At 71.4% G+C, this 57671-nt stretch carries 48 protein-coding genes (2 of these 48 only partly in view); 26 read left to right on the plus strand and 22 right to left on the minus strand.

Annotated features, from left to right (window positions below):
• A protein-coding gene (locus HAV40_RS23315; RefSeq protein ID WP_166384709.1) for a hypothetical protein crosses the window boundary here: on the minus strand, positions 1 to 38 show its beginning. Its footprint begins 373 nt before the window's first position; 38 of the gene's 411 nt are visible here — the first part of the coding sequence; it begins with the start codon at positions 36 to 38; its stop codon lies off the left edge, out of view.
• Between the two features lie 83 nt (positions 39 to 121).
• Here HAV40_RS23315 and HAV40_RS23320 point away from each other — a divergent pair, with 83 nt between their 5' ends.
• Positions 122 to 577, plus strand: a complete 456-nt coding sequence (locus HAV40_RS23320; RefSeq protein WP_166384711.1) for a DMT family protein — start codon at positions 122 to 124, stop codon at positions 575 to 577.
• A gap of 98 nt (positions 578 to 675) precedes the next feature.
• The gene (locus tag HAV40_RS23325; RefSeq protein WP_166384713.1) at positions 676 to 1959 is read left to right on the plus strand and encodes an ATP-grasp domain-containing protein; all 1284 of its coding nucleotides are present in this window, start codon (positions 676 to 678) and stop codon (positions 1957 to 1959) included.
• A 111-nt stretch (positions 1960 to 2070) separates the two neighbouring features.
• On the opposite strand, the gene HAV40_RS23330 is transcribed toward HAV40_RS23325, so the two are convergent.
• Both HAV40_RS23330 and HAV40_RS23335 read right to left on the minus strand, forming a co-directional pair.
• A complete protein-coding gene (locus HAV40_RS23330) occupies positions 2071 to 3441 on the minus strand; it encodes a hypothetical protein (protein WP_166384715.1) in 1371 nt (456 codons plus the stop codon).
• Positions 3442 to 3504: 63 nt separating this feature from the next.
• Positions 3505 to 4065 (minus strand): HD domain-containing protein, encoded by a 561-nt coding sequence (locus HAV40_RS23335; protein WP_166384717.1) that lies wholly within the window; start codon positions 4063 to 4065, stop codon positions 3505 to 3507.
• 336 nt (positions 4066 to 4401) lie between these two features.
• On the opposite strand from HAV40_RS23335, the gene HAV40_RS23340 reads away from it, so the two are divergent.
• Positions 4402 to 4803, plus strand: a complete 402-nt coding sequence (locus HAV40_RS23340) for a hypothetical protein (RefSeq protein WP_166384719.1) — start codon at positions 4402 to 4404, stop codon at positions 4801 to 4803.
• Between the two features lie 151 nt (positions 4804 to 4954).
• Positions 4955 to 5932, plus strand: a complete 978-nt coding sequence (locus HAV40_RS23345) for an NAD(P)H-dependent glycerol-3-phosphate dehydrogenase (RefSeq protein ID WP_166384959.1) — start codon at positions 4955 to 4957, stop codon at positions 5930 to 5932.
• A 3-nt stretch (positions 5933 to 5935) separates the two neighbouring features.
• Here HAV40_RS23345 and HAV40_RS23350 read toward each other — a convergent pair whose 3' ends face one another.
• Entirely contained in the window at positions 5936 to 6715 is a 780-nt protein-coding gene (locus tag HAV40_RS23350; RefSeq protein ID WP_239087059.1) for a GntR family transcriptional regulator, read from the minus strand.
• A 141-nt stretch (positions 6716 to 6856) separates the two neighbouring features.
• Here HAV40_RS23350 and HAV40_RS23355 point away from each other — a divergent pair, with 141 nt between their 5' ends.
• Complete coding sequence (locus HAV40_RS23355; protein WP_203672223.1) at positions 6857 to 7981, plus strand: M20 family metallopeptidase; 1125 nt, start codon at positions 6857 to 6859, stop codon at positions 7979 to 7981.
• A 94-nt stretch (positions 7982 to 8075) separates the two neighbouring features.
• Positions 8076 to 9650, plus strand: a complete 1575-nt coding sequence (locus HAV40_RS23360) for a hypothetical protein (protein ID WP_166384723.1) — start codon at positions 8076 to 8078, stop codon at positions 9648 to 9650.
• 43 nt (positions 9651 to 9693) lie between these two features.
• Here the strand turns inward: HAV40_RS23360 and HAV40_RS23365 are convergent, their stop codons facing one another.
• Together HAV40_RS23365 and HAV40_RS23370 are read right to left on the minus strand one after the other, a co-directional pair.
• The gene (locus HAV40_RS23365) at positions 9694 to 10086 is read right to left on the minus strand and encodes a VOC family protein (RefSeq protein WP_166384725.1); all 393 of its coding nucleotides are present in this window, start codon (positions 10084 to 10086) and stop codon (positions 9694 to 9696) included.
• 159 nt (positions 10087 to 10245) lie between these two features.
• Positions 10246 to 14637 carry a LamG-like jellyroll fold domain-containing protein gene (locus HAV40_RS23370; protein ID WP_166384728.1) on the minus strand — a complete coding sequence of 1464 codons (4392 nt, stop codon included), beginning with the start codon at positions 14635 to 14637 and terminating at the stop codon, positions 10246 to 10248.
• Between the two features lie 641 nt (positions 14638 to 15278).
• Between HAV40_RS23370 and HAV40_RS23375 the strand changes: the two genes are divergently transcribed.
• A complete protein-coding gene (locus HAV40_RS23375) occupies positions 15279 to 22154 on the plus strand; it encodes a polymorphic toxin-type HINT domain-containing protein (protein WP_166384730.1) in 6876 nt (2291 codons plus the stop codon).
• 9 nt (positions 22155 to 22163) lie between these two features.
• On the plus strand, positions 22164 to 22712 hold the full coding sequence (locus HAV40_RS23380) for an imm11 family protein (protein ID WP_166384732.1): 549 nt from the start codon (positions 22164 to 22166) through the stop codon (positions 22710 to 22712).
• Between the two features lie 80 nt (positions 22713 to 22792).
• On the opposite strand, the gene HAV40_RS23385 is transcribed toward HAV40_RS23380, so the two are convergent.
• Positions 22793 to 23623, minus strand: coding sequence for an aldo/keto reductase (locus tag HAV40_RS23385; RefSeq protein ID WP_166384734.1), 831 nt, complete (start codon positions 23621 to 23623; stop codon positions 22793 to 22795).
• An 81-nt stretch (positions 23624 to 23704) separates the two neighbouring features.
• Positions 23705 to 24265: a nuclear transport factor 2 family protein gene (locus HAV40_RS23390; protein WP_166384736.1), complete on the minus strand. Its 561-nt coding sequence runs from the start codon at positions 24263 to 24265 to the stop codon at positions 23705 to 23707.
• 370 nt (positions 24266 to 24635) lie between these two features.
• Here HAV40_RS23390 and HAV40_RS23395 point away from each other — a divergent pair, with 370 nt between their 5' ends.
• From HAV40_RS23395 to HAV40_RS23405, 3 genes are read left to right on the plus strand one after another with little or no spacing between them, the layout of a single operon-like run.
• The gene (locus tag HAV40_RS23395) at positions 24636 to 25316 is read left to right on the plus strand and encodes a GNAT family N-acetyltransferase (protein WP_166384738.1); all 681 of its coding nucleotides are present in this window, start codon (positions 24636 to 24638) and stop codon (positions 25314 to 25316) included.
• 46 nt (positions 25317 to 25362) lie between these two features.
• A complete protein-coding gene (locus HAV40_RS23400) occupies positions 25363 to 25710 on the plus strand; it encodes a PadR family transcriptional regulator (RefSeq protein ID WP_166384740.1) in 348 nt (115 codons plus the stop codon).
• Entirely contained in the window at positions 25707 to 26810 is a 1104-nt protein-coding gene (locus tag HAV40_RS23405; protein ID WP_166384742.1) for a hypothetical protein, read from the plus strand. The genes HAV40_RS23400 and HAV40_RS23405 overlap by 4 nt, the downstream gene beginning before the upstream one ends.
• Positions 26811 to 26916: 106 nt before the next feature.
• Here HAV40_RS23405 and HAV40_RS23410 read toward each other — a convergent pair whose 3' ends face one another.
• Positions 26917 to 28041 (minus strand): lytic polysaccharide monooxygenase auxiliary activity family 9 protein, encoded by a 1125-nt coding sequence (locus HAV40_RS23410; protein ID WP_166384744.1) that lies wholly within the window; start codon positions 28039 to 28041, stop codon positions 26917 to 26919.
• Between the two features lie 314 nt (positions 28042 to 28355).
• Between HAV40_RS23410 and HAV40_RS23415 the strand changes: the two genes are divergently transcribed.
• The gene (locus HAV40_RS23415) at positions 28356 to 30020 is read left to right on the plus strand and encodes a DHA2 family efflux MFS transporter permease subunit (protein WP_166384746.1); all 1665 of its coding nucleotides are present in this window, start codon (positions 28356 to 28358) and stop codon (positions 30018 to 30020) included.
• 13 nt (positions 30021 to 30033) lie between these two features.
• Here HAV40_RS23415 and HAV40_RS23420 read toward each other — a convergent pair whose 3' ends face one another.
• The gene (locus tag HAV40_RS23420) at positions 30034 to 30258 is read right to left on the minus strand and encodes a hypothetical protein (protein ID WP_144120668.1); all 225 of its coding nucleotides are present in this window, start codon (positions 30256 to 30258) and stop codon (positions 30034 to 30036) included.
• A gap of 119 nt (positions 30259 to 30377) precedes the next feature.
• Positions 30378 to 31043 (minus strand): NADPH-dependent F420 reductase, encoded by a 666-nt coding sequence (locus HAV40_RS23425; protein ID WP_166384748.1) that lies wholly within the window; start codon positions 31041 to 31043, stop codon positions 30378 to 30380.
• A 148-nt stretch (positions 31044 to 31191) separates the two neighbouring features.
• Between HAV40_RS23425 and HAV40_RS23430 the strand changes: the two genes are divergently transcribed.
• Positions 31192 to 32115 (plus strand): GNAT family N-acetyltransferase, encoded by a 924-nt coding sequence (locus tag HAV40_RS23430; RefSeq protein ID WP_166384750.1) that lies wholly within the window; start codon positions 31192 to 31194, stop codon positions 32113 to 32115.
• A 96-nt stretch (positions 32116 to 32211) separates the two neighbouring features.
• On the plus strand, positions 32212 to 33264 hold the full coding sequence (locus HAV40_RS23435; RefSeq protein ID WP_166384752.1) for a hypothetical protein: 1053 nt from the start codon (positions 32212 to 32214) through the stop codon (positions 33262 to 33264).
• A 63-nt stretch (positions 33265 to 33327) separates the two neighbouring features.
• Here HAV40_RS23435 and HAV40_RS23440 read toward each other — a convergent pair whose 3' ends face one another.
• The 4 genes from HAV40_RS23440 to HAV40_RS23455 all read right to left on the minus strand — a co-directional run bounded on the left by HAV40_RS23440 (position 33328) and on the right by HAV40_RS23455 (position 35775).
• Positions 33328 to 33831 (minus strand): DUF1990 family protein, encoded by a 504-nt coding sequence (locus HAV40_RS23440; protein WP_166384754.1) that lies wholly within the window; start codon positions 33829 to 33831, stop codon positions 33328 to 33330.
• A gap of 78 nt (positions 33832 to 33909) precedes the next feature.
• A complete protein-coding gene (locus tag HAV40_RS23445; RefSeq protein WP_166384756.1) occupies positions 33910 to 34464 on the minus strand; it encodes a Rieske (2Fe-2S) protein in 555 nt (184 codons plus the stop codon).
• Entirely contained in the window at positions 34464 to 35009 is a 546-nt protein-coding gene (locus tag HAV40_RS23450; RefSeq protein ID WP_166384758.1) for a DUF6529 family protein, read from the minus strand. Before HAV40_RS23450 ends, HAV40_RS23445 begins: the two co-directional genes overlap by 1 nt.
• Positions 35010 to 35076: 67 nt before the next feature.
• A complete protein-coding gene (locus HAV40_RS23455; protein WP_166384760.1) occupies positions 35077 to 35775 on the minus strand; it encodes a hypothetical protein in 699 nt (232 codons plus the stop codon).
• A gap of 209 nt (positions 35776 to 35984) precedes the next feature.
• Between HAV40_RS23455 and HAV40_RS23460 the strand changes: the two genes are divergently transcribed.
• From HAV40_RS23460 to HAV40_RS23480, 5 genes are all read left to right on the plus strand, one after another.
• A complete protein-coding gene (locus HAV40_RS23460; RefSeq protein WP_166384961.1) occupies positions 35985 to 37619 on the plus strand; it encodes an adenylate/guanylate cyclase domain-containing protein in 1635 nt (544 codons plus the stop codon).
• A 59-nt stretch (positions 37620 to 37678) separates the two neighbouring features.
• The gene (locus HAV40_RS23465) at positions 37679 to 38284 is read left to right on the plus strand and encodes a Crp/Fnr family transcriptional regulator (protein WP_166384962.1); all 606 of its coding nucleotides are present in this window, start codon (positions 37679 to 37681) and stop codon (positions 38282 to 38284) included.
• A gap of 14 nt (positions 38285 to 38298) precedes the next feature.
• Complete coding sequence (locus HAV40_RS23470; protein WP_166384762.1) at positions 38299 to 38820, plus strand: hypothetical protein; 522 nt, start codon at positions 38299 to 38301, stop codon at positions 38818 to 38820.
• Between the two features lie 22 nt (positions 38821 to 38842).
• On the plus strand, positions 38843 to 39379 hold the full coding sequence (locus tag HAV40_RS23475; RefSeq protein ID WP_166384764.1) for a protealysin inhibitor emfourin: 537 nt from the start codon (positions 38843 to 38845) through the stop codon (positions 39377 to 39379).
• A gap of 75 nt (positions 39380 to 39454) precedes the next feature.
• Positions 39455 to 41092 carry a RecQ family ATP-dependent DNA helicase gene (locus HAV40_RS23480; protein ID WP_166384766.1) on the plus strand — a complete coding sequence of 546 codons (1638 nt, stop codon included), beginning with the start codon at positions 39455 to 39457 and terminating at the stop codon, positions 41090 to 41092.
• Positions 41093 to 41143: 51 nt separating this feature from the next.
• Here HAV40_RS23480 and HAV40_RS23485 read toward each other — a convergent pair whose 3' ends face one another.
• On the minus strand, positions 41144 to 42508 hold the full coding sequence (locus tag HAV40_RS23485) for a thrombospondin type 3 repeat-containing protein (protein WP_166384768.1): 1365 nt from the start codon (positions 42506 to 42508) through the stop codon (positions 41144 to 41146).
• Between the two features lie 175 nt (positions 42509 to 42683).
• Positions 42684 to 44066, minus strand: a complete 1383-nt coding sequence (locus HAV40_RS23490; protein WP_166384770.1) for an MFS transporter — start codon at positions 44064 to 44066, stop codon at positions 42684 to 42686.
• 155 nt (positions 44067 to 44221) lie between these two features.
• Between HAV40_RS23490 and HAV40_RS23495 the strand changes: the two genes are divergently transcribed.
• The gene (locus HAV40_RS23495) at positions 44222 to 45478 is read left to right on the plus strand and encodes an NAD(P)/FAD-dependent oxidoreductase (RefSeq protein ID WP_166384772.1); all 1257 of its coding nucleotides are present in this window, start codon (positions 44222 to 44224) and stop codon (positions 45476 to 45478) included.
• Positions 45479 to 45556: 78 nt separating this feature from the next.
• On the opposite strand, the gene HAV40_RS23500 is transcribed toward HAV40_RS23495, so the two are convergent.
• Complete coding sequence (locus HAV40_RS23500; RefSeq protein WP_203671016.1) at positions 45557 to 46453, minus strand: alpha/beta hydrolase family protein; 897 nt, start codon at positions 46451 to 46453, stop codon at positions 45557 to 45559.
• 98 nt (positions 46454 to 46551) lie between these two features.
• On the minus strand, positions 46552 to 47307 hold the full coding sequence (locus HAV40_RS23505) for an enoyl-CoA hydratase family protein (protein WP_239085748.1): 756 nt from the start codon (positions 47305 to 47307) through the stop codon (positions 46552 to 46554).
• Positions 47308 to 47424: 117 nt separating this feature from the next.
• On the opposite strand from HAV40_RS23505, the gene HAV40_RS23510 reads away from it, so the two are divergent.
• The 3 genes from HAV40_RS23510 to HAV40_RS23520 all read left to right on the plus strand — a co-directional run bounded on the left by HAV40_RS23510 (position 47425) and on the right by HAV40_RS23520 (position 51376).
• Entirely contained in the window at positions 47425 to 48927 is a 1503-nt protein-coding gene (locus HAV40_RS23510; protein WP_166384778.1) for a succinic semialdehyde dehydrogenase, read from the plus strand.
• 20 nt (positions 48928 to 48947) lie between these two features.
• The gene (locus HAV40_RS23515) at positions 48948 to 50687 is read left to right on the plus strand and encodes an AMP-binding protein (protein WP_166384780.1); all 1740 of its coding nucleotides are present in this window, start codon (positions 48948 to 48950) and stop codon (positions 50685 to 50687) included.
• An 80-nt stretch (positions 50688 to 50767) separates the two neighbouring features.
• The gene (locus HAV40_RS23520; protein WP_166384782.1) at positions 50768 to 51376 is read left to right on the plus strand and encodes a fasciclin domain-containing protein; all 609 of its coding nucleotides are present in this window, start codon (positions 50768 to 50770) and stop codon (positions 51374 to 51376) included.
• 53 nt (positions 51377 to 51429) lie between these two features.
• Here the strand turns inward: HAV40_RS23520 and HAV40_RS23525 are convergent, their stop codons facing one another.
• Positions 51430 to 52050 carry an isochorismatase family protein gene (locus HAV40_RS23525; protein ID WP_166384784.1) on the minus strand — a complete coding sequence of 207 codons (621 nt, stop codon included), beginning with the start codon at positions 52048 to 52050 and terminating at the stop codon, positions 51430 to 51432.
• Positions 52050 to 53243 carry a CaiB/BaiF CoA transferase family protein gene (locus HAV40_RS23530; protein WP_166384786.1) on the minus strand — a complete coding sequence of 398 codons (1194 nt, stop codon included), beginning with the start codon at positions 53241 to 53243 and terminating at the stop codon, positions 52050 to 52052. Before HAV40_RS23530 ends, HAV40_RS23525 begins: the two co-directional genes overlap by 1 nt.
• Positions 53244 to 53296: 53 nt before the next feature.
• On the opposite strand from HAV40_RS23530, the gene HAV40_RS23535 reads away from it, so the two are divergent.
• Positions 53297 to 54181 carry a hydroxymethylglutaryl-CoA lyase gene (locus HAV40_RS23535; RefSeq protein ID WP_203671017.1) on the plus strand — a complete coding sequence of 295 codons (885 nt, stop codon included), beginning with the start codon at positions 53297 to 53299 and terminating at the stop codon, positions 54179 to 54181.
• A gap of 123 nt (positions 54182 to 54304) precedes the next feature.
• Here the strand turns inward: HAV40_RS23535 and HAV40_RS23540 are convergent, their stop codons facing one another.
• Positions 54305 to 55732 (minus strand): dihydroorotase, encoded by a 1428-nt coding sequence (locus tag HAV40_RS23540; RefSeq protein ID WP_166384790.1) that lies wholly within the window; start codon positions 55730 to 55732, stop codon positions 54305 to 54307.
• Between the two features lie 77 nt (positions 55733 to 55809).
• Here HAV40_RS23540 and HAV40_RS23545 point away from each other — a divergent pair, with 77 nt between their 5' ends.
• A complete protein-coding gene (locus HAV40_RS23545; RefSeq protein ID WP_166384792.1) occupies positions 55810 to 57006 on the plus strand; it encodes a CaiB/BaiF CoA transferase family protein in 1197 nt (398 codons plus the stop codon).
• Positions 57006 to 57671, plus strand: the 5' portion of a protein-coding gene (locus tag HAV40_RS23550; protein WP_166384794.1) for a cyclase family protein. 198 nt of this gene lie beyond the right edge of the window; only the first 666 of its 864 coding nucleotides appear in the window; its start codon is at positions 57006 to 57008; its stop codon lies off the right edge, out of view. The genes HAV40_RS23545 and HAV40_RS23550 overlap by 1 nt, the downstream gene beginning before the upstream one ends.

Genomic DNA, 57671 nt, shown 5'->3' on the forward strand with positions numbered 1-57671 from the left:
ACCGGCCGCCCGCCGTCGGGCCGGGACTGGCTGGGCACGGCGGCGGTCTGCGCGGGCCTGGCGGTGCTGGTGCTGGCGCGGCGGGGTCGCGCAGACGGTACGCCGGGAGCCGCTGCCCGCCGTGCTGCTGGCCGCGGTCGTGCTGATCGGCGTGCTGCTGGCCGCGGCCCGTGGCCGCCCCGGCCGGACCGCCCGCACCGCGCTGACCGGCGTCGCCGCAGGAACCGGTTTCAGCACCACGGCCGTGCTCACCGTCGTCGTAGCCGACCAGTTCGCCACCGGCGGGCCGATCGCGACGGTGCTCGACTGGCCGGTGTACGCCCTGGGCCTGTCCGGGCTGGTCGCGGCATTGCTGGCGCAGGAGGCGTTCGGCAGCGGCTCGCTGCCCGCCGCGCTGACCGCGATGACCGTCGCCGACCCGGTGCTGAGCTGGCTGTGGGGCGCACTGCTGTTCGACGAGGCCCCACCGGCGGGCCTGGCCGCCCTGTGGACCCTGACCCTGGCCGGAGCCGCCATCGCCACCGGCGTCGCCCTGCTCGCCTACTCGCCCACCCTGCGCGTCCCGTCCAACACGTGAGGACGCACCGGGGCGTGTCGAAGAGTTCCCCCGCCGTTCGCCGGAAGTACGCCTGCGACCTGCCGCGAAGCCGCGTGCGATCGGCCACAGTTGCCGCCATGGCATGGGACCTGCATGACTACCGCCTGGTGACCGCCAGCGCGTATCCCGGCATGATGGCGCCGCTGACCGAGCACCCCTCGTGTGTCTGCGTGCTGTCCGGCGACGCCGACGCCGACCTGCCCGGCACCCGGACACTGTCCCTGGAACGGCTCGACGGCGTACGCCGCCGGTGGCGTTTCGGCGACGTCGCGCGGCTGGCCGACTTCGTCCCGAAGGTGCTGGCCGAGGCCCCGGCCGACGACCGGCCGATCCTGCTGGTGCCGCCGCGCGCCAGCACCGCCTGGGACGCCGCCGCGGCGGCCTGGCCGGGCCGGGTGCGGCTGGCCGCCGGTCCGCTGGACGTGGTCGAGCGGCTGGCCGAGGACAAGGTGTACATCCGCCAGGCGCTGCAGGGGCTCGGCGTGCCCGTGCCCGAGGCGCTGGCGCTCGACCGGGACGAACTCGACTTCACGGCGGTCGCCCGGCGGCTGGACGCGCCGTTCATCGCGCAGACCCCGAACGGGGCGGGCGGCCAGGGCACCTACCTGGTCCGCGACGCCGCCGAGCTGGCCGCGGCACGGCAGGCGCACCCGCACGTGACGCGGTGGCTGCTGTCGCGCTACGCCGGGGACGTGACGATCAACGTGGCCGGGGTGGTGCACGCCGACGGCGTACGGCTGTTGCCCGCCTCGTTGCAGATCAGCGGGATCGCGCAGCTCGGCTACGCGTTCGGCGGCTACTGCGGCAGCGACTTCGCCATGCCGCGCGTCGACCCCGGCGCGCTGGCCCAGGCCTACCTGCACACCGAGCGCATCGGAGCGTGGCTGGCCACGCAGGGGCACCGGGGCCTGTTCGGGGCCGACATCGCGGTGTCCGGCGGGGATGTGGCGTTCCTGGAGGTCAACCCGCGTATCCAGGGCTCGTCGTGGCTGCTGAGCCGGTTGCAGGAACGGCACGGGCTCAACCCATGCCTGCACCAGCACCTGCAGGCGCTGCTCGGCGAACCGCTCGATCCCGCCGACGCGGCGCGGCCGGTGCTGCCCACGGCCGGCAGCCACCTGCTGGTGCGCTGGACCGGTCCGGGTGGCATGGTGCGCGACGTGCCACGGCCCGACTCGTACGCCGGAGTGCACGTCACCGGCCTGCCTGCGGTCGGGGTGACGCTGCTGCCGGGTGCGATCCTGGCCCGGCTGGAGTCCACGGCGAGTCTGTCCGAGCCGGACGGACGCGGCCTGCTGCCCGCCACCGGCGCGCTGGTCGACGCGCTGACGGCCGCCGTCGCCGTCGACCCGCTGCGCTGACGGCGTAACCGTTGCGGCGCACCGGGTCCGGTGCGCCGCTCCGGGCACCGCCTTCACCCGTGTCGACCCCGTGTTGGAAGGTGCCCTGCGCCGCCTGTCGCGGCGGCGGGTCTACCAGCGCCACTGGGCCGGGGACGCCACCGGATGGGCGCGCAGCCAGGCGGTGGCCGAGCGGGTCAGCCGGGCCACGATCGGCGCGGCCAGCCAGGCCCAGACGACGGCGAAGAAGGCCAGCTGGGCGTACCGGCCGGGCGCCAGGTTGCCGGGCCAGTCCGTGAGCGGGTACCACAGGTCGCTCTCGACGACGCCGAAGCGGCAGTAGTCCTCCTGCAGGTTCGCCTTGTCGTAGCAGCGCGGCGCGCCGCTGGACTCGAACACGCTGCTGTTCGCGGCGACCCAGACCGACAGCGACAGCACGCCCAGCAGCATCACGTTCGGCCACGCGCGGGCGTCGGGACGGGTCAGCCACACCGCCAGCGCCAGCGCCGCGGGCAGCACGGCGAGCAGGAAGAAGCGCGGTCCCCAGTACAGGTCCCCGCTCCACGCCCACCAGTTGGCGTACACCGCGACCATCGCCCCGACGTAGATCAGCCACGACCGGTACGCGCCCCACAGGTCGACCGCGCCGGCGTCGTACAGCCCGCGCAGCCTGCGCCGGATCGGCAGGAACAGGCCCGGGGTGAACCAGACCAGTCCCTTGCCGAACGAGAACAGGATCGCCAGCACGCCCAGCGCCATCGGATAGTCGAACCGCTCGCCGGTGTACCCCTGGTCGAGCGGGTCGCCCCGGCGCAGCCACGCCTCGCCGAGCACCAGCAGCACCGCGGTCACCACCGGCACCGCGTACCGCAGGCGGCGCAGCCGCACCGCACGGTCGGCGGCCGTCAGCGCGAGCGCGGGCAGGGTCGCCGCGATGTTGGCCGTGCCCAGCGCCAGCCCGGCCCAGCCGAGCCGCCGCCACCACGGGTGGGTGGCCGCGAGGTACGCGGCGATCAGGCCGACGCCGACGGTCATCGCGGAGAACGTCTCGGCGTAGAAGTTCGAGATGTGCGCGGGGATCATGCTGCCGACGACGAGCAGCAGCAGGAAACGCCGCAGCAGCCCGGCGTCGACCCGTCCCCGCAGCAGCAGGTGCAGGGCGAGCAGGGCGAGGGCGAAGACGACCAGGTTGAAGTACGCCAGCCAGACGTCCGGGCGGCCGATCACCTGCCCGGCCAGCCACATCGGCGTCGCGAACAGCGGCCCGAGCAGCGAGTACCGGTCCTCGGACAGGCCGTCGCCGCTGAGCAGCTGGTCGAGCGCGTCGTAGCGGCGGCGGGCGTCCCAGGTCACCTTGTGGTTGGCGAAGACCAGCGACAACATGCCGAGGCCGAACAGCGTCCATTCGACGGCACCGCCCCGGTCACGTGGCGCGACGGGAACCTCCGCGACGGGATGATCGGCATCGACGGGGGCCGTCTGCTGTCGGGTCTCTGCGGGCATCCCGCGAACCTATGGACAAGCGGGCCGGTGCAGCGGGAGGCTTCGATTGCTATTGGGTAACGGTCAGGCGACGGCGAGCGTGAGCAGGCGACTCTGCACCCGGGCCGCGGCGGCGCGCAGGTAGGGCGCGCGACGCAGGTGCGCCTGGCCGTACGCCGAGGACGCGCCGTGCCGCCCGAGCGCCTCGGTCAGCCGCTCCTCCAGGAACACCGGCTCCCCGCATACCCCCGCGGTCTGGTCGGCGCTGGCCAGCGCGTCGGTGACGGCCGACGCCTCGTCGGGGAACTCGGCCAGGCCCGGCACTCCCTGCGCCTGCGCCAGGAACGCGGCGCCCGAGTGGTGGGCGACCAGCGCGCACAGGCGCGGCGGCCAGCCCAGCCGCCGCAGCAGGCGGGCTCCGTCCAGGGGATGGAATCCGGTGTCCAGCGCCGCGGCGGCGTATCCCACGTCGTGCAGCCACGCCGCGCACAGCAGCAGGTCCCGGTCGACCCGGCTGACGGCCGCGGACAGCTCGGCGGCGCGCCCGGCCACTCCGGCGCTGTGTGCGCGCCGCTGCGGCAGGTCCGCCAGCAGTTCCTCGGCCAGCCACCTGGCCCGGACCGGTACGACATGATCGATCGTCATGGGCGGCACGACGGTGACGCTAGGCCGGTCACCCCTTCGGATCAACGGATGTGGCTTGTTGTCCGTCCGTTGTTCGCCATTTGTTCATCTCTTCCGCACCGCCGAACGCGCAGGTCAACAGCCACGGCGGGAACGCGCGGCGGCGGCCAGCCCGGCGGCGGCAGCGGACGCCCACCGGCCACCGCCCGCACGTGATCAACGGCGTCAGCCGGCCGCCACCCGCCGGGACGTCCTCGTTTGTTCGCACCGCAACGATGGCCGATCGGCTGGCCCGTGCGGCGGCTGAACCGTCTTAGGGTCCACATCGAACTGTCGTGCGAACACGGGGAGCCGTTCATGAGACCACGGCCTTATGTTCGCTGTCCCGGATGCGAGCTCGTCGGCCCCGCCGAGGACCTCGAATACGAGCTCAGCGACCAGGGCACCGTCGACTGGCGCAGCCCTGTGCACTGGCAGTGCGCCGAGTGCGGCTACGTCGACACGATCTCGGCCGACCAGGTGCTCGCCGACGACACCGAGCACACCTGCGTCGACTGCGGCACGCTGACCCCGTGCCCGGCTGCCGCGGCGCGGGTCGAATGCGTACGTTGCGGGCTCATCGGTCTCGGCCCCGCCACCGCCGATCCGGAGATCGCCGGGCAGTTGCGGGCCATCGAGGCGCTGCACGCCATCGAGCTGCGGGTGCAGCAGGCGCTGCGGGAGCAGCACGGCCCCGCGGGCGAGCCGCACCCGGCCTGAGCCGAAACGGCGCAGCCGATCCGGCCCCGGCCGCCCGCACCGGCGGCGTGGCATGATTTCGAGCGACGACGGCCGGAACTGCCCGGCGGCGAGGATCGTGCCCCGGCGGCTGCCGTGGCGGGAGAGGCGGCGACGGGTGCGGACCGCGGTCATGGGAGCGGGCTCCTGGGGAAGTGTCTTCGCGAAGATCCTGGCCGAGGCCGGTGGCGAGGTGACCATGTGGGCCCGGCGGGAAACCATCGCCGAGGCGATCCGCAGCACCGGGCGCAACCCCGACTACTTCCCCGAGGCCGCCCTGCCGCGCAACGTCACGGCGACGTCCGACCCGGCGGCGGCGCTGGCCGGAGCCGACCAGGTCGTGCTCGCGGTGACCTCGCAGACGCTGCGCGCCAACCTCAGCGCGTGGGCCGGGCTGATCCCCGCCGACGCGACGCTGATCTCCCTGATGAAGGGGATCGAGCTGGGCACGACCAAGCGGATGAGCGAGGTCATCGTCGAGACGACCGGGGTAGACCCGCGCCGGGTCGCCGTGGTCACCGGCCCCAACATCGCCCCCGAGCTGGTCGTACGCCAGCCCGCCGCGGCCGTGGTCGCCTGCCCGGACCTGAGCCGGGCGACCGCCGTCCAGGAGTCGATCACCACGCCCTACTTCCGGCCGTACACCAATGACGACGTCATCGGGTGCGAACTGGGCGGCGCGGTCAAGAACGTGATCGCCCTGGCATACGGCATCGCCACGTCGATGGAGCTGGGCGAGAACATCAAGGCGACCCTGATCACGCGTGGCCTGGCCGAGACCACCCGGCTCGGGGTGGCGCTCGGCGCGGACCCGCTGACCTTCGCGGGCCTGTCGGGCCTGGGCGACCTGGTCGCGACCTGCTGTTCGCCGCTGACCCGCAACCGCACGTTCGGCGAGCACCTGGGCCGCGGCCTGAGCCTGGAGCAGGCCCAGGCGGCCACCCGGTACACCGCCGAGGGCGTCAAGAGCTGCCTGGCCATCCGGGACCTCGCGCACAAGCACGGGGTGGAGATGCCGATCACCGAGCAGGTCGAGCGCATCTGCCACGAGGGCGTCGACCCGAAGGTCGCCCTGGTGACCCTGATGAGCCGCCAGACCAAGCCGGAGTGACGCTCAGCCGGCGGGTTCCCCCTGCCAGTGCCGCTCGAAGACGATCTTGTGTCGGTCGCCGGGCAGCACGTTGACGGTGCACTGCACCGGCGTACCGGCCGCGGTGTAGCCGGTGTCGTAGTGCGCCGCGACCGGGGTGCCGGGGCCGAGGCTGAGGCGGTGGATCTCCTCGGGCGTCGGCATCCGGATGAAGATCTCGTCGATCGCCCGGTCCTGCCGGTAGCCGAGGTCGGCCAGCACCTGGTCGGTGCCGCGCGGCAGGTACGCCGGGGACATGATCTCCGAGTCCTTGACCAGCTCGATGGGGAAGTGCGAGTCGTTGATGTTGACCGGCTCGCCGTTGATGAACCTGACCCGGCGGCGCGCCACCACGGTCTCCCCGGCCGCGATGCCCAGCCGCTCCGCGAGATCGGGCGCGGCCTGCACCAGTGACACCTCGATCGCCTGGTGCGGGGTGCGGCCCTCGTCGACGATCTGCTGCGAGAACCGGTCCATCTCGGGCGAGGCCGGGCGGGGTCGGGACTTCTCCTGCGGCCGGTAGACCATGTGCTCGCGGCGGCGTACGAAGTAGCCGTGCGGCCGCCGCGCGACGATCAGCCCCTCGGTGACCAGGATGCCGAGCCCGGTGCGCACGGTCTGGCGCACCACGCCGAACCGGTCGGCGATCTCGTGCTCGGTCGGCAGCCGGTCCTCGGGCCGTAGTTCCCCCGACATGATCTGACTGCGGTACGCAGCCGCGATGCGCTGGTACGCGGGCATCCCCGCACTCCGGACCGTCTCCACGTGCCCTGCCTTCCCGAGGTTCGCACCCGACCGCATCGATGTCTTGACAACCGATCCAAGACCACTGCACCATCATACGCAACATCTACATTGTCTAGTCAATGTAGATGTTCTTGCCGAACTGCGCTCGGAGGGAATCCCATGTCAGACCTCGCGCCCGTCGACCCCACCCTGGCCGCTCTGCGGACCCGCCTGCCCCGCCTGGTCGAGGACCTCGCCGAGCTGGTCGCCGTCGAGTCGCCCTTCGAGACCCCCCGTGCCACGGCCGCCAGCGCGGACGCGGTGACCGCCCTGGGCAGCCGCCTGCTGGGCAGCGCCCCCGAGCGCCACGGCGCCCACCTCGTCTGGAGCCACGGCCCGACCCGGGTGCTGCTGGTCGGCCACCACGACACCGTCTGGCCGGTCGGCACCCTGGCCCGCTGGCCGTTCCAGGTCGACGGCGACCGCGCCACCGGGCCGGGCTGCTTCGACATGAAGGCCGGACTGGTCCAGCTGTTCCACGCGCTGACCACGCTGCCCTCCCTCGACGGGGTCACCGTCGTGGTCAACGGCGACGAGGAGGTCGGCTCGCCCGACTCCCGGGTGCTCATCGAGCGGGCGGCCCGTGGCGCGCGGGCCGCGCTGATCTGCGAGCCCAGCGCCGACGGCGCGCTCAAGACCGCCCGCAAGGGCATCGCCCGCTACCGCCTGGAGATCGCGGGCCGGGCCGCCCACGCGGGGCTGGACCCGGGCCGGGGCGTCAACGCCGGGGTCGAGCTCGCCCACCAGATCCTGGCGGTGGCCGGGCTCGGCGACGGCGACACCACGGTGACCCCGACGGTGCTGTCCGGTGGCAGCACCGACAACACCGTCCCGGCGGCCGCCGGAGTGGCCGTCGACGTGCGCGCCTTCCACCAGGCCGAGTTCGAGCGGGTGGACCGGGCCATGCAGGGACTGCGTCCCGTACTGGCGGGCAGCCGGGTGACCGTGCACGGCGGCGTACACCGGCCCGCGCTGCCGCCGACCGCCTCGGCCCGGCTGTACGGGCTGGCCCGGACGGTGGCCGCGGAACTGGGCCTGGCCCCGCTCGCCGGGGTCGCGGTCGGCGGGGCGTCCGACGGCAACCTGACCGCCGGATACGGCATCCCCACCCTGGACGGCCTCGGCCCGGTCGGCGGCAACGCCCACGCCGAGGGCGAATGGGTCGACCTGCCCGCGATGGCCGAGCGAGCCGCGCTGCTCGCCGCACTCGTCGATCGGGTGCTGCGTACCCGGGCGTGGGCGTAGACGCCACGACGCCCGTTCGCGGGCGGGCCGGAGAACCGGCCCGCCCGCCCTCAAGCCCGCCAGCCTCCTACGAGCCGAATCCGGGAGCAGACCCGTGTGGACCCCCACCCCGGGCAACCAGCCCACGCAGTACGTCAAGATGCCCGCGGCGCAGCGGCTGTTCCTGCAGCGATGGATCGAGATGACCTCGCCGGAGGTCGACTTCCGCTGGCGGCTGCGGCCGGTCTCAGACGGCCTGCTGCGCCGGGAACTCGCCGCCGTGGAGACCACCGGCGCGGACAAACGGCGGCTCAACGGCAGCACCCTGTACGCGGCGCTGCTCGACGACGAGTGGCGGCACACGCCGCAGGTCATGCTCGGACGGCTGGCCGCCGAACAGGTGCAGGCCGACCCGCTCGGCAGCGCGGAACAGATGGCGCACGGCCTGATCCTGGCCGGATACAGCCCGCAGACCCTGCTCGGCGCGCAGCGCGTCCTGCTCAACGGGCAGCGGCTGCAGGACCAGCTCGACGAGCTGCACCGCTGGCACGCCGAGCGGACCGCCGCCCGCACCTTCCGGCTCGCGGTCCCGGTCACCCGCGGCGGCACCATGATCAAGAGCTATGGCTGGTCGCAGCCGTACTTCGACAACCTGGGGCCGGTGTTCCAGCAGCTCGTCACCGCCGCCGAGACCGCCGGACACGCCGCGCGCACCCCCCGTTACCTGGTCGCCGAGGTGACCGCGAACGACCCCACCGCCGCCGCGATGACCTTCCTGGAGCACTACGACCGCTACCGGCTCCAGCTCCGGCCGCCGCACCGGCCGGTGAACATCGGCCGCGACATCGTCGTCGTGCACGACGAGTACCCGGCCCCCCAGGGCCGCACGGTGCGCTTCCCGATGCCGCCGCGCTACGCCTACGACCAGCCCGAGGCCGTCGACGGCAGGATGACCCAGCGCGTGCTGGCCGCCGCCGAGACCGACCCGCGCATCCACACGCTGCTGCTGCAGTACCTGATGGCCCTGCGCGAGCTGGAGCGCGGCTCGGTCCGCGACGCCTTCCAGGCGCTGCTGCCGCTGCTCGACGTCGGCTTCGAGTGCGACGAGGGCCCGTGGGCGCAGCGCACCGCGTTCGCGCGCACGATCGAGATCGCCGCGATCCTGCTCGCCGCGCAGACTCCCCGCGCACTGTTCCGGCACCTGCAGCAGTACCTGCGCCGCCCCTGCCCGGTCAACGCCAAGGGCGCCCGCGGGCCGTGGGCCACCGGCGACGACGCCGCCGACCTCGCGCTGCTCACCGGGCCGCGGTGGCACGAGCTGGCGGCGGCGTACGCGTGGAACGGGCTGTTCCTGCAGCGCCGGGCGGAGCTGCTGGCGCTGGTCACCGACCCGCGCCCGGCGGTGCCCCGGATCCGCCGCACGGCCCGCTGGGACATGGCCCGCGCGGTGCGCGCCCGGCATGCCTTCGCCCACCGGGGCGAGCCGATGACCGACGCGTACGGCCTGTCCGTGGCCCTGGAGGCGGCCTACCTGTGCCTGGTCGCGCGCTGCGCGGCGGTCGAACGCGGCATCGGCTTCGCCGAGCTGGTGACCCGGCTCGACGCGGCCACGGCCGACGATCCCGCCCCGCTGAACTGGCCGCTACTGGTCGCCGAGGGCGAGTGGGCGCTGGCCCGCTGCGCCGGCTGACACCACGTCGCCTCTGGGCCGGCGTTGAGCCGACGGGGCCAGCTCAGGCGGATGCGGCACGTTCGGCCAGGCTGCGCTCGACGCAGAATTCGTTGCCTTCGGGATCGGCCATGACGACGAAGCCACGGCCGTCGGGCTGACGGTGATCATCCACCACGGACGCCCCCATCCCGACCAGTAGTTCGACCTCCTGGTCGCGGCTACGGTCGATCGGCTGGACATCGAGGTGCATGCGGTTCTTCAAGGTCTTGTGTTCGGGAACGTTGACGAACAGCAGACCGGGTGAGCCGTCACCGGGGCCGATCCAGCAATGGGTGTGGTGCGGCTCGTTGGGGTCGTCGGAGGCTTCCTGCCATCCGGTGACCCGGGTCCACCAGAGTGACTGGGCGTAGGCGTCGTGGGCGTCAACGGTGATGTTGTGAATCTTCACGGTCATGCGGACTGTGTAGCCGACGAACGCTTCGTGATCAAGCGACATACGGCGGCCCGACGACCGCAGCGACCGCGAGGCCCGCTGTGCGGAGAAGGACGAGCCCGCCCCGGAGGTCCGGGGCGGGCTCGTCAGAGTCGGCGGCGCAGGGCCACCGTCACCACGTCAGGACCGCGCCGCAGCGAGGTCCGTGATCTCGGTCGCCGCCAGTTCGTGGTTCCATACCCGCACGTCGTCGATCTGGCCGTCCAGGTACTCCGCCCGCGCGCCCGACACCCTGGCGGCGCCCATGATCAGCGCGCCCGCGTAACCCGACGTGCTGCCCGTCGCCGTGCCCGCCAGCACCCCGTTGACGTACAGGCGTGTCTCGCCCGCAGCCGCGTCGTACACCCCCACCAGATGCGTCCACACACCTACCTGGGCACTCTGCGTCGACGCCGCCGTGTACGCCGTGAAGGTGGTGGAATTCGGGTTGGACAGGACGGTGAAGTTCCACTTGCCATTGGCGTTGAGCTTCAGGGAGAACCCGCTGTTGGTGGAGCCCTCCTGGGCGACCACGGTCTGCGCGCGGGCCCCCACGTCGAGTTTCACCCATGCCGACACGGTGTAGGGGCTCGCACTGGTGTAGAGCGGCGGACCGGTGACGGAGGCGAACTGGCTGGTGCCGTTCAGGGTCAGCACACCCCCACCGACGACCCCGCCACCGGTGATCTTCGCGTTCGCGCCGTTGCCGGTGGCATCGGCCAGGAGCGTGCCACCGCTGTCGTTCATCGCCCACGCCGCACGCGACACGGACTGCAGATCCGCCAGCTCCCGCAGGTAGTACGACTGCCCGAGGTAACCGGGAGCCTGGCAGGTGTCCTGCACCGCGGGTGCGGCCGCGGCCATGCTCGCGGCCTGGACGGCGATGCACCGGCTCGCGGTGGTGTTCGACACCATCCGCACCGTGATGTCGGTCGGCTTCGGGTCTGCCGGGTCGTTGGTGAACCCGCCCACGTACTCGACCTGGAACGTCTCCTGCGACATGCCGGTCGAACACGTCTTCTGGATCACCGGCCCGCCCGCGGCGATGACGTCGTAGATCAGGCACTTGGACGGGATGTGCTGCGGGTGCAGCCGGACATGGCCCGCTCCGCGCTGCTCCAGCACGAACCGCTGGTCGAGCAGGTTGCGGGCGCAGGGCTGCTGCACGAGCGCGGTGCCGTCGATCGGGCTGCCGTTGACGGCCAGGCACATCCCCGAATGCTTGGCGACCAGCTGGTAGTGGCTGACGCCGTTCGATGTGACGCTGCCGACGCCCGCCTTGCCGAGCGAGCCCTGCCACTTGAGCACGGGAGTGGCCAGTCCGGTGCCGGTGGAGGTGAACTGCCACATCCGCTGCTGCTGCAGGCCGCAGCACTTGTACGAGATGATCAGGTCCTCCCGGCCGTCCGCGCTGAGGTCCCGCATCGCCAGTTCCATCCACGGCCCGCACCAGAACTGCCCGGTGGCCCCGGTCGCGAACTGCTCGACGCGCGACTCCAACGTCCAGGTGCCGGTCGGCGAGGACTGCTGGGGCGTGAACGTGTAGACGCCCATCTGGCAGGCGCCGATGTCGTACACCGCGACGACGCCGTCGAAGTCGTCGTTCCCGGTCGCATACCTGCCGACGGTGAACTTGAACTTCGCGGCGCACCAGCTCCCCGTGCCGTTCGAGTCCCAGACCTGCTGCCCGGCCGTGAACGAGGCGTTCTCGTTCCAGTGCATGAAGGCTCCGGTCCGGCAGGAACCGAGTTCGATGAACTCCATCACGTCGACGCCCGGCTCGGTGTCGAACTGGCCGATCACCAGCTGGCCGTTGGCGAGGTTGGAGGTGGCGTTCGCGGCCATCCAGTCGACCGGGTCGGCGAAGAGGACCTCGTCGTCGTGCGGGTCGTCGTCGTCGGTGGGGTCGGACGGGTCGTCGTGGCTGTCGACCGAGGCCAGCATGACCTTGATGTTCCAGCTCGTGGTGCTGTTGGCGTACCCGAAGACGAGGTCGTCCCTGCCGTCGGCGTCGACGTCACCCGCCAGCACCTTCATGTTGGCCAGATTGAGGGCCATCGTCTTCACCTGCGTATCGGCAAGCATGTCGGCGTAGGGCACGTTGCCCCGCGACCACAGCAGCGACACGTCGGTGCGGTTGGTGCTGATCGACTTGAAGACCGCGAAGTCGGTCTTGCCGTCGCCGTCGAAGTCACCTTGGACCGTGTCGGAGTTGGCATCGGTGTAACTGTTGCTGATCATCAGCGCCACCGGCTCGCGCAGGGAACCATCGGGCTTGCCGGGGTACGTGTAGAACATGCCCTCGCCGTTGCCCAGGTCCCGGAACCCTGCCTGATCCGGCACCCCGTCACCGTCGACATCGTCCCGCACATGCGGCACCGGGTCCGGCGCGGGCGACTCCGGGTCGAAATAGACCTGCACGGAGGCCGTGCGGGAGTTGCCGTTGCCCGCGTACGCACGGACGTAGAGGGTCGTGTCCCCGACCGGGGCGTTGTGCCCGTCGACCTCCCACGGCATGACGGACACCGTGGCGGTGCCGTCCAGCCCCGCCGGGATGCTGGCGCTGCTGTCGCCGATCCGGTCGGCGCTGAAGCCGTAGCTGTAGCGCACCACCTCACCGCCGTCGGCCGCATCGGGTCGCAGCGTCAGCACGTTGCTGCGGCCAAACTTGAGCAGGTGGTACACCTCGCCGTCGACGTCGAGGGTCGGAATGCCGTCGATGAGCGGAACGCCGTCGAGTGCGGTGGTGTCGTACTGGATCTCGCAGGACGGGCTCCAGGCGGAGTAGTCGACGACCGCTCCGGCCGAGGTCAGGTCGGCGGCGCGGACCCGGTAGGCGTAGATCGTGTTCTGCTGTAGTGCCTGGGCGGCTGACAGCCGCACCTTGCTGATGCTGTCGCGGGCACCGTTGGTCGACTCGATCAGTGGCCAGGTGGCCCCGCCCGCCGGGGTGATCTCGACCTGGAGCCGGACGTTCTGTGCGTCGAGGTCGCCGATGTGGGCGGAGAACTCCGGTGTCGGAGTCTTGAGGTACAGGCGCTGGCCGGTGCCGCTGCGGCAGGTCGGGTCGAGGTCCACCTTGACCTGGGAGACGGTCGGCAGGCGGTTGTAGTTGAGCTTGATGTGGGGGCGGCGGGTGCCCTCGTAGGAGTCGAACTTCTTCCACGAGCCCAGGTCCCAGTTCTCCGACTGGATCATGATGCTGGCAGAGCTGCCGCCGCTGTTGAACGTGTCGTCCAGGGCCGCGGCGACATCGACGTCGACCCAGCCCGCAGCGCAGCTGCTGCTCCAGCCCTTGGCGTCGGAGGAATCCCCGGCGGCTTCGAGCACGGCCGGTTCGTTGCCCCACTGGACCGAGCTGGTGACGTGTGCGGTGCGTTTGGCCAGCCATTTGGTGGCGGTGCAGTTGTGGGAGTGGGTCTCCCACAGGTTCAGCATCGCCGAGTAGATCTTTGCGTTCTTGTACGCGGTGAGGCCGTCGAAGCGCAGGTAGCTGCGGGCATAGCACTGGCAGCCGTCGTTGGTGTAGCCGACCTTGAGCTCGTCTTTGGTGGAGTTGTCGGAGACGTCGATGGTGTTCTGGACGAACTCGTCGAACCCGACGGTGACGTCGACGTCGATGCCCGGGTCGACGACCACCGGGTACTTAGTGGCGGGGTCGCTAAGCCAGGTGGTGTCGGGGCGCAGGCGCATGTCATGGCCTACGGTCTCGCCGCGCTGCTGGACGGCGGCGACGTCGACGTTCACCTTGGCTTGGCGTTTGCGGTCGCCTCGGCCGTCGAGGCCCTGGTTGTCCCACATGAGGGCGACGGGCATCCGTGCGGCGATCTTGCCGTCGGCCTTGCGGAACTCCCCGGAGCCGTCGGTCTTGCCGGCGAAGGTGGTGGCGCCGGTGCGCAGCGGGGTGCGCAGTGTGGCGACGCGGGTGGCGGCGGTGCGGTCCTTGACGATGTAGAACTGTTCGAAGCCGGTGGTGCGGGCTTCGATGACCAGGTCGATGCCGGGCGCTACTTCGGGGTAGGTGGCCTTGGGTCCGTCGAGGACGGGTTCGGGCAGGGTGCCGGTCCAGCCGAAGCCGAGCTTCTCGCCGTGGGCGTTGAGGGTGGCGAGGTCGTGTTCGCCTGCGGTCTTGGCTCCGGCGATGACCAGGTCGTGGGGGTGGACCTTGGGGCCGACGGTGCCGTCGGGGCGGCGGACGAGGGTGAAGTCGTAGTCGAGCCATTTGCCGTCGCGCTTCAGGCGGACCGGGCCGGTGTGGATCTCGGCGGTCTCGGTGCCGTCGGGCTCGGCCCATACCCTGGTGGTCTCGGTGGTCAGGGCAGGGATCTGCACCGACTTGCCGGTCTGCTTCGCCGCCTTGCGCGCGGCGAGGATGCTCGCGGACGCCGGATCGGCAACAGCGGGTGCGGCTGGCTTCTGCGGTGCCGATGCGGCGACTGCCGGTGACACGGCCGACAGTGTCAGGCCTGCGAGCATCACCGCGGTGACCGCGACGGCTCTTCTGGCCTGGCTCCCCCGTGATCTGTGGGACATGAAACCTCTTCCTGGATATTGATGGTGGCAGGAGGCTAGGGCCGGGAAGCGGGTCATGTCTACGGCAGGGTGAGCGAGTGAGTGCATTGCCACTGCAACCTGCCGAGACATGCTCTTTCGTCGATGGCACAAGCCTGGTCGTATGGGTCGTCATCTGTGCAATATGTAGGCTCAACAGTCCAGGCGCCTAGGGATCGCGGGTATGCGCAGAGGTGATACCGCGTCGCACGAGAGTCTTGACGGGTCCGCCGGACGGCCCTACGGTCATCGCCAACGACCATGGTTCACGGGGGACGGTAGGTCATGAAACGAGTGCTTGCGGCGGTCTGTGCCCGAAATCGGGTGACTGTGTACGCATCCCGATACGGCGCTGGCCGTCCGGCCATTACGGAGCGAGAACGCTCCCGGCTCGGCTCGATGACGGCGGCTTGTTAGGCGAGAGCACGCTTCTCGGTAATCCACCGTCTTTCTGACATCTCTGTCTTTTGTGCACGGCATCGCGCGGCGGTGTCGTGCTGCCTGTGTCTGCCATGGGCCCGGTTTCCCCACCACCTCTCGGAGGAGCTGTGCAACATCTGTTAGCGCGGCGTAGGCCTAGACCGCGTTTGGCGCGGTTGGCTTTCGCCGTACCGTTTTTGATGATGTCGTCGTTGGCTGTGGCGTTGCCCGCGGCGGCGGCGCCGAACCCTGACGACATCCCTCAGGTGGAGAAGTCGGTCCCGGCCAGTTGGACACCGAAGTCGGTGGCCGCTGGTCCGACCAATGCTGAGAAGCTGGCGGTGAAGGGCCGCCCGCAGGTTTCATGGCCCGCGCCGGGTTCGGCGACGGTGGTGTTGCCGTCTGCTGCGCGGGCGGCTGGTGCGTCGGGTGCGGCTGGTGGCCGGGTCAAGGCTGGGGCCTTGCCGGTCACTGTGGGTGGCCCGAGTGCTGCGGTGTCGAAGGGCTTGGCAGGTGCCGCCGCTTCGGCTGGTGTGCCGGGCAGTGTGTCGGTGTCGCTGCTGGACAAGGCGTCGTTGCCGGTGTCGGCGCGTGACGGTCTGGTGTTCCGTCTGGGCCGTGGTGACGGTGGTGTGGGTGCGTCGCGGGTGTCGGTGCAGGTCGACTACCGGGGCTTCCGTGAGGCCTACGGTGCGGACTGGGCGACCCGGCTGCGGCTGGTGTCGCTGCCCGCCTGTGCGCTGACCACGCCCGAGCGGGCCGAGTGCCAGGGCAAGCCCCTACCGGGTGTCAACGACACCGCCGCCGGTAACGTGACCGCCGATGTGGCGGTCACCGGGTCGACGGTGTCGGCCCTGGACCGGACCGAGGCTGCGGGCGGTTCCCTGGTCGCGTCGGGTGGTTCGCTAGTGGCGCTCGCTGCCGGTGCGGACGGTGAGGGCGGTAGCTACTCCAGTTCGCCGTTGTCGGCGTCGGCGACGTGGCAGTCGGGTAGCAACACCGGTGACTTCTCGTGGTCGTACGGGTTGCGGGTGCCGCCGTCGCTGGGCGGGCCGTCGCCGTCGATCTCGTTCGGGTACTCGGCCGGTGCGGTGGACGGCCGGACCAGTTCTGCGAACTCGCAGCCCTCGGCGATCGGTGAGGGCTTCGACTACTGGCCGGGTTATGTCGAGCGTAAGTACAAGGACTGCCAGTCTGATGGCTGGGCGACCTATGACCAGTGCTGGCTGAGCGACAACGCGACGATCTCGCTGAACGGCCGGGCCAGTGAGCTGGTCAAGGACGACACCACTGGGGTGTGGAAGTTCCGTAACGACGACGGTTCGAAGATCGAGCGGCTGCTCGGTGCGAACAATGGTGACAAGAACCGTGACGGTACGACCGAGGGTGAGTACTGGAAGGTCACCACGACCGACGGTACGCAGTACTTCTTCGGTCTGCACAAGCTGTCGGCCCTGCCGGCGAACGCGGGTGTGACCGGGATGGCGGGTGCGCCGGACTCGAATTCGGCGTGGACGGTGCCGGTGGTTGGTAACAACACCGGTGAGCCGTGCTTTTTGACGCATCCGTCGACGTCGGTGTGTGACCAGGCGTGGCGGTGGAACCTGGACTATGTCGTGGATGTGCACGGCAACGCCCTGGCGTATTTCTACAATCCGGAGACCAACCGGTACCACAACATCACCGTGGGTGGTCCGCGGTCGTATACCCGTGGTGGCACGGTCGACCGGATCGAGTACGGGCTGCGGGCGGGGCAGACGTGGACGGCTACGGCGGCTCCGTCGCGGGTGAAGTTCACCAATGTCGAGCGGTGTGTGCCGGGTTCGTCGTGTGTGAAGCCGGCCGACTACCGCGATGTGCCGTGGGATCAGGAGTGCCTGGTCGGGGCGTGTGACGACTACGCGCCGACGTTCTGGTCGTCCAAGCGCCTGTCGAAGGTGACCACGCAGGTCATCCGCTCCGGTGCCTACGATGATGTGGACTCGTGGACGCTGACCCACAGCTTCCCCGCGACCGGTGACAGCATCGGCACGCCTGTTCTTTGGTTGAACCAGATCCAGCAGACGGGTCACCTGGGCACGACGGATGCGGTGATGCCGCCGGTGGTCTTCGACGGCATGTCGATGATCAACCGGGTGACGTCGGCGTCGGGCAATCAGGTCCGTAAGTGGCGGATGAACAACATCAAGAACGAGTCCGGTGGCGCGGTGGTGATCACCTACAAGCCGCTGGACTGCACGATCACGACGCTACCGGCCAGTCCGCAGACCAACACCAAGCGGTGTATGCCGGTGTGGTGGACCCCGCCGGGTGGTTCGATCGGCCTGTACTGGTTCCACAAGTATGTGATCGCCCAGATCGACGAGCAGGACGGCCACGGCATCGGCACGTCCACCACCACCAGCTACGACTATGTCGGCAACGCCGCGTGGCGTTACGCCGAGGACGACGGGTTGACGATCCCGGAGCAGAAGACGTGGTCGCAGTGGCGCGGCTACGGCGCCGTGGAGACCCGCTCCGGCATCACCGCCGAAGGCCGGACCCTTGAAGTGACCCGTTTCTACCGGGGCATGGACGGCGACCGTAACCACCCGACCAACGCCACGTCCTACCGGCCGCAGTCGGAGACCGACATCACCGACGGTCTCGGCGGGGTCGTCCGCGACCTCGACGAGTTGGCCGGACAGCCCCGCGAGCGGATCTCCTACGACTCCGACCTGGCCACGAAGACCGTTCTGAACCGGTCGATCTCGGATGGCTGGGTGTCGGCTGCGACGGCGACGTCGACGCACCCGTGGGCGACGGTCAAGGCGACCCGGTCCGGGATGAACAACACCCTGGTCCGCTCAGTGATCAAGGGCGGTGAACGCGACAACCAGGTCGTCAAGACGTTCGACGCCCAGGGTCAGGTCACCCTGATGGAGGACCAGGGCGACAAGAACGTCCCAGGCGACGAGGAGTGCACCCGCCTCACCTACGCACCCAACCCCACCAAGAACATCCAGGGACTCACGTCCCGCGTCGAGAAGTACGCCCTGGCATGTGCGAACATCCCCGTCCTCAATCCGACCACGGGCGTTCCGGTCACCGAGATCGCCAACCAGGACCTGCTGATCTCCGATGAGCGGACCCGCTACGACGGCGCGGCAACCTGGTCTCCCAACCAGGTCCCGACCCAGGGCGTGGTCACGGCGGTCGAAGCTATCGACACATGGTCACCGACCGGACGCACCTACGTCACGGTCACCAAGAGCGAGGTCGACGCCTACGGCCGGGGTCTGAAGACCTGGGACGAGGCCGGCAAGATGTCGGAGACCGTCTACACCCCCACCACCGGCGGACCAGTCACTGCCGTGGAGAACTACAACCCGCTGCGACACAAGACCCGCACCGAGTTCGAGGTCGGCAACGGCCAGCCCACCGCACAGATCGACGCCAACGGCCTGCGCACCGACATCGTCTACGACGGCCTCGGCCGGATGAAGCAGGCATGGCTGCCCGGCCGGACCAAGGGCGTCGACCTGCCCAGCTCCGAATACGACTACACGGTGCGCAAATCCGGCACGTCCAACCAGATCAACGCCGTCACCACTCGCGGTCTCCGCCCCAACGGCGGCTACAACGTCAGTGTCGAGTTGTACGACGGCATGATGCGACCGGTGCAGACCCAGATCGCCGCACCCGGCGGCGGACGCACCATCGTCAACACCTACTACAACTCCCGCGGACAGGTCGTCAAACAAGACAACCCGTTCTACAACACCGCATCCCCGACCGTCGACTACCACCCCGCCACCGGCGCCACGACAGTCACCACCGAATACGACAGCGCGGGCCGGCGCACCGCGGAGGTCTACCGCGTCGGCGGCACCGAGCAGTGGCGCACCCGCGCCCTCTATGACGGCGACGAGATCGTCACCCTCCCCGCCGCCGGCCAATCCCCGACCCGCGTCAAATTCGACGCCCACGGCCGGGCCAAGGAGTTCTACGAGTACAGCACCGCAAGCCACACCGGCCCGGCGGTCAAGACCACCTACGAGTTCAACAAGCGCAGTCAGATGACCGCGGTCAAGGACTCCAACAACAACACCTGGACCTACAAGTACGACCTCCGCGGCCGCATGTATGAGCAAACCGACCCCGACAAGGGCACGAGCAAGCTCAACTACAACTCGTACAGCGATCTGATCTCGACCGAAAGTAACGGGAAAAAGATCTTCTACGAGTACGACGATCTCGGCCGCGTCATCCGCACCCGCCAGGACGCCAACAACGGTGTCGTCTTGACGGAGATGAACTACGACACCCTCGGTGCCGGCCTGCTCGCCTCCGCCACCAGGTTCGTCAATGGTGCGGCCTATAAGACCGAAGTCCTGGATGTCGACGAATACTTCCGCCCGCTGGAAACCGCTGTCACGATCCCGGCGACGGAAGGCCTACTAGCCGGCACTTACCAGTACAAGGCCACTTTCAACGCGGACGGATCAGTCGCGACGACGACGCTGCCGCAGGTCGGCGATCTGGGCGAGGAAATCCTCAACCACGGCTACACGCCTGAAGGCATGCCGCTTACCCTCACATCGGGTTTGGGCACCTACGTCAATACGGCTCAGTACAGCCCGTTCGGCGAGGTCACGAAGATCACCCTCGGGCTCAACCCGAGCCGGGTGAACCTCAACTTCGTCTACCAGGAAGGCACCCGCCGCCTGGACAACACCTCCGTCACCCGCGACGGACTCATCGGCAACGTCGCCAAGACCGTCTACACCTGGGACGCCACCGGCAACCTCGCCAAGACCGTCGACACCGGCTCCGGCCAGACCAGCGACACCCAGTGCTTCAACTACGACGGACTCCGCCGGTTGAAGCAGGCCTGGACCCCCACCAGCGGAGACTGCGCCACCGCCGTCTCCAACGCAGCCATGGGCGGACCAGCCAAGTACTGGACCAACTGGGAGTACGACAACTACGGCAACCGCACCAAGCAGGTCGAACACGACACCCCGACCGGCGACATCACCACCGACTACACCTACCCGCTACCCGGCCAGGGCAGCCCGCACAAACTCCTCCAGACCAAGATCAGCGACAACACCGGCATCCACACCTTCGACTGGGAACACGACGCATCCGGCAACGTCGAAAGCAGGCCCACCCCATCCGGAAACCAGGAACTGCACTGGAACGCCGAGGGCCGGTTGGAGGAGGTCGTCGAGGATGGCGACACCACCACCTACATCTACGATGCCGCAGGTAATCGACTACTTCGCAGGGAGAGCGGAACCACTACCCTTTACCTGCCCGACACCGAACTGAAGCTCACCGGCACGGCCAAGAATGCCACCCGGTACTACAGTTTCGCCGGACAGGTAATCGCCATCCGGACCGGCAACAGCCTGCAATGGGCGTGCGGCAACAACCAAGGCACCACCAATCTGCTCATCAACGCCGCCAATACGACCACCGTGCAGCGCCGCCGCTTCACGCCTTTCGGCGAGGAACGGACCACACCTGGCACTTGGGCCGGCGATCGGGGGTTCCTCGGCGGTGCCAAGGACGGCACTGGTCTGACTCATCTCGGCGCCCGTGAGTACGACCCAGACACCGGCCGGTTCGTCTCCGTCGACCCGATCGTCGATCAGGGCGACTCCCAGCAGATGAACGGCTACGCCTACTCCAACAACAACCCCACCACCTTCTCCGACCCCTCGGGACTGAAACACATCCCCGACGACCCCGGATCGCCACCAAACGACGGCGACGGCCAGGGGACCGAGACCGGCGACGGGGAGATCACCCTCCCACCCGACCTGCAGGCCATGCTCGACGAAGCCCGCAAACTGCAGAAGATGTCGCTACTCGACATCATCCTGCAAGCCGGCGGCGACATCCTCATGGAACTGCTCGGCATCAACGACATCAAGGACTGCTTCGGCAAGGGCGACATCATCGCCTGCGTATCCATCGTCGCCAACGTCATCCCCTGGGCAAAACTCTTCAAACTCCCCAAGATCGTCAAAGCCATCGAACGCGCATGGTCAGCAGTCCAGATGTTCTGGGAGAAGCTGCGCTGGGCCAAACGGATCATGGCCCAGGTCGACGAGTTCACCCAGCTCGCCCGCAAGGCGGCGAAAGACGCAGCGGAAGCTGCGGCAACCCGGGCGCGGAACGCGAAGAAGGCCGCCGACGCCGCCGCAAAGGAAGCAAAGGAGAAAGCACAGGCCGCAGCCCGGAAAGCTGCGGAAAAACTGAAGAACAAGGCTAAGGATGCGGGTGAGACCTGCGCCAAGATGAGCTTCCTGCCCGGCACGCTGGTACTGATGTCCGATGGCTCGAGTAAGCCCATCGAGCGTGTCGAGGCTGGCGACGAGGTGCTGGCCACTGATCCCGACACCGGCGAGACGGCGCACAAACCGGTCGCTACCAAGCGCACAAGCGAAGGTGACAAAATCCTAGTCGACGTCAAGATCGACATTGATGGCGACGCTGGAGGCGAAACTTCGACGATCTCCTCCACGGATAATCACCCATGGTGGTTGCCGGACCGGGGCGAGTGGCTCAGCAGCCTCGAACTCAAACCGGGTGACGCGCTGCTGACCCCCGACGGCTCTCGCGTGCGTATTGCCGGGGTCAGTGTCTACAGCGCTCGGGCAGAAGTTCACAACCTCACGATCACCGACATCCACACGTACTACGTTGTGGTGGATGACGAGTCCGTACTCGTACACAACTGCAATAGCAGGAGACTCGGCAAGAACCTCCGAGGAATCGGCGAAAAGAAGCCTGCCGGAGTAAGCGCTCAAGCTCACCACATCGTGCCGTGCGGCAGCAAGCTGGCATTGCCGGCACAGAAGATCCTTGCCAAGCACGGCATTGACATCAACTCGCCCGTAAACGGGGTATGGATGAGCCAGAAGGGACATGCGGCAACATTCCGCAGGACCTATTATGACTGGGTGAACGACGAAATAACGGACGCCGATCTCGCGGGGGGTAAGCAGGGCGTCCTAGATTTCCTGGCTGACCTGAAGAAAACACTGCACGACGTCGACCAAGTTGCCCATACGGAATTCTACTGAGAGTGGCGCATGGCATACATTACTCGGCTTGACGTGGACGCGTACGGCTCACTCGATGCGCCCGACGATGTGTGGCCACGGGACGTCACCCAGCACAACTGGATGAGTGGCGACCGCTACCCGCAGATAGAGGGCACGATACCGTTTTCGTGGGAGCCAGGCGACAAACGACAGACCCCTGACGCATTCTGGTATCCGCAGATGCGCGACTGGGTGCTGTCGGGATCCGCATACCAAGCAATGACGGGCGTCGCCTCACAAGATCTGCACTTGATTGCAAGAGGGGCGCTCGACGGCAACCCGTTATACCTTGTCCAGGCACCGACGGTGCTTGACGTGATCGACAGAGAAAGATCTATCATCGACCGTTACCCCACCTACGAGATCTTGCGTTTCCCGGTCCTACCCCGCAGTGCTGCCCCCTTGGTGGCCGAGCGCATTTTCAGGGTCCCAGGTTCGGCGACAATAATTGTCATCGGAGAGGCGGTGAGACAGGCCATAGAGGATTCTGCATCTACGGGATTCAACTTCGTACCCGTGGAATGGTCCGACGGATAGGCTGATTAAGGTTGCCCCGGAGCGAGCCCGCAAGCGTGTGTCGCACACCGCCAGGCTCGCCCCGGGGCCTCCAATGTCGGTCAATGTCCGACGAGGTCGGAGTCCACTGCGGCTCGCTCGCCCTGGTCGAGGCTCGAGATGCGCTCCATCTCCTCCTCGGTCAACGCGAAGTCGAAGACGGCCAGGTTGTCGCGCATACGCTGCGGATCGGCCGACTTGGGCACCGCGGTCAGCCCGAGCTGCAGGTGCCAGCGCAGGACGATCTGGGCCGGACTGCGGCCGTACGCCGCCGCGATCTCCCCGATCACCGGCTCGGCCAGCAGCTCCCGCCCCTGGCCGAGCGGGCTCCATGACTGCGTCACGATGCCGTGCTCAGCGTGGTAGGCGCGCGGCAGCTTGCGGGCGATCCGCGGGCTTAGCTGCACCTGGTTGACGTCGGGCAGCACCCCGGTCTCGACCCGCAGGCGCTCCAGGTGAGCGGGCTTGAAGTTCGACACGCCCACCGCGCGCAGCCGCCCCTCGTCGAGCAGCGCGATCATTCCTTTCCAGGCGTCGACGTAGCGGTCCTGCTCCGGGTTCGGCCAGTGGATCAGCAACATGTCGACATAGTCGACGCCGAGGCGTTCGGCGGACGCGTCGAAGGCCCGGCGTACCAGGTCGCGGCCGTGCCAGCGGGCGTTGAACTTGGTGGTCACGAACAGGTCCTCGCGGGGCACGCCGCAGTCGCGCATACCCTGCCCGACCCCGCGCTCGTTGCCGTAGTTCTCCGCCGTGTCGAACAGCCGGTATCCGGCCTCGACGGCCTGCACCACGCTGACCGCGGCCTGGGCGTCGTCCATCGGCCAGGTACCCAGCCCGATACGCGGCATCACCGCGCCGTGGGCCAGCTTCACCGTCATCTCGTTGGTCATGAGGCCATCCTCGCGCTCGCCGCCGGGGCGCCCGCGACCGGTCCACCCGGCGGCGTGCGGTCCCGTCCCCGGCAGCGGCGATCAGGGGGCGTGTGCCGCGTTCAGGGCGTTCTTGACGGTGCCGCAGGCCGAGGCGGTGATGGGGCGCTTGCCGCGGATACGCGAGACGAGCGCGACGTTGTCCTCGTACAGGTGCATCGTGTGGATGCGGCCGGCGGCCACGCTCAGGTGGATGGCGACGGGGGTGGACAGGTGGCGGCCGGTCGGCTCGATCACGTGCACGAAGTGGCCCAGCACGACCGCGTCGGCGCCGTCGACCAGCACCTTGTCGGCCTCGACGGTGCTGCGGCCGAGTTCGAAACGGGGCATGGTCAGCCGCAGGAAGTCGGCGGCCAGCCCCCGGCTGGCCAGCCACGGAGCCGCCTCGGCGGCTGCCACGTAACACTCGACCTCTTCGGCGAACAGCTCCGCGATGCGCTCCGCGTCGCCCTCGGCGAGCCGCGTCAGGTACTCCTGGACGATCACGCGGGTGTTCTGCACCGCCAGTGCCGCCGAGCGACGCCGAGGGGCGATGCCCACCTGGTGCGCGGCGGTGAGGCCGGTCCAGGGCGCGGACGCCACTGCCTGATCCTGGATCAACATGGGCGGAACGCTACCTGCGAGCCGGTCCGGATTCCCAGAACCGCGGATATCGGTTAAATCACCTGCTCAGCCGGAATGCAACCGACCCCCGCCCGGATTTCCGCTGCGCCGGCCGGGCCGACTCGCACCTTATGCCCGATTCAAGCCGCCATGATCACTGTTTCGGGTCGAAAACTCGGGCCCCACCCCACCTTTCGACCCGAAACGACGATCACCATCCGGCTCGGCGGGACCGACCCAGCGGACCGGCCAGCGGGACCAGCCCGGCGGGATCCGACCCGGGGTCGCGCGTCTCGGCCCATTCCGGCGCAACCCCGACGCGAGGAAATCGCGTTGACCCGCGCCCCGCCCCGCGCCGACCATCGGGTTCATGCTCATCGATCACTTTCCGCTGGTCGGGTTGCGGTTGACCACTCCCAGGCTGGAGCTGCGCCTGCCCGACGCGGAGGAGCTGGCCGCGCTGGCCGACACCGCCGCCGACGGCGTACACGACCCGGCCTACATGCCGTTCCGCATCCGCTGGACCGAGCTGCCGCCCGCCGAGCGGGCCCGCTCGGTCGTGCTGCACCACTGGAGCCTGCTGGGCCAGTGGACGCCGCGGTCCTGGAAGCTCCCGTTCACCGTCTTCCGCGACGGCGTGCCGGTCGGCGTGCAGCTACTCAAGGCGGTCGACCTGGCGGTGACCGCCGAGTGCTCGACCGCGAGCTGGCTGGGCCACCGGCACCAGCGGCAGGGCATCGGGGCCGAGATGCGGGCGGCGGTGGCCCATCTGGCCTTCACCCATCTCGGCGCGACGGAGCTGGTCTCGTCGGCCTTCACCGACAACGCCGGGTCGCTGGGGGTGTCGGCGAAGCTCGGTTACGCCCCCGACGGGATCGAGCGGCACGAGGACCAGGGCCGCCTGCGGGTGATCCACCGGCTGCGGCTGACCCGGCAGGCGTGGCTGGAGCGCGTACGCCCCGAGGTGACCGTCGAGGGTGTCGCGCCCTGCCTGCAGCTGATGGGACTGGGCGGGACATCCGAAGCCGACCATCCACATCCGAGCATCTGACATCTTCCGCAGTTGCATATGTTTGCTCGACGTATATGCTCCCGGCATGGCTGATGTACCCATCGGTGAACCCGCCTTCCTGATCCTCACGGCGCTGGCGGCCGAACCCAAGCACGGCTACGCCGTGATCGAGGACGTGCTCGACATCTCCGGCGGGCAGGTCCGCCTGCACACCGGCACCCTCTACTCCGTACTGGACCGGCTGCGCGAGGGCGGGCTGATCGAGGTAGACCGGGAGGAGATCGTCGCCTCCCGGCTGCGGCGCTACTACCGGCTCACCGGGGTCGGGCAGGCGCGCCTGGCCGCCGAATCGGCACGGCTGCGCCGCAACGCCGACGCGGCGCTCGCCCGGCTGTCCGGCTTCTCGCTGCGTCCCGGGACGGGGGCGGCATGACCCACGACCCGCGCCTCGAAGCACGTTACGAGCGGCTGCTCGCCCTGTTCCCGGCCGCGCACCGGCAGGAGTACGGGGACGAGATGATCGGCGTGCTGCTGACCGGCGCGAAGCCGCAGCAGCGCTACCCCGGCCTGCGCGAGACGGCCGACCTGCTGCGCTGCGCGGCCTGGCAGCGGCTCGGCGGACGCGGCGCGGGCGGCGCGGACCGCCACTGGGCCTCGGCGGCGGCGGTGTTCGGGCTCGTCACAGCGTTCGTCATGCTCACCTACCGGCTGAGTGTCATGGGCGCGCAGTTCTTCGGCAACTGGCGCATGGACGAGCGCGTGCCGCCGTTCCCCGCGCAGTGGTGGCTCGCCGTGGCGGGCTGGGCGGTGGCCGTCGGGTTCGCGTTCACCAGGTTCGGCCTGGTCGCGGCCGTGGGAGCCTGGATCGCCGCACTGAGCGAGGTGGTGGTGGCGTTCGGCGAGTACGCGAGCTGGCCCAGCCATCTCGTGAACGTCTGGTGGATGCTGGTGCTCGGCGTCGGCGGCGCGCTGGCCCTCACCCTGCGGGCAGGCGCTCGGCCGCAGGAGGCGCTCGGCGTACGCCGAGGCATCGCCCTCGCGGCGGCCTTCACCACGCTGGCGGTCGTGCCGACACTGGAAGCGCTGCTCGCCGAGGTGTACCGCTACCCCGGCGGCGGTTACTCGCTCGGCGCGTTCGGCGGCTACAACGCACCCTTCCAACTCGGCGGCTTCCCGGTGACCGGCTCGCTCACCGTCGTGCTGGGCGGGGTCTCCACCCTGGTGGTCCTGTACTGCCTGGTGCGGGCCGGTGCGTCCGTTCGCCGCAGGCTGATCGCGATGTTCGTGCCCGCCCTGGTGCTGAAGCTGGTCGTGCCGGTGTGGTTCAACGGATTCCTGGTGTCGACGCAGCGGTTCGACCCGCCGGTGCTGCTCGCAGCCGGGCAGTGGGTGTTCCTGGTAGCGTTCCCGCTGGTGCTGTTCCTGCTCGGGGCGCTGCTGGTGGAGCGCGCCGAGCGGCATGCGCACCTGATCGCGCTGGGCCGCGCCGCCGAACGCGACGCCCGCCTCACCCCGCAGAGCACCCCGTCCTGAGCCGATCACGCCCGCAGGCAGCGCCACGGGGGCGCTGCCTGCGGCTCGACGGTTCGGAGGGGCACCTTCCACATCGCGTGGCGATGTGGAAGGTGCCCCTCCTTCGTCAGGAGGGGGAGCAGGTGAGGGTGGGAGCGCCGTTGGCGGAGCCGGTGTAGCTGCCGAGGAAGCCGAAGGTGGTGCTGGCTCCCGCCGACAGGGCGCTGTTGTGGGCGACACTCTTGGCGGTGGCCGTGGAACCGCTGGTGGTCACTGTCGCGTTCCAGGCGTTGGTGATCTGCTGGCCGTTGGTCCAGGTCACCGTGACCGTCCACTTGGTGATCGCGGAGGAGCCCGCGGTCACCTTGACCTCACCCTGGAAGCCGCCGGGCCACTGGCCGGTCAGCGCGTACGTCGCCGCGCAGCCGCCGGGCGGCGGCGGGGACGACGACGGGCTGGGCGACGCGGACGGGCTCGGCGACGGCGGGCGGCTAGGCGACGGGGACGCCGACGGCGAGGCCGGAGCGGACGGCGACGCCGACTGGCTCGGGGTGACCCCGCCGAAGGTCACGTCACTGCAGAAGTAGTACGACTGGTCCAGGTGGCTGGCCTGCCAGATGGTGTAAACGATGTGCCGCCCGGTGCGGCCGCTGGCGGTGCCGCCGACCTGGATCGACACGCCGCCCGCGCTCTCCGGGGTCCACTGCGCGGCGGGGGTGTTGCCGATCTGGCCGACCAGTTCCAGGTTGCCCCAGCCCAGCGGTTGCGTGATCGGGTTGTACCCCTGCTTGGTCACGTACACGCGGATGTAGTCCGCTCCGTGGCTGGCCTGGTCGTACAGCTTGACGCTGAAGTTGTTGCCGATCGACTGGGCCTTCCAGTCGCCGACCGTGTCCATGGCGTTGTAGCGGCCGCCCTGGGTGCGGCCCGCGCTGCACAGCTGGCCGTCCGGGATGGCGCCCTGGTGGTTGCCGGCGACGCCCTCGCGGAACAGGCCGTTCCAGTTCCACATGGCCTGCGGGTCGGCCTGCCAGGCCTGCCAGCACATGGGGTCCTGGGTGGCCATCGCCGGGTTCTGGAAGTCGCTGCCCCAGCGCTGCCAGCACCCGTAGTTGCGCGAGGCCGGGCTGACGATGTTGCCGTGCGCGTCGGCGATCTTCGCCAGCGCCGTGGTGAGCAGCAGGACCGAGGCGACGGCCACGATCAGCGCCGAGATGGCGGCCCGCCGTCGAGCGGCGAGTGTGGTGGACATGGGAACTCCTTCGTACGGAGTGCCATGCACGCGTGGCGCGGATACCGAGGGAGCCCGGAGCCGTCATACCGCGGACGTACGCACGCATGGTCGGACTTCGACATCAGCCGCGGAAGGCTGCCCCACTTCCGCGCTGCTACGTGGCTCCCGTAGCGGTCGAATCAGACCTTACGCATCATCTTGAATATGTCAATTTATCACCGCGTGTGGCCGTCGCCGTCCCCGGCGACGCGGGGGCGACACGGCGGCGCTGCGGCGGAACTCATCGTCTGAGGACTATGCTCCACCCGCTCGGACGCAGACAGGAGACCGCCATGATCACTCAGCGTACGGCCGGGACCGCTCCGGAACCGCAGGCCCCGCAGCGCAACCCGTGGCTCATCCTGTCGGTGCTGTGCCTGGGCTTTTTCATGATCCTTCTGGATACGACCGTCGTCAACATCGCGATCCCGGACCTCATCGACGACCTCGGCGCGACCCTGAACCAGATCCTGTGGATCCTCAACGCCTACATCCTGGTGTACGCCGTCCTGCTGATCACCGCCGGGCGGCTCGGCGACATCCACGGCCCCAAGCGGCTGTTCATGATCGGCCTGGCGCTGTTCACCGTCGCCTCGATCGCCTGCGGCCTCGCCCAGGACCCGACCCAGCTCGTCGTGTTCCGCGTCGTACAGGGCCTCGGCGGGGCGCTGCTGACCCCGCAGACGCTCGCCGTCATCACCACCATCTTCCCCGCCGAGCGGCGCGGCGCGGCGTTCGGCGTCTGGGGCGGCGTGGCGGGCCTGGCCACGGTCGCCGGGCCGACGCTGGGCGGCTGGCTGGTCTCCGAGTTCGGCTGGCGCTGGATCTTCTTCGTCAACGTGCCGGTCGGCGTGATCGCGCTGGCCATGGCCGCGGTCATCATGCCGGACCTGCGCTTCAACCGCCGCCACCGGCTCGACCTGCCCGGCACCACCCTGGTCACCGCGGGACTCTTCCTCATCTGCTATGGCCTCATCGAGGGCGAGTCGCACCACTGGGGACGGGTGTGGGGGCCGGTCACGATTCCGATGGTCATCACGGCCGGGGCGGTGATCCTGGCGCTGTTCGTCTGGCTGTCGCACGTACGCAGCGACCAGGAGCCGCTGATCCCGCTGCGGCTGTTCGCCGACCGGAACTTCTCGGTGATGAACGGCGTCGTCGCCGCGGTCTCGTTCGGCATGCTCGGGCTGTTCCTGCCGCTGACCATCTATCTGCAGTCGGTGCTGGGCCTGACCGCGCTGCAGGCCGGGCTCACCACCGCACCCATGTCGCTGATCTCCATGTTCGTCGCCCCCGTCGCGGGCCGCGCCGCCGACCGGCACGGCAAGTACGTGCTGCTGGTCGGCATGATCCTGTGGACGGCCGGGCTCACCTGGGTCGTGCTGGCCGCGCAGGCCGGTTCGGACCGTGGCGACCTGCTGCCCGGCCTGCTCGTCGCGGGTCTCGGCCTCGGCGGCGTCTTCGCCCCGCTGCAGACCATCGCCATGCGGGACATCGAGCCGCGCTTCGCCGGGGCGGCCTCCGGCGTCTTCAACACCACCCGGCAGCTCGGCGCGGTCATCGGCGCGGCCGCGGTCGGCGCGCTGCTGCAGGCCCGGCTCGCGGTCGACCTGGCCGCGCAGGCGCAGGCCAACGCGGGTGCGCTGCCCGAGCCGTTCCGCGAGCCCTTCGTCGCCGCGTTCGCCGAGGCCGGATCGCACGGTATGGAGGTCGGTGCGGGCCAGAGCGGCGCGCACCTGCCCGCGGGCGCCCCGCCGGAGATCGCGCAGCTCGCGCTGACCACGTTCCACGAGGGCTTCACCGCGGCGATGAAGTCGACCATGGTGCTGCCGCTGATCGTGCTCGCCGTCGCGGCGGTGTCCGTGCTGCTCGTCCGGCGTCGCAAGGCAGCCGTCGTCGAGCCGCGCAAAGCCGACGTCGCCACCACGGACGAGCAGAACGTGCCGGTGCAGGGCTGAGCCGCGACGCGCGTCAGCGGCCCGCGTTGCGCGGGTGGTTGCGGGCGGTGCGCTCGTTGCCGTGCCGGTAGTTGCCGGTCCAGCGGGCCATGACCTCCTGCGGGTCACCGGCTCGCACCTCGTCCAGGAAACGCTTGGCGCGCTCGCCACGCAGCAGGGTCACGACGGCACGGTGGTGGGACACGGCGACGGTTCCGTCGGCGCGTACGGCGAAGTCGAATCCGTGGGGCGCGGGCACGCGCCCGATCCTGCCATCGCCGGCACCCGCACCGCACCACATTTCCGCAACCCCCCACCCGCGAGCTGAAGGAAGGGCACCTTCCCAACGCCCACCGTGGGGAAGGTGCCCTTCCTCTCTCAGGCGGCTTCGACGGCGGCCCGCACCTCGGCAGCGGAGGCGGGGGTGCCGGTCTCGCTGCTGAAGGGCCCGTACGGGGTGCCGTAGGCGGGGGTGCCGGGCTGGTACTTGCGGCCGCCCGCGCCCAGGGGACCCGCGTCGACGGCGTCGTAGCCGATCGCGTCGAGGAAGGCGGTCACCGCGGCCTTGGCGGCCGGGTCGTCGCCGGCGATGGCCAGCGCGGTGCGGTCCGGCGCACCCGCCGGGCGGGCCAGCGCGCCGAGGTGCTTGAAGAAGATGTTGTTGAACACCTTCACCACGTGCGCCCCGGGCAGGTGGCGCTGGAGCAGCTCGCTGCTGGTGGCGCTGCCGTCGTCGAGGACCTCGATCTGGCCGTCGCGCTCGGGGTAGTAGTTGTTGGTGTCCATCACGACCTTGCCGGTCAGCGCCTCCGGCGGCACGCTGTCGTACGCGTGCAGCGGCACGCTGACCAGCACCAGGTCCCCCGCCGCCGCGGCCTGCGCGACGGTGCCCGCGCGGGCCCGCGGACCCAGCTCGGCGGCGAGCCCGGCCAGGGTCTCGGGGCCCCGCGAGTTGCTCAGCACCACGTCGTACCCAGCGGCCACGGCCAGCCTGGCCACGGTGCCGCCGATGTTCCCGCTGCCGATGCATCCGATCGTCGTCATCGCCCACTGCCTCTCGCCCCAACCCGGCATGATCGCCGGCACCACGGTGGTCAACGGCCGACCCGCGCCGACGGTTCCGGCACGCCGGGCGGGCGTCGCCGCCCGGAACCGGCTGGACCGGGGCGCATGGTGCTCGTAGGGTCGCTGCATGATCGACATACGTGAGGCGACGGGCCCGGAGACCGAGCGGTGGCGGGCGGACTGGTCGCGGCGGCTGCGCGAGCGCTACGCCCCCTGCTACACCGACCCGGCGGCGGTCACCCGAGAGGTCGAGCGCAACGTCGGCGGCCAGCGCGACGACGAGGGCGGCCGGGTGTACGCGGTCGAGGTCGACGGGACCACGGCCGGTTTCCTGGCCCTGGGCGGTTCCCGGCCGCGCCGGCCGGAGCAGCGCAGCCTGCACGACCTGTGGCTGGCCCCGGAGTTCCGCGGCCGTGGCCTGGCACGTGAGCTGACGGCGTGGGCCCGCGAACGCGCCGCGGCCGACGGCGGCGAGCGCCTGGCCGTGACGGTGGCCCCGGGCGATCCGGCCGCCGAGGCGCTGTTCGGCGCGTACCCCCTGCGGTCGCAGTTGATGGTCAAGACCGTGCCCGCCGCGGTGTCCCTGCCCACCGCCGTCACCGGCCGCCCGATGACCACCGCCGAGTTCGGCCCGTGGAAGGACAAGGACATCAGGGGGTATGCCGAGGAGATGGTCGCCTCCGGCAGCCGGTCGGCCGCCGACGCGCTGACCGCCTCCATCGCCGAGTACGCCGAGCTGCTGCCGGACGGTCTGGACACCGCGGGGCACACGCTCTGGTCCGTGCTCGCCGCAGACGTGGCCGTCGGCACGATCTGGCTGCGGCACGGTTTCCTGCCCGGCCTGAGTTTCGTGTTCGGGGTGGACGTCGACCCCGCTTTCCGGGGGCGCGGCTACGGGCGGGCGGCGATGCTGATCGGCGAGCGGGCGACCGCGGCGGCCGGCGACGCCCAGCTCGGCCTGAACGTGTTCGGCCACAACACGGTCGCCATGCGCCTGTACGACTCGCTGGGCTATCGCGTCGTCGAGCAGCACCGTTCGCAGGACGTGTAGCCGCGCTCAGTCAGGTTCCGACACATTCATTGAGATCGTTAGATCAACATGTTTGCATGTATCGAGTTACCGTCCCGTCACGGAAAGGTATCGAACATGCCAAGACCGACGCGCGTGCTCTCCACCCTCGTGGGGATCGTCGCCATGCTCGGCACGCTGCTGGTCGCCGGCACGCCCGCGCAGGCTGCCGTGCCCAACCGGTTCGGCTTCGTGCTGTGGAACGGCGCGGCCGTGGTCCCGGGGGGCACCTACCCCGCCGCGACCACCGTCGTGCCGCTGGCCGTTGGCCGCTACCAGGTCACGTTCCCGGGTCAGGGGATCACCGGGGGCGTCGTGCACGTCACCGCGATCACCAACGGCCCGCGCTGGTGCCAGGCGGAGGCCTGGGGCCCGTCGGGCGTCAACGAGATCGCGATCATCCGCTGTTACCGGGTCGGCGGGGTGCCCGACAACAGCGGCTTCAGCGCGATCTTCACCAACAGCTCGGGTCCCGGTGCACCGGGTCCCTACGGCTACGTCGACACCCAGCCCACCGGCACGATCATCAGCCAGTACAACGCGGCCGGTGCGCCCAACGTGGTCACCCCGCTGGGCGTGGGCCAGTGGAGCGTGAAGTTCCTGAACATCGGCTCCGGCGGACCGGTCGACGGCAGCGCCCAGGTGACCGCCGTGGCCACCGTGGGCACCCGCTGCAAGATCCGCAACTGGACCTCGACGGCGGCTCAGCAAGAGGTCATCGTGTTCTGCTTCAACGCCGCGGGAGCGCTGGCCAACAGCCGCTTCACGGTGTCGTACCAGCAGAAGGCGTCGCTGTACGGCGCGGGCTTCCCGCCGCAGTACTTCGGCTACCTCTGGAACGCGCCACCGGTCGGCCCCGCGTTCACCAACTTCAACTCGGTGCTCGGCTACAGCGCGAACACGCTCATCTCGGCGGGCCCCGGCCTGTCCCTGGTCACCTTCCGGCAGATCGGCTTCGCGCCGCTCACCGTGCAGGTCACCGCGGCGGGCTCGAACTCGAACTTCTGCGGCCTGAACTTCCCCTGGACCATCGCGGGCGTCGACCTCTACGTCCGTGACGTCAGTTGCTACACCAACGCCGGCGCCGCCGTGAACACCGGCTTCACCATCAGCGCCAGCTCCCGCCTCTAGCCCCTCCCCCTCCCCGACGGCCACGCCCGGCTCCCTACCGGGCGTGGCCCCCTCCCCCTCCGCTCAGCGCGGGGTGGCGACGAGGCGGCGGAGGGCGCGGGCCAGGAGGCGGGCGTAGGTGTGTTGGAAGGCGACGACGATCGGGCCTGCGGCTCGGGTGTACCAGCGGGCGGGGCGGCTGAAGGCGATCACCGAGAACCAGACCCCGTCGTCGGCGAGTTCGACGAGGAAGGCCTCCTCGCCGGTTTCGGGGTGTCCGGCGAGGGTGCCGTAGGCGAAACCGGCCCGGTGCGGGGTGTCCTCGACCCACACCACGCGGCAGGGTGCGGGGATACGCAGCGAGGCGATGCCCAGGCCGGAGGTCACCAGGAGGCCTTCGACGGCGCGCGGGCCGTCGGCGGTGACGCGCACGCCGATCGCGCGCTGCGGGGCGAAGGTCAGCACCGCCTCGGCGGCGGCCGCCATGATCGGCGCGTCGCCGACGCGGGTGCGGTAGCGCAGGTGGTGGTAGCCGCTCGGCAGTACGGCGTCGCGCGTCGCGCCGACCTCGGCATACGTGAAGCTCATCGGGTCCCCCGTGCGGCAGGGCGGCAGGAAGGGCACCTTCCGCTACCGACAACGATAGGAAGGTGCCCTTCCTTCGCCTCAGGCGCGGTAGACGGCGGTCGCGTCGGAGGTGGTGCGGATCTCGCGGAGAGGGCGGGTGGCGGGGCCGCCGGCGACGGAGCCGTCGGCGGCGCGGAAGCGGCTGCCGTGGCAGCCGCACTCGATGACGCCGCCGGCGACGCTGGAGACGATGCAGCCCTGGTGCGTGCAGACGGCGGAGAACGCCTTGAAGACGCCCTCCTGGGGCTGGGTGACGACCAGGCGCTCGGCGTCGAGCACCACGCCGCCGCCGACCGGCACCTTGGCCTTCTCGACGAGTGGATTCGCCTTCGGCGGGGCCGCAGCGGTCGTGCCGGGGCCCGTGGTGCCGGGTGCAGGGCCGGGTCCTGTGGTGGCGGGAGCCGGACCGCCGGGGCCGGTGGTGGCCGGGGCGGGTTCGGGCAGCGGCTCCTGGGCGGTGTTCTCGCCGTACGTCTGGCAGCCTGCCAGCAGGGCGGCCGCCCCGGCGGCACCGGCGAGCACGGCCCGCCGCGTGGCGCAGCCCGCCGCGCAGCCGCCGGTGGCCGCGTGGTCGCGCCTCGGTGTCGGGCTCATCAGAGGTTCACCCCGATCGTGGTGAAGTACCAGAAGGACGAGGTCAGCCACAGTCCGATCAGGGCGGTGAAGACCGCGCCGCCCAGCAGCGGCAGGGTCCAGCCGGGCAGGCCCCGTTTGGGCAGGCTCAGCATCTTCACCGTGAACGCGCCGAAGAAGAAGCAGCCGAACAGCGAGTGGGCCAGCGTACGGGTGTCGTAGGTGGCGAAGCCCAGCGCGTACAGGCAGTGCACGGCCACCGGCACGGTCAGCAGGAACGCGAACCGGCCGGACCAGCGGTGCAGCCCGCCGATCCAGGACGGCGGCGAACCGAGTTTGCCCCACATCGACAGCGCGCTGACCAGCTGCACCAGCGCGAGCAGCGCCGCGCCGGTGGCCAGCCACACCTTGACGGTCTGCGGGCTGGAGAACCCCGCCACGTTCACGGCGATCCCGGTGGGCGTGTGCACGCTGCCGTACACGCCCAGCGTCACGGTCACCACCGCCCCGAGCAGCAGCGGCACGTACAGCCCCGCCGTCGAGACCCGTCTGGCCTGCTCGCTCATCGCTGTCCCCTTCCCGCGCGGACCGCGACGGGCCCGCATTGACGCACGGTCATGTCGGCGCTCGTGGTCATGCGAGCGCGCCGGTGACGGGCGCGGCGGTCAGCTTCGCGCCGTCGACGGTGACCGCGCCGGTGGCGGGGTCGATCGCGGGTGCGGGCCGCGGCACGTCGTCGACGCTGACGACACCGACCTGGCTGCCGTCGGGCAGCACGATCCAGCCGCCGACGACCTTGGCGCCGCGTACGGTCGCGGTGGCGCGATAAAGCCCGGACGGCTTGGCGACGGCCTTGACGGTGAACGTCCACCTACGCCCGTTCGCGGCGACCGTGCCGGTGGCCTTGCCGCCGCCGAAGGCGCCGGTCAGGATCGCGCCCTTCTTGCCGGTCAGCGACAGCTTGCCGTCGGCGGCGGTGCCCTGCAGCCACACCTCGGCCTTCCTGCCGTCGCACAGGTACGCCACCGCGACCCCGTCGGTGACCGAGATCGCGATGCTCGCCCCGCCGCCGTCGACGGTGCCCGCCCAGACGGCGTTCACCTTCGCGGCGGGCGCGACCTCAGGTGACGGCTCCGCCGAGGGTGCGGCCGAGGGTGGCGCGGACGCGGCGGGCGCGGTCGTGGCGGGCGCGGTCGTGGCGGGCGGCGCGCCGAACCCGGCCGGGTCGGGCTCGTCGCCGCCGCGAGCGGTGACGGTCAGGTTCACGGTGATCAGCACGGCCGCGAGGGCCAGGCCGGCCAGCAGCGTGAGCAGAGGCCCGTTGCGCTTCATGGTCAGCTCCTAACGCCGCCGGACACCGGCGGCGCGTCCAGCCAACCGCGTACGCGCGGGCGGGTCTGCGTACTAGTCCACACAGCGGATTCGCGACAGTGCTGCGGTGCTGCCGTACGGCGTAGGGTGTCGGCGTGTCGCGGCCCTTCCTCCCTCCCGCCGTCCAGCCGGTGCGCGCCCTGGTCTGGCTGCTGCACCTGGCGCTGCCGATGGCGGGGCTGTGGCTGCTGCTGGCCGTGCCCGGCGCGGACATCTCCTGGCACGACGCGCACAGCCACTTCTGGCTGGTGCTGATCGTGGCGGCGGTGAACGTGGTGCTGGGCATCCGGATCTCGGCCGTGGCGCGTAAACGGGCCGACGCGCGGCTGCTGCTGGTGTCGCTGGCGTTCCTGGCCAGCGCCGGGTTCCTGCTGCTGCACGCGCTGGCCACGCCCGGTGTGCTGGTGCACCACCCGTCCGTCGGCTTCGACCTGTCGCAGCCGGTCGGTCTGGCCGTCGCGGCGGTGTTCGCACTGGTGTCGGCGCTGCCGCTGGAGGGCGCGCGGGGTGCGGCGGTGCTACGGGCGCGGCCGTTCCTGCAGGGTGGGCTGTGGCTGCTGATCCTGGGCTGGGGCACGGTCGAGCTGCTGGACCTGCCGCCGCTGAACGCCCGGCCCGGCCCGCGCGACGTGCAGGGCGTGATGGCCTGGGTCACCGCGGTCACGGTCGTGCTCTACCTGGTCGCCGCGCTGCGCTACTTCGCCATGCACCGGCGCAAGCCCGCCGCGATGCTGATCAGCATCGTCACCGCGTTCACGCTGCTGGCCGAGTCGAGCGTGGCGGTGCTGCTGGCGTACAAGTGGCAGCTGTCCTGGTGGGAGTGGCACCTGCTGCTGGCGTTCGCGTTCGGCTTCGTCGCCTACAGCGCGTACGTGCAGTACGGCCGCGAGGGCGGCAGCGCGGGCCTGTTCGACGCGATCACCCTGGACCAGACCGCCCGCGCGATCCGCGCCGAGTACGGTGCCGCGCTGGAGGAGCTGGTCACCGCGTTGCAGGAGCGCGAGCGCACCGGGGCGGCCACCGGGCCGGTCGCCGCCCGGCTGGCCGAGCGGTTCGGGCTGACCGAGGGCCAGACCGCGGTGCTCGACCGGGCCGCCGCCGCGCTGTCGGCCGAGCGCGAGGTGTCGCGCACGCTGGGCACCCTGTTCCGGCACTACCTGTCGCCGGACGTGGCCGCCGCGCTGCTGGCCGACCCCGACCAGGCCGCGCTGGGCGGCGAGGTGGTCGAGGTGACCGCGCTGTTCGCCGACCTGCGCGGCTTCACCACCTTCTCGGAAGGCGTCGAACCGGCCGAGATCGTACGCATGCTCAACCGCTACCACGCCGTGGCCGTGCCCGCGATCCTCGACAACGGCGGCACCGTGGTGCAGTTCGTCGGCGACGCCCTGCTGGCGCTGTTCAACGCCCCGGCCCGGCAGCCCGACCACGCGCTGCGGGCGGTGCGCGCGGCACTGGCCATGCAGCGCGGGGTCGACGCGATCGCCGCCGGGCACCCCGACTGGCCGCGTTTCCGGGTCGGCGCGAACACCGGCCCGGCGCTGGTCGGCAACATCGGCAGCGAGCAGCTGCGCGGCTTCAACGCGATGGGCGACGCGGTCAACGTCGCGGCCCGCCTGCAGACGCTGGCCGAACCGGGCCAGGTCGTCATCGGCGAGGCGACCCGGCTGGCCGCCGGGGCCGCGATCACCGCCCAGCCGCTGGGCGACCTGCCGGTCAAGGGCCGCGTCGCGACGGTACGCGCGTACACCGTGACCGGCCTGCACATCCCGGCACAGGCCCGGCCGCACCGCGCGGAGCAGCCGTGAGCGGCGACTTCTGGAGCCTGCTCACGCCTGCCGAGCAGGAGCAGTTCACCCGCCGCAGCATGCTGCGCCGGTGGAGCCGCGGCGAGGTGCTGTGCCGGGAGGCGGACCGGTCCGACTGGGTCGCCATGCTGCGCGGTGGGCGGGTCAAGGCGTCCTCGCACACCGCCTCCGGTGGCGAGGTCGTGCTCGCCGTACGCGGACCCGGCGCGCTGCTCGGCGAGCTGTCCGCGGTGGACCGCGCGCCGCGGTCGGCGACGCTGACCGCGCTGGAGCCGGTGACGGCGCTGGTCATGGCGTTGCCGGAGTTCGAGGCATACCTGCAGGCGCACGGGCGGGTGGCGTTCCTGCTGATGCGGCTGCTCACCGAGCGGCTGCGCGACGCCGACCGCAAACGTGTCGAGTTCGGCGCGCAGGACAGCACCGGCCGGGTCGCCGCGCGCCTGGTCGAGCTGGCCGAGCGGTTCGGCCGGGCGGACGGCGACGTGATCGCGATCGCGCTGCCGCTGTCGCAGGATGAGCTGGCGGGGTGGGTGGGCGCGTCGCGGGAGGCGGTCAGCAAGGCGCTGGGGGTGCTGCGGGCCGCGGGCTGGATCCGCACCAGCCGGATGTCGGTGACCGTGCTGGATCTGGGCGCGCTGCGGGCGCGCGCCGGACTGCCCGGTTGAGTAGATTGCCCTGTGTGCACCGTTCACTGACATCCGCCCGGAGACGTCCGCGCCCCGGCCGCCGCCTGCTGCCCGCCCTGATCGCCGTGCTACTGCCGGTGCTCGCCGCCTGCTCCGGCGGCGAGCAGGCGCCGCCGCCCGGCCCGGAGCCGGTCGCGCACGACACCGTCATCAACGTGGTCCGCAACGGCGGCCGGCCCTTCCGCGACGAGAGCGCGGTGGTGCTGCCCGACGGATCGTGGCGCACCTACCACCGCGGCCTGGACCGGGCCTCCGGCACGCTGACCGTCCAGCAGCAGGCACAGCTGACGGCGCTGCTGGCCGACCCGCGCCTGCGTGAGGAGGGGCTGCAGAGCTACCCGCCGGCCGGGTGCCCGGAAGCCCTGCGGGTCTGGGTGTACGTCGTACACCCGGACCGGACCTTCACCGTCGGGTACGCCGAGTGCCCGGACGCGGCCGCGCCGCCGGTGGCCGCGGGCATCGCCCGGCTGCTGATGGACTCGACCGACTGGGTCGGCGCACGCGCCGCGATCTAGCAGCGGGCATAGACTGGCGCTCATGGATCTGACACCGCTGTCCGGCAACCGGCCCGCGATCCGGGGCGTCCCAGGACACATGACCGCACTGCGTATCGCCGCCCTGGTGGCCCTGCTGTCGCTCACCACGGCCTGCGCTCCCGGCCCCGCCGACCCCGGCGCGTCGCCCAGTCCCGGCGAGGCGTCCCCACCCGGCCCGGCCTCGGTCGCCGTGCACCGGACCGGCGGCTTCGCGGGCGTCGACGACCAGATCACGGTCGACCCGGCAGGGGTCTGGACAGCGACGGACCGTGCCAGAACCCGCAAATCGGGTGAACTGACCACTTCGGAGCGGGAGCAGTTGCAGGCCCTGGCGGCCGACCCGCGCCTGGACACCGAGGCCACCCGGCCCACCACCCCGCCGAAGTGCGCGGATGCCTTCCAGTACACGGTTACCGTGGACCGGACCGGCGGCGCGGGGACCGTCATCGTCGCCTTCACCGACTGCCCCGGTGACGAAAATATGCCAGCGGCCGCCGCCGCGATCGCGAACCTGGTCACGGGTGCTGCGGGCGGCTGATCTTCATCCATACGCGTCTACGGACGGCATGCCGGTGACGTTTGCGTGTCGCCCGAACTGGTTAGAGTCGCGGCGATGATGTTCTTATTCCGCTCCCTGCGCCTGCGTCGCGCCGCCCGTGACCACTTCGGCTGGAACCGGTTGCGGCCCGCGCAGCTGGACGCCATGCGCGCCCTGCTGCGCGGCCGCGACGCGGTGGTGGTGCTGCCCACCGGTGGCGGAAAGTCGGCCGTCTACCAGGTCACCGCGTCCCTCCTGAAGGGACCGACGGTGGTGATCTCGCCGCTGCTGGCCCTGCAGCAGGACCAGATCGCCAACCTCAACGACCGCGGCAACCCGGCACTGCGGGCGGTGCGGATCAGCTCGGTGGAGACCCCCGCCAAGCAGGCCGCGGCCCTGCAGGAGCTGCGCGCGGGCACGGCCCGGTTCCTGTTCATCACGCCCGAGCAGCTCAGCTCGCCGGAGCGGATGGCCGAGGTGAAGGCGCTGCGCCCGGCGCTGGTCGCGGTCGACGAGGCGCACTGCATCTCGTCGTGGGGCCACGACTTCCGGCCCGACTACCTGACCATCGGGCACCTGATCCGGGGCCTGGGCCGCCCGCCCGTGGTCGCGCTGACGGCCACCGCGTCGCCGCCGATGCGCGAGGACATCATCGCCCGGCTCCAGCTGCGCAAGCCCAAGGTGGTGCTGACCGGGCTGGACCGGCCCAACCTGTTCCTGGAGTCGACCCACTGCCCCAGCGAGGACTACCGCTGGCGGCGGCTGCTCAAGCTGCTGGAGGAGGCCACCCCGCCGGGCATCGTGTACGTGCCGACCCGGCGCGCCGCCGAGGAGTTGACCCAGCGGCTCAACGAGGCGGGTTACGAGGCCACGGCATACCACGGGGGCATGGCGGCGGGGGTGCGCACGCGGGCGCACGAGGCGTTCCTCGCCGACCGGGTGCCGATCATGGTCGCCACCTCCGCGTTCGGCATGGGCATCGACAAGCCGAACATCCGCTTCGTGGTGCACATGGCCCTGCCCGACTCCCCCGACAGCTACCTGCAGGAGATCGGCCGGGCGGGCCGCGACGGCGAGCCCGCGCACGCGCTGCTGCTGCACCGGGCCGAGGACGTGGCCCTGCAACGATTCTTCAACGGCGGCGCACCCGACCTCGCCGAGCTGCGCACCGTCGCCGCCGCCCTGCACAGCGGCCCGGTCACCAAGACGGCGCTGGCCAAGACCACCGGCTACAACGCCCGCAAGCTCGCCGCGCACCTGAGCCTGCTGGAGCAGGTCGGCGCGGTGGCCACCGGCGCCAAGGGCGAGCTGAGCGTGCCGCGCTTCGCGCCGCTGCCCGACCAGGCGGCCCGCGACGCGATCGCCGAACACGGGCGATACCAGGCGGGGCAGCGCTCGCGCACCGACATGATGCGCCGCTTCGCCGAGATGCGCGGCTGCCGGGTGCAGGCGCTGCTGGGCTACTTCGGCGAGCAGCTCAACGACGTCTGCGGGCACTGCGACAGCTGCCACGAGGGAACCTCGGAGGCGCTGCCCGACGACGGCCTGCCGTACCCGCTGCACAGCACGGTGCGGCACGCGGACTGGGGCAAGGGCATGGTGCTCGGCTACGAGAAGGACCGGATGACGGTCCTGTTCGACCAGGTCGGCTACAAGACGCTCGCGGTCGCCGTGGTGACCGCGCAGAACCTGCTGGTCCTCGAACGCGGCTGATCCCGCCGGGCCCGACCGGGGAAGAGATGGCCGGGCCCGGCGGGATCAGGGTCAGCAGAGGCCGCCGCAGCCGCCGGTCGGCGGGAACTGCGCCCCGTCCATCGGGTGCGGCAGGTCGTTGGCGTACCTCGGCTGGGCGTGCGTGGTCAGCTTCGGCTCGACCAGGACGAACTCGCCGACGTAGTCCGGGTCGATGTTGACGATCACGCTCGGGTCGGGGACCTCCGGGTTGCCGCCGCCGGGCGGGGTCCAGCCCTGGACCACGTTGATGGCCGCGCCGCGTACCCGCAGCACGCCCTGGATCATCTCCTCGGTGACCACGACCGGAGCCTGGCTCTCGTCGAAGTAGCCGCCCGACGAGCCGACCTGGGTGCAGTTCTCGCCGTTCTCGTCGCACCGGCTGGTGGTCGACCCGCCCGTGGTGTTACCGCCCGCCGGGGTCGAGGACTCGGAGTGGGTGACGACGGTGCCGGTGACCTTGCCGTCCTCGTCCCGCTTGTACGTCGTCTTGTCGGTCTGGCTCTCCTTGCCGCCGTCGGGATCGGTGCGGGTGACCGTCGTGGAGACCGACTCGACCTTGCCGTCAGCGCCGGTCACGGTCGTGGTCTCGGTCTCGACGCGGGTGTCGCCGTCGTAGCCGAAGTCCCGGTCGATGCTCACCATCGGGCCGTTGGAGCCGTCCGGGTTGGTGTACGCGATCTCGGTCCGGCCGGTGTCCCGGTCGACCCGCGTGTGCGCCGACGAGCCGTCGTAGTACTGGGTGACGTCGCCGAAGCCGTCGTCGTCGCGCTGGTTGTCCTTGACCCCGCCCCGGTTGGCCGCGAACGACGCGCCGCCACCCGCGCTGATCAGCGAGATGTCGAGGCTGCCCAGTTTGAGCCCGGCGGGCAGCCCGCTGCCGCCCGAGCCGGGCAGGTCCAGGCCCAGGGTCATCCCGTCCTTGCCCGGGTTGAGGCCGAACGAGGACAGCAGTTCCGCGCTGATGCCCATCCGGGCCAGCGAGTCCTTGCGGGTGGGCAGCGGGAACGACTCCAGCCAGCCCCGGTCGACCTGCTGGCGCAGCTTGACCGTCTCCAGCGGCAGCAGCACGAAGACGCCCTGGCCGTACTCGAACGACGGCAGCGACCGCCCGATCGCCAGCTCGGCGATCACCTGCGGGGACGGGTGGCTCTTCGGGTCGAACGGGTCCGTGCGCGCGACCAGCTCGTCGGCGTCGCAGTAACCGTCGCCGTCGGAGTCGATGACCCGCCAGGCGATGTAGCACATGCTCAGGTCGCAGAACTTGACCTGCTTGTACGGGCGGCGCGGCGGCTCCTCGGCCGCGGCGGCCGGGGCGGCGAGGGCGGCGGTGGAGAACGTCAGCGCGCCCGCAGCGGCGAGCAGCCTGCGGGCGAGGGTGTGGGTTGTGCGTGTCATGGCCCGGATGCTGTCAGCCGCCCGGCCGGTGATCGAGCTTCTGCAAGGTCACCGACACTCCCTGCCCGCCGTACCTAGGGAACCCACCAGGGTGCCCGGCCTCGATCGTCGGACTCGCCCGGCAGGTGTGCGTAGCTGGGGCCGTCATCGCCCACCTGCCTGGCGAGTCCGACGATCACGAGGCTGTGTCGCGGGAGGACAGCGCGGCGGCGGCGTCGGCGTCGTAGCCGGGCCAGGCGCGCAGCACGATCAGGCTGCCCACCACCAGCGGCGCGATGACCACGGCGTACGCCCAGCGCAGGGAACCGGTCGCGTCGGAGGCCTCGCCGATGAGCCACGGCCCGAGCGCGCCGCCCAGCGTGATGACCGACTGCAGCACCGCGAAGCCCAGGCCGCGCCGCGACGCGGCGACCACGTCGGCGTTGGCGGCGGTCAGGTTCGCGATGGCCCCGGCGAAGCCGACGTTGGCCAGTCCGAAGCAGACCACCTGCGGCACGAACGGGCCGACCGCGACCGCCCCGGCCAGCGCGAGCGTTCCGAACAGCAGTGACCAGCCGCCGAGGCGCACCCGCCAGCCCGGTCGGCGGCCGTGCCCCCGGTCGCCGAGCCAGCTGCCCAGCCCGATTCCGGCGAGGATGCCGACCAGGCCCGCACCGCCGCCCACCGCCGCCGAGGCGGCCTCGTCGAGCCCGAACTCGCGCTGGTAGAACGACGGCATCCAGAAGAACAGCCCGCCGAGCCCGAAGAACAGGATGCTCAGCCCGCTCACCACGGACCGCAGCGTGCGGATCGCCCACAGCTCGCGCACCTGACCCATGAGCCCGGCCATGCCCGGCTTGGGCGGCGCGGCCTGCACCGCACCCGCGTCCACCGCGTCCGGGTCGGCGTACCAGGAGCTGAGGCGGTCCCCGACGCCCCGGACGGGCTCGCGCACGGTGAGCATGAGCAGCGCGATGACCGCGCCGGGGATCGCGACGAGGAAGAACCCGGTCCGCCAGTCGTACGCCTTGGCCAGCGCCCCGCCCGCGATGACCCCGATCGGCAGGCCCGCGAAGTACGCGGCGCGTTCCAGGCCGTACGCGCGGGCCCGGCTGGGTCCGGGGTAGAGGTCGCCGAGCAGGCTGGACGACGGCGGGTTGTAGAGCTGCCCGGCCGCGCCGAGCAGCACCCGCACCCCGAACAGCATGGCGTAGGAGCCGGCCAGCCCGGTGCCGAGGGTGAGCAGCGCCCACACCGCCACCACGGCCGCCACGGTCCAGGTGCGCCGCCCGGTGTCGGCCAGCCGCCCGGCGGGCAGCAGCAGGAGCACCGCGGCGATGGCCCCGGCGGTGGCGATCGCGCCCGCCGCGCCGTCGTCGAATCCGAACTCGCGCTGGATCGCGGGCAGCGCCCCGGCCAGCAGGTTGTACTCGATCCGGTCGATGAGCGCGACCAGGGCGATGCAGACGGCGGGCCACCAGCCGAACGGAGCGGCCTTGCCGCGGGCCACCCGCACCGGGGGCCGCCCCGGATACGCCGCGATCTCGCGGACCTGCTCGTCGACGGCGGGGACGGCCATGCGCCTACCTCCAGGGCTTCGACCGGGCGTGCGGCCCGGTGCCGTGCATCCTATGTACGGGAAACGGCGTTTCGCTAGAGGAACCGGCGCGCGATCAAGCGACGCACTCCCCCGAAACGCGCTGCGCCGCAGGTACGGCGGCCTAGCCTGGGCGTATGGCGGAACAGTGCGACGTGGCCGTCGTCGGCGCGGGCCTGGCCGGGCTGGTCGCCGCCCGGCGGATCACCGAGGCGGGACTGCGGGTGACCGTGCTGGAGGCGTCCGACGACATCGGCGGGAGGGTGCGCACCGACACCGTCGACGGCTTCCTGCTCGACCGCGGCTTCCAGACCATCTGCCCGGCGTACCCGGCGCTGCAGGAGGAGTGCGACCTGTCCGAGCTGCACCTGCGGCCGTTCACGCGCGGGGTCGCGGTGCACTGGGGCGGGCGCACCCACCAGCTGCGCCCCGGCCCGACCGCCGCGCTCGCGCTGGCCGCCGGGCTGGTGCCGCCCGCCGACGGGCTGACCCTGGTCGAACTGGCCGCCCGGGACACGCTCGGCTCGACGGCCGCGGTGCTGCGCCAGCCCGACCTGTCCACCCTGGACGAGCTCAAGGCGGCCGACGTGTCGCCGGTGACCGTGGACCGGGTGCTGCGGCCCTTCCTGGCCGGGGTGTTCCTGGAGGACCGGCTCGACACCTCGGGGCGCTTCTTCCACCTCATGTGGCGCATGTTCCTGCGCGGCGGCGCGGCCGTGCCCGCCCAGGGCATGCAGGCCCTGCCCCGGCTGCTCGCGTCCCGGCTGCCGCTGGGCACGATCCGCACCGGCGCGCGGGTGGACGCGCTGACCCCGCACGGCGTGGCGGTGCACGGCGGCGAGGAGATCGCCGCGCGGGCCGTCGTGGTGGCCACCGACGGGAACACGGCCGCCGCCCTGCTGCCCGGCCTGCGTACGCCCGCCTGGCACGGGGTGACGACGTTCTACCACGCGTGCTTCGGGGCCCCGTCGGCTCACCCGATGCTGACCGTGGACCCCGGCGGCGGCGGCCTGATCGCCAACACGGTCGTCATGACCGCCGCGGCCGCGGGCTACTCCACCGACGGCCGCGCCCTGATCGCCACGTCCACCCTGGACACCGTCACCCCGGTCGACGTGCTGCAACGGGCGATCCGGGCCCGCCTGTCGGTGCTGTACGAGGTGCCGACCGACGGCTGGCAGTTCCTGGACGCATACCGCATCCCGCACGCGCTGCCCGCGATGCCCGCCCCGCACCGGATGCGCCGCCCGGTGCGCCACGGCCCCGGCCGCTACGTCTGCGGCGACCACCGCGACACCAGCTCGATCCAGGGTGCCCTGGTCTCCGGCCGCCGCGCCGCCGACGCGGTGCTCGCCGACCTCGGCGCCCGCGTCTACGCGGCGGGCCGGGTCTGACCCGCCCGGCTCCCGAACACCGGCGGTGCCGGGCGCGGACCCCCGATCGGCGGCTCGCACCCGGCACCCCTGTCTCACCTAGGCGACGCCCTCGAACACGACCTGTGGGTCGCCGGTCGCGCCAGGGCCCCACACGGCGTCGTACGCCGACGTGTCGCCCGCCAGGTAGTACCGGAACCAGTCGGTCAGCACCCGCCGCGTGATCTGCAGCTGGACCGCCCGGGTGATGGTGCCGCTGTCGCAGAACGCCGACGAGGTGTCGATGAAGCCGCAGTGGAAGCCGCCCTTGATGGTGCGCAGCTGCTTGGGCGCGGCCTTGCCGTTGTAGATCGGGCGCTGGTGGCTCGCGATCGGCGCGGTGCCGTCCTTCTCCCCCGCGACCAGCATCATCGGCACCCGCACCGAGGCCGCGGCGGCCGCCGCCGACGGGTTGGTCTCGGCTGCCGCGAGGTTGGCCACCGTGGTCACCGCGGGGTTGCGGGACGCGGCCAGCACGCTCGCGCCGCCGCCCATCGAGTGGCCGGACAGGCCCAGCCTGGTGGTGACGATGTGCGCGTTGAACCGCGAGCCCGTCGTGGTGTCCTGCGCGACCAACCAGGTGAGCTGCGCGTTGAGGTCGTCGGCGAAGGCGCTGTGGCTCGGGAACAGGCTGCCCTGCGAGGTCGGCGCGGCCACCACGAAGCCCCACGAGGCCAGGTGCTGCATGGTGCTGTAGTACTTGCTGACGCTCTGCAGGAAGCCGTGCCCGAACGCGATGGCCGGGAAGCGCCCGGCGGCCACGGCCGCGTTCTGCCCCGCGGCGGCCGCCGGGTAGTAGATCCGGGCGCTGAAGGAGCGGCCGGAGGCGCTGACCGAGGCGTCGACATAGCCCACGGCGTACGCCCCGGGGGTGGAGCTGTCGGCCGCGGCGGGCGAGCCGAAGCCCGCCACCCCCGCGGTGATCAGTGCCAGCACGAGGATCGCTCGTCTGAACATCGATATTCCTCTCATCGAGGGGATCTGGTTCGCACAGTGGAACACCGTTTCCCTCTACGAGACAAGCAATGATGTATGCCAATGTGTCGATATCCAGGTCAGGCCGCCCAGGACGGCTTGCGCCGTTGCAGGAACGCGGTCATACCCTCGACCGCCTCATCGGTGGCGAACAGCCGCGCCGACTCCTGCGCCAGCCGCGCCCCGTGTTCGTCCAGCGCGCGGCGCACCACAGCCGTGGTGAGCAGCTTGGACGCGGCCAGCCCCTGCGGCGACGCGGCGCGCAGCCCGTCCAGCACCTCGCCGAGCAGCGCATCCACGTCGCCCCCGGTCTGCGTGACGAGTCCGCAGGCGACGGCGGCCTCGGCGTCGAACACCTCGCCGGTCAGGTAGTAGCGCGCGGCGGCCCGCTCGGGCATCCGGGTGAGCGTCGTCAGCGAGATCACGGCTGGGGCCACGCCGAGCCTGGCCTCGGTGAACGCGAACCCGGACGCGGGCCCGGCCAGCGCGATGTCGCACGCGCCGAGCAGGCCGAGCCCGCCCGCGCGCACCTGCCCGTCGATCCGCGCCACCACCGGTTTCGGCAGCTCAACGATGGTGCGCAGCAGTGCCGACAGCCGTGCGGTGCCCTCGGCTATCCCGCCGCCGGCGGCCTCGGTCAGGTCCGCTCCCGCACAGAACACCCGCCCCGTGTGGGTCAGCACCACGGCGCGTACGCCGGGGTCGGCCGCGGCGGCGGCCAGGGCGTCACCGAGCTGTGCGACCAGCGCCGACGACAGGGCGTTGCGGTTGTGCGGGGAGTCCAATGTCAGCGTCGCGACGGCGCGCTCGACCGTCGAGGTCACGAGGTTCAGCACGGCGTCCACCCTCATCACCAGGCCGATAAAAGTCAAGCGCGCTTGATTTATATTGCGCTGACCTGCGTTGATGCGGCTACCTCTTGCGTTTGCGGCGCGAAGGGCTACCGTGCACGCATGGGCACCCCTCAGTCCCGTGGGGCCGACGCCACCCCGCTGGCACCGCTGTCCGGTGAGCCGCTGCCGCCCGTGCGGCAGTCCACTGCCGACGACGTCGCACTGGCCTACGTCCGCGCCCGCGCGGCCCAGACCGGCTGGGCGGCGCTGTCGCCGCGCGAGCGGGCCCGGCCGGTGCGCCGCTTCGCCGCGCTGCTGCTGCGCCGCCAGGACGAGATCCTCGACCTGGTGCAGCGCGAGACGGGCAAGGCCAGGCTGCACGCGCACGAGGAGGTGCTGGACGCGGCACTGGTCAGCACCTACTACGCCCGCCGCGCGCCGCGCCTGCTGCGGCCCCGCCGCCGGGGCGGCGCGCTGCCGCTGCTGACGTACGCGGTGGAGGTGCGCCATCCGCTCGGCGTGGTCGGGGTGATCACGCCGTGGAACTATCCGCTGGCGCTGGCCGTCACCGACATCGTGCCCGCACTGCTGGCGGGCAACGCCGTCGTGCACAAGCCGGACACGCAGACCGCCCGGACCGCCGCCTGGGCGCGTGACCTGATGACCGAGGCCGGCCTGCCGAGCGCCGTGTGGCAGCAGGTCGTCGGCGAGCCCGCCGACATCGGCGACGCGCTGCTCGACGGCGCGGACCACCTGTGCCTGACCGGTTCCACGGCCGCGGGCCGGGCGGTGGCGGCCCGCGCCGGGCGGCGGCTCATCGGCTGCTCGCTGGAGCTGGGCGGCAAGAACGCCCTGCTGGTACGCGCCGACGCCGACCTCGACCAGGCCGCCCACGCCGCCGTACGGGCCTGCTTCGCCAGTGCCGGGCAGCTGTGCCTGTCCGCCGAGCGCATCATCGTGCACGACAGCGTGCGCGACGCGTTCCTGGACCGCTTCCTGCCCCTGGTGCGCGGGCTGCGGCTGGGCGCCGACCTGGACTACGGCCCGCAGATGGGCTCACTCAGCCTGCCCCGGGTGCTGGCCACGGTGCGCCGCCACGTCGAGGACGCGACCACGCACGGCGCGACGGTGCTGGCCGGTGGCGCGGCCCGCCCCGACCTGGGCCCGCTGTTCCACGAGCCGACCGTGCTGACCGGGGTCACCCCCGCCATGGCGGTGTACCGCGAGGAGACGTTCGGGCCGGTGGTGGCCGTGTACGGCGTGCCGGGCGACGACGCGGCCGTCGAGTTGGCCAACGACACCGAGTACGGGCTCAACGCGGCCGTGTTCAGCCGGGACACTCCGGCGGCGCGGGCGCTGGCGCGGCGGTTGCGGGCCGGGACGGTGAACATCAACGAGGGGTACGCGGCGGCGTACGCCTCGCACGACGCGCCCATGGGCGGCATGAAGTCGTCCGGGCTCGGCCGCCGCCACGGGACCGCCGGGCTGCTCGCGTACACCGCCGCCCAGACCATCGCCCAGCAGCGGCTGAACCTCACCCCACCGGCCGGTCCCGGGCAGGCCCGCTACGCCCGCGCGCTGACCGCCGCCGTGCGCGCGATGCAACTGCTCCACCTGCGCTGACCACTCCGGAGAGGACAGCAATGACCCCCACCACCCTGTGCGCGGCGTTTCAGGCCACCGCCGCCGTCGCGCCGGACGCCGTCGCGCTCGGGGCGTTCGGCTCCGCTGTCGAGATCACCTGGCGCGGGTACGCCGCCCGGGTGCGCGCCATCGCGGCCGGTCTGGCGGGTGCCGGTGTGCACCGGGGGCAGACGGTGGCGCTGATGCTGGCCAACCGGCCCGAGTTCCACCTCGCCGACACGGCCGCGATCCACCTCGGTGCCGTGCCGTTCTCGATCTACAACACCTCGTCGCCGTCGCAGATCGCCTACGTGCTCGGCAACGCCCAGGCCCGCGTCGTGATCTGCGAGCAGCAGTACGCGGCACGCATCGTCGCCAGCGGGGCCGCCTACGAGCACCTGGTCTGCGTCGACGGCAGGCCCGACGGCACGGTCACCCTCGACGAGCTGTGCGCGATGGCCGAGCCCGGTTTCGACTTCGACGCCGCGTGGCAGGCCGTGCAGCCCGACGACCTGCTGACCCTGATCTACACCTCGGGCACCACCGGCCCGCCGAAGGGCGTCGAGCTGACCCACGCCAACCTGCTGGCCGAGGCCGACGCGGTGACTGCGCTGTTCCCGCTGGAACGCGCCGACCACGGGCTGTCGTACCTGCCCGCCGCGCACGTAGCCGACCGGCTGGCCAGCCACTACCTGCAACTGCTGTACGGCGCGCGGATCACCTGCCTGGCCGACCTGACCCAGCTCGGCGCGGCCCTGGCGCAGGTGCGCCCGACGTACTGGGCGGCGGTGCCGCGGGTGTTCGAGAAGATGCGCGCCCGCATCACCGACGCGCTGCTCGACGCGCCCGCGCCCCGGCGGTGGGCGTTCAGCCTCGCGCTGCGCTGGGGCCGGGGCAGGCGCGGCGGGCCGGGTGCGCGGGCGCTGGCGCGGATCGCGGACCGGCTCGTGCTCGGCCGGGTCCGGCAACGGCTGGGCATGGACCGGATGCGCTGGGCGATGTGCGGGGCGGCCGCGCTGCCCGTGCCGGTGCTGGAGTTCTTCCTGGACCTAGGGCTGCCCGTGTGCGAGATCTGGGGCATGTCGGAGACCTGCGGCGCGAGCACCCTCAACCCGCCCGGCGCGATCCGCCCCGGCACCGTCGGCATCCCCGCCCCCGGCGTGCTGGTGCGCCTGGCCGACGACGGCGAGCTGCTGATCCGCGGCCCGCTGGTGACCCGCGGCTACCACCGCGACCCGGCCCGCACCGCCGACGCGTTCGACGCCGAAGGCTGGCTGCACACCGGGGACGTGGCCACGATCGACGGGGACGGCTACGTCTCCATCGTGGACCGCAAGAAGGAACTGATCATCAACGCGGCGGGCAAGAACATGTCCCCGGCCAACATCGAAGGCGTCGTGAAGTCGGCGTGCGCGCTGATCGGAGCGCTGGTCGTGGTCGGCGACGGGCGGCCGTACAACGTGGCTCTGGTCGTGCTCGACCCGGAGGCGGTGGCGTCGCACACCGCGCGGCACGGCGCGGATACGGTCGCCGAGGCCGTCGCGGCGGGGGTCGCGGCGGGCAACGCCGAGCTGTCCCGGGTCGAGCAGATCAAGCGGTACGAGGTCCTCGACGCGGTGTGGGCGCCGGGTGGCGACGAGCTGACGCCGACGCTGAAACTGCGCCGGGCCGCGATCGTGCGCAAGTACGCCGACGTGCTCGAACAGCTCTACCGCTCACCCGAAAGAATCTCGCAAAGCGCTCAGAAAGCAGAAAAATAAAAAATCTGGCGATCTGACCAAACCATGCCGGGCCCGGTGCCGAATCCCTCCTGAAGTCTTACCGGAGGAAGGACACCGACATGCTCGGCAAGAGGAGGCTGACCGCGCTCGCGGCAGCCGGCACCTTCGCGTTCACGCTGGCCCTGACGGCCTGCGGCAACGACACCATGGCCACCCAGCCCACGGCGACCGGCAGCTCCGCGATGGCCGCGGACGAGTTCGGCGCCGGCTGCGCGGCCGTGCCGAAGGACCCGAACAACCCCGGCAGCTTCGAGGCGATGGCCCAGCAGCCCGTGGCCACGGCGGCCTCGGGCAACCCGCTGCTGTCCACGCTGGTCGCCGCGGTGAAGCAGGCTGGCCTGGTCGACACGCTCAACAACGCCGAGGCGGTCACCGTCTTCGCGCCGACCAACGACGCCTTCGCGAAGATCCCGAAGGCCGACCTGGACAAGGTGCTGGCCGACAAGGCGACGCTCACGAAGATCCTGACCTACCACGTGGTGGCCGGGAAGACCGCGCCCGACAAGCTCGCGGGCATGCACAAGACCCTGGAGGGCCAGGACCTGACCGTGTCCGGCAGCGGCACGGACTTCAAGGTCAACGACAGCGCGAACGTGGTCTGCGGCAACGTGCAGACCCGCAACGCCACGGTGTACATCGTCGACTCCGTGCTGATGCCGTCGTCCTGACCTGATCGGACCGCTCCCCGGCCCGCGCACCGGGCCGGGGAGCACCCCTGCGTTCAGACCAGCCGGGACAGCGCCTCGTCCAGCGCCACCACGTCGGCGTACTTGGCGTCGAGGTCGAACAGGTTCGCCTCGTGCGGGCCGGGATCACGGTCGGCGCAGGCCTCGCGCACCACCATCGGCCGGAAGCCGTGCTGGAGCGCGTCCACGGCCGAGGCGCGTACGCAGCCGCTGGTCGAGAAGCCGCCGAGGACCAGGGTGTCCACCCGGTGCGCGGTCAGCCAGGCCGCCAGCGACGTGCCCGCGAACGCGCTCGCGTAGTGCTTGAGCACGACGTGCTCGCCCGGACGCGGGGCCACCTCGACCGGGAAGTCCCCCAGCGGGCTGCCCTCGGCGAACGCCGCCAGCGCGGGCACCTTCGCCGCGAACAGCGGGGCCTCGGCGCAACCGGCGTCGGCGTACCGTACGCCGGTCAGCACCACCGGCAGCCCGGCCGCCCGCGCGGCCGCCAGCAGCGCGGCCATCGCGTCGAGCGCGGCCTGCCCGGTGTCGAGCCGCAGCGGCGAACCAGCCGCCGTGTACGCCGCGACCGGGTCGACCAGCAGCACCGCCGGGCGCTCGCCCCAGCCCAGCCGCCGGGCGAACCCGGCCTGCGCGTAGTCGGCGTCCAGCGCCATCAGATGACGCCCCGCTCCCGCAGCGCGGCCCGCTCCGCCTCGGACAGCCCGAGCAGGCTGCCGTACACCTCGTCGTTGTGCTGGCCCAGCGTGGGACCGGCCCAGCGCACCGAGCCGGGGTCGGCCGACAGGCGGGGGGCGACGTTCTGCATGGGCAGCTCGCCGAAGTCCGGGTGCGGCACCCGCACGATCGCCTCGCGGGCCGCGATGTGCGGGTCGGCCAGCATGTCCTTGGCGGTGTACACGCCGCCCGCCGGGACCCCGGCCTCGTGCAGGGCGGCCAGCAGCTTGTCCGAAGGCTGGGTGCGGGTCCACGCGGCGATCAGGTCGTCCAGCTCGGCCTGCTGCGCGCCGCGCGAGCCGTGCGTGGCGTAGCGCGGATCGGCGGCCAGCTCCGGGGTGCCCATGACCTCGCACAGCCGCCGGAAGACGGTGTCCTGGTTGGCCGCGATCAGCACCTCGGTGCCGTCCGCGGTCGGGTACGCGTTGCTCGGGGCCACGTTGGGCAGCACCGCACCGGTGCGCTCGCGCTGGTATCCGGCCACCGCCCACTCCGGCAGCAGCGACTCCATCATCGCCAGCACCGCCTCGTAGATGGCCGAGTCGACGACCTGGCCACGGCCGGTGCGCTCGCGGGCGTGCAGCGCGGCCAGGGTGCCGTACGCCGCGTAGGTCGCCGCGAGCGAGTCGCCCAGCGAGATGCCCGAGCGCGACGGCGGCCGGTCGGCCTCGCCGGTGACGTAGCGGATGCCGCCCATCGCCTCGCCGATCGAGCCGAATCCGGCGCGCGGGGAGTACGGGCCGGTCTGGCCGTAGCCGGTGACCCGGACCAGGATCAGCCGCGGGTTGATCGCGGACAGCTCGTCCCAGCCCAGCCCCCAGCGCTCCAGGGTGCCCGGCCGGAAGTTCTCCAGCAGCACGTCCGCGTCGGCGACCAGTCGCCGCACCAGGTCCTGGCCCTCCTGCACGCGCAGGTTGCAGGTGACGGACTTCTTGTTGCGGGCGACCACCGGCCACCACAGCGACTGGCCGTGCGGCTTCTCCCGGCCCCACTGCCGCATCGGATCGCCCTTGCCGGGGTCCTCCAGCTTGATGACCTCGGCGCCGAAGTCGCCGAGCAGTTGCCCGCAGAACGGGCCGGCCAGCAGCGTGCCCGTCTCGATAACCCTGATGTCGGATAGTGCGCCTGTCACGGCCGCATCCTATGCTTTGGAAACGCTGTTTCGCTAGAGGAACCGAGGGTGCCGTGGAGATCGTCGAGGTCGGCCCGCGCGACGGGCTGCAGAACGAGAAGACGCTGCTGTCCACCGAGCTGAAAGTCGAGTACATCACGCGCGCGCTCGCCGCGGGAGTGCGCCGGATCGAGGCGGTCGCGTTCGCCCACCCGGCGCGGGTGCCGCAGATGGCCGACGCGGAGGCGGTGCTCGCCGCGATCCCCCGGCCTGCGGACGTGTCCTACATCGGCCTGGTGCTCAACCGGCGCGGCCTGGATCGCGCACTGGCCTCGGCGGGCGTGGACGAGGTCAACTACGTGCTGGTCGCCACCGACGAGTTCTCGCAGCGCAACCAGGGCATGACCAGCGCCGCGTCGCTCGCCCAGTGGGACGCGGTCGCCGCCGGCGCCCGCGCGGCCGGGCTGCGCACCACGCTGACCGTCGCCGCCGCGTTCGGCTGCCCGTTCACCGGCGAGGTCACCGCCGCGCAGGTGGCCGGGCTGGTCGCCGCCGCGCGGGTCGCCCCGGACGAGATCTGCCTGGCCGACACCATCGGCGTCGGCGTGCCGCGCCAGGTCGCCGCGCTGGTCACGGCCGTGCGCGCGGTCGCGCCGGACGTCGCGCTGCGCGCGCACTTCCACAACACCCGCAACACCGGGTACGCCAACGCGATGGCCGCGCTGGAGCACGGGGTCACCGCACTGGACGCCAGCACCGGCGGCATCGGCGGCTGCCCGTTCGCCCCGGCCGCGACCGGCAACATCGCCACCGAGGACCTGGCCTACCTGCTGGAGCGCTCGGGGATCGACACCGGCGTACGCCTCGACGCGCTGGCCGCGACCGGCACCTGGATCGCCGACCGGCTCGCCATCACCGCCCCGGCCATGCTCGGCCGCGCCGGAACCTTCCCCGCCTAGGCCTCGCCCCACCCCCTCCTGCAGCAACTCTTAAAAAGTCGCGGCCTCCAGGGGCTCTGGAGGCCGCGACTCTTTAAGAGTTGCGCGAGGGGCGGGGTTGGGCCGGGCGGGGCGGGGCGGGGGTCAGCGGGCGATGAAGCGGCCGGTGGGGGTGCCGAGGATCTTGCCGTCGCGGTAGGTGAGGTGGCCGCCGACGATGGTGGCGACGGGCCAGCCTTTGACCTTGTGGCCTTCGAAGGGGCAGTGGTCCTGGCCGGAGAGGAGGAGGTCGGTGGTGACCTCCTGTTCCAGGTCGGGGTCGACGATGGTGAGGTCGGCGTCGTGGCCGACCATCAGGCTGCCCTTGCGGCCGGCGAGGCCGTACGCGCGGGCGGGGTTGCCGGAGGCGAGTTCGGCGACGCGCTGGGGGGACAGGCCGCGCTTGTGCATGCCCTCGCTGAGCAGGATCGGGTACAGCAGGGCGGTGCCGCCGAAGCCGGGCAGCGCGGGCCACAGGGCGTCGCCCTTGTTCTCCTCCAGGCAGCAGGCGTGGTCGGAGGCCACCCAGTCGACGGTGCCGTCGAGCACGGCGGCCCACAGCGCCTCGGTGTCCGATACGGAGCGGATCGGCGGGTTGACCTTCGCGCCGAGGCCGCCGCGGCGGTCCAGGCTCTCGTGGTCCAGGCACAGGTGGTGCAGGGTGACCTCGCAGCGCAGGTCCAGGCGGCCGGTGGCCTTGGCGGCGGCAGCCGCGGCGATGGCCTCAGCCGAGGACAGGTGCAGCAGGTTGACGGGGCAGCCGGTCGCGCCCGCCAGGGTCGTCGCCTCGCCGATGGCGACCTGCTCGGTCAGCGGCGGGCGGGCGTCGGAGTACGCCTTCAGGGTCTGCGGGTCACCCGCGGCGCGGACCCGGTCGATGAACAGGCGCATCAGCTCGGCCTGCTCGCAGTGCAGCGACAGCGAGACCCGGCGGCCGTCGCGCTGGTTGGCCGCGACCGCCTCCATGATCTGGTACAGGTGGCCGAGGTCGTACTCGTCGCTCATGGTGAAGGACTTGGCGTCGCGGGAGTCGGCGGACAGGTTGAAGCCCTTGTAGAACATGTAGTACTTGAACGAGCTGACGCCGTGCTCGTCGATCAGCGCGGGCACCTCGCCGACCTGCGCGGTGTCCATCGGCGCGAGGTGGAAGCCGTAGTCGGTCCAGGCGTGCCCCGCGACGGCGTCGAGCACCTGCGGGAAGATCTCGCCGTACGGGCCGGTGCGGTTGAGGTAGTGCTGGCCGGTACGGAAGTAGGACAGCACCGTGGTCACGCCGCCGACCAGCGACGACCGGGTCTCCTCGGCGGCGTCCAGGGCCAGGTCCCGGTAGATGCCCAGGTGGTAGTGGGCGTCGACGGCCCCGGGGAACACCAGCCGGCCGCGCGCCGAGATCACCTCGTCGGCCGAGGCCGGGTCGAGGTCGTCGCCGATCGCCGCGATCTTCCCGTCGCGTACGGCGAGATCGGCGCGTACCGTGCCGACATACGGCAGCACCAGTGTTCCGTCCTTGACCAGCAGATCGTATCGTGCCACGGCGATCCTCCCAGGAGAGCGTTTCGCACACTGTAACGAGGTTTCCTTTTTGAGGGTAGGCCGTGTACGGTTCCCCCATGCCGCCCGCCGCCCTGTCCGGCGTCACCGTCGTCGACGCCGCGACGCTCTTCGCCGGACCCCTCGCCGCGACGATCCTCGGCGACTACGGCGCGGACGTGATCAAGATCGAGCACCCGGCCAAGGGCGACCCGTCGCGCGGACACGGCCCGGCCCGCGACGGCGTGCCGCTGTGGTGGACCATGCTGGGGCGCAACAAGCAGACGGTCACCCTCGACCTGGGCCGCCCCGAGGGCGCGGCACTGGCCAAGCGGCTGCTGTCCGAAGCCGACGTGCTCATCGAGAACTTCCGGCCCGGCACCCTGGAGCGCTGGGGGCTGTCCCCCGAGGTGCTGCACGAGGTCAACCCGCGCCTGATCGTCGCCCGGGTCACCGCGTTCGGCCAGCACGGCCCGTACGCCCACCGGCCCGGCTTCGGCACGCTCGCCGAGGCGATGAGCGGCTTCGCGGCGATCACCGGCGAACCCGACGGGCCGCCCACCCTGCCGCCGTTCGGGCTGGCCGACGGCATCTCCGCGCTGACCTGCGCGCAGGCCGTGATGACCGCGCTCTACCACCGCGACGCGCGCGGCGGCACCGGGCAGGTGATCGACCTGGCCATCGTCGAGCCGATGCTGACCGTGCTGGGCATGCAGGCCATGGCGTATGACCAGCTCGGGCTCGTGCAGCAGCGCACCGGCAACCGCTCGGTCAACAACGCGCCGCGCAACACGTACCGCACCCGCGACGGCCGCTGGGTGGCCGTGTCCACCAGCGCCCAGGCCATCGCCGAACGGGTCATGGACCTGGTCGGCCACCCCGAGGTGATCGCCGAACCCTGGTTCGCCACCGGCGCGGGCCGCGCCGCGCACGCCGACGAGCTCGACGCCCACGTCGGCGGCTGGATCGCCCGGCGCGACCTGGACGAGGTCACCCGGGCGTTCGACGAGGCCCAGGCTGCCGTCGCGCCCATCTACGACATCACCGACGTGTTCACCGACCCGCAGTTCGCCGCCCTGGACTCGATCACCACGGTCGACGACCCGGTCCTCGGCCCGCTGCGGATGCCGAACGTGCTCTACCGCATGTCGCAGACCCCCGGCCGGATCGGCTGGACCGGCCGCCCCCGCGGGGCCGACAACGACACCGTCTACCGCGAACGGCTCGGCCTCACCCCGGACGAGCTGACCGCACTGCGCGACACCGGAGTGATCTGATGCAGGGCCTCGACCAGGACCGGCACGCACTGCTACCCGCCCCGAGCGGCCGAGCCCGCAGCGGCGTCGTCACGCCGTGGGAGGCGGTACGGGGGCGGCAGGTGATCGACCTGGCGCAGCCGATGCGGCGGGGCATGCCGCAGTCGCCCAATCATCCGCCGTACCGGATGGCCCTCGAACGGCGGCACGGCGACATGAACCGGCCCGACGGCGGCTCGGCGGCCAACGAGCTGATCGTCACCGGCGGCCATGTCGGCACGCACGTCGACGCGCTGTCGCACGTGTCGCAGGACGGCCTGCTGCACGGCGGCCGCCCCGCCGGTCCCCTGCAGTCCCACCTGGGCTTCAGCGACCTCGGCATCGACACGTTCCCGCCCTACCTGGGCCGCGCCGTGGTCCTGGACGTGGCCCGCGTACACGGCGTGGACGTGCTGCCCGCCGGGTACGCGATCACGCCCGACGACCTCGATCGCGCCGCGTCGGGCCTGACCCTGGCCCCCGGCGAGGTGATCCTGATCGGCACCGGCTGGTCACGCCGCTGGTCCGAGCACGACGCCTTCATCGGCGTCCGGGACGGCACCCCGGGACCGGACGAGGCCGCCGCGCACTGGCTGGCCGCGCACTCCCCCGCCGCCGTCGGCGCGGAGACCATCGCCTTCGAGCAC

Source organism: Catellatospora methionotrophica, assembly GCF_011297335.1.
Taxonomy (GTDB): Bacteria; Actinomycetota; Actinomycetes; order Mycobacteriales; family Micromonosporaceae; genus Catellatospora; species Catellatospora methionotrophica.

Coding starts and splice junctions, on each gene's coding strand:
- HAV40_RS23325 (WP_166384713.1), top strand. CDS start 676: ATGGCATGGGACCTGCATGACTACCGCCTGGTGACCGCCAGCGCGTAT.
- HAV40_RS23330 (WP_166384715.1), bottom strand. CDS start 3,441: ATGCCCGCAGAGACCCGACAGCAGACGGCCCCCGTCGATGCCGATCAT.
- HAV40_RS23335 (WP_166384717.1), bottom strand. CDS start 4,065: ATGACGATCGATCATGTCGTACCGGTCCGGGCCAGGTGGCTGGCCGAG.
- HAV40_RS23340 (WP_166384719.1), top strand. CDS start 4,402: ATGAGACCACGGCCTTATGTTCGCTGTCCCGGATGCGAGCTCGTCGGC.
- HAV40_RS23345 (WP_166384959.1), top strand. CDS start 4,955: ATGGGAGCGGGCTCCTGGGGAAGTGTCTTCGCGAAGATCCTGGCCGAG.
- HAV40_RS23355 (WP_203672223.1), top strand. CDS start 6,857: ATGTCAGACCTCGCGCCCGTCGACCCCACCCTGGCCGCTCTGCGGACC.
- HAV40_RS23365 (WP_166384725.1), bottom strand. CDS start 10,086: ATGACCGTGAAGATTCACAACATCACCGTTGACGCCCACGACGCCTAC.
- HAV40_RS23370 (WP_166384728.1), bottom strand. CDS start 14,637: ATGTCCCACAGATCACGGGGGAGCCAGGCCAGAAGAGCCGTCGCGGTC.
- HAV40_RS23375 (WP_166384730.1), top strand. CDS start 15,279: ATGTCGTCGTTGGCTGTGGCGTTGCCCGCGGCGGCGGCGCCGAACCCT.
- HAV40_RS23380 (WP_166384732.1), top strand. CDS start 22,164: ATGGCATACATTACTCGGCTTGACGTGGACGCGTACGGCTCACTCGAT.
- HAV40_RS23385 (WP_166384734.1), bottom strand. CDS start 23,623: ATGACCAACGAGATGACGGTGAAGCTGGCCCACGGCGCGGTGATGCCG.
- HAV40_RS23390 (WP_166384736.1), bottom strand. CDS start 24,265: ATGTTGATCCAGGATCAGGCAGTGGCGTCCGCGCCCTGGACCGGCCTC.
- HAV40_RS23395 (WP_166384738.1), top strand. CDS start 24,636: ATGCTCATCGATCACTTTCCGCTGGTCGGGTTGCGGTTGACCACTCCC.
- HAV40_RS23400 (WP_166384740.1), top strand. CDS start 25,363: ATGGCTGATGTACCCATCGGTGAACCCGCCTTCCTGATCCTCACGGCG.
- HAV40_RS23405 (WP_166384742.1), top strand. CDS start 25,707: ATGACCCACGACCCGCGCCTCGAAGCACGTTACGAGCGGCTGCTCGCC.
- HAV40_RS23410 (WP_166384744.1), bottom strand. CDS start 28,041: ATGTCCACCACACTCGCCGCTCGACGGCGGGCCGCCATCTCGGCGCTG.
- HAV40_RS23415 (WP_166384746.1), top strand. CDS start 28,356: ATGATCACTCAGCGTACGGCCGGGACCGCTCCGGAACCGCAGGCCCCG.
- HAV40_RS23425 (WP_166384748.1), bottom strand. CDS start 31,043: ATGACGACGATCGGATGCATCGGCAGCGGGAACATCGGCGGCACCGTG.
- HAV40_RS23430 (WP_166384750.1), top strand. CDS start 31,192: ATGATCGACATACGTGAGGCGACGGGCCCGGAGACCGAGCGGTGGCGG.
- HAV40_RS23435 (WP_166384752.1), top strand. CDS start 32,212: ATGCCAAGACCGACGCGCGTGCTCTCCACCCTCGTGGGGATCGTCGCC.
- HAV40_RS23440 (WP_166384754.1), bottom strand. CDS start 33,831: ATGAGCTTCACGTATGCCGAGGTCGGCGCGACGCGCGACGCCGTACTG.
- HAV40_RS23445 (WP_166384756.1), bottom strand. CDS start 34,464: ATGAGCCCGACACCGAGGCGCGACCACGCGGCCACCGGCGGCTGCGCG.
- HAV40_RS23450 (WP_166384758.1), bottom strand. CDS start 35,009: ATGAGCGAGCAGGCCAGACGGGTCTCGACGGCGGGGCTGTACGTGCCG.
- HAV40_RS23455 (WP_166384760.1), bottom strand. CDS start 35,775: ATGAAGCGCAACGGGCCTCTGCTCACGCTGCTGGCCGGCCTGGCCCTC.
- HAV40_RS23460 (WP_166384961.1), top strand. CDS start 35,985: ATGGCGGGGCTGTGGCTGCTGCTGGCCGTGCCCGGCGCGGACATCTCC.
- HAV40_RS23465 (WP_166384962.1), top strand. CDS start 37,679: ATGCTGCGCCGGTGGAGCCGCGGCGAGGTGCTGTGCCGGGAGGCGGAC.
- HAV40_RS23475 (WP_166384764.1), top strand. CDS start 38,843: ATGGATCTGACACCGCTGTCCGGCAACCGGCCCGCGATCCGGGGCGTC.
- HAV40_RS23480 (WP_166384766.1), top strand. CDS start 39,455: ATGATGTTCTTATTCCGCTCCCTGCGCCTGCGTCGCGCCGCCCGTGAC.
- HAV40_RS23485 (WP_166384768.1), bottom strand. CDS start 42,508: ATGACACGCACAACCCACACCCTCGCCCGCAGGCTGCTCGCCGCTGCG.
- HAV40_RS23490 (WP_166384770.1), bottom strand. CDS start 44,066: ATGGCCGTCCCCGCCGTCGACGAGCAGGTCCGCGAGATCGCGGCGTAT.
- HAV40_RS23495 (WP_166384772.1), top strand. CDS start 44,222: ATGGCGGAACAGTGCGACGTGGCCGTCGTCGGCGCGGGCCTGGCCGGG.
- HAV40_RS23500 (WP_203671016.1), bottom strand. CDS start 46,453: ATGTTCAGACGAGCGATCCTCGTGCTGGCACTGATCACCGCGGGGGTG.
- HAV40_RS23510 (WP_166384778.1), top strand. CDS start 47,425: ATGGGCACCCCTCAGTCCCGTGGGGCCGACGCCACCCCGCTGGCACCG.
- HAV40_RS23515 (WP_166384780.1), top strand. CDS start 48,948: ATGACCCCCACCACCCTGTGCGCGGCGTTTCAGGCCACCGCCGCCGTC.
- HAV40_RS23520 (WP_166384782.1), top strand. CDS start 50,768: ATGCTCGGCAAGAGGAGGCTGACCGCGCTCGCGGCAGCCGGCACCTTC.
- HAV40_RS23525 (WP_166384784.1), bottom strand. CDS start 52,050: ATGGCGCTGGACGCCGACTACGCGCAGGCCGGGTTCGCCCGGCGGCTG.
- HAV40_RS23545 (WP_166384792.1), top strand. CDS start 55,810: ATGCCGCCCGCCGCCCTGTCCGGCGTCACCGTCGTCGACGCCGCGACG.